At 36.6% G+C, this 57671-nt stretch carries 52 protein-coding genes (1 of these 52 running past the window's edge); 28 read left to right on the forward strand and 24 right to left on the reverse strand.

Annotation, left to right across the window (positions count from 1 at the left end; translation table 11 throughout):
* Nucleotides 1-126: 126 nt before the first annotated feature.
* Nucleotides 127-684, forward strand: coding sequence for a hypothetical protein (locus AO58_RS0114145; RefSeq protein ID WP_024982328.1), 558 nt, complete (start codon nt 127-129; stop codon nt 682-684).
* An 861-nt stretch (nt 685-1545) separates the two neighbouring features.
* On the opposite strand, the gene AO58_RS0114155 is transcribed toward AO58_RS0114145, so the two are convergent.
* Nucleotides 1546-2457 (reverse strand): AEC family transporter, encoded by a 912-nt coding sequence (locus AO58_RS0114155; protein WP_024982329.1) that lies wholly within the window; start codon nt 2455-2457, stop codon nt 1546-1548.
* A gap of 117 nt (nt 2458-2574) precedes the next feature.
* Here AO58_RS0114155 and meaB point away from each other — a divergent pair, with 117 nt between their 5' ends.
* Nucleotides 2575-3663 carry a methylmalonyl Co-A mutase-associated GTPase MeaB gene (gene meaB / locus AO58_RS0114160; RefSeq protein WP_024982330.1) on the forward strand — a complete coding sequence of 363 codons (1089 nt, stop codon included), beginning with the start codon at nt 2575-2577 and terminating at the stop codon, nt 3661-3663.
* Between the two features lie 84 nt (nt 3664-3747).
* Nucleotides 3748-5676, forward strand: coding sequence for an LTA synthase family protein (locus tag AO58_RS0114170; RefSeq protein ID WP_024982331.1), 1929 nt, complete (start codon nt 3748-3750; stop codon nt 5674-5676).
* A 73-nt stretch (nt 5677-5749) separates the two neighbouring features.
* On the opposite strand, the gene AO58_RS0114175 is transcribed toward AO58_RS0114170, so the two are convergent.
* The 5 genes from AO58_RS0114175 to AO58_RS0114195 form a co-directional block, all read right to left on the reverse strand.
* On the reverse strand, nt 5750-5980 hold the full coding sequence (locus AO58_RS0114175) for a DUF8828 family protein (protein ID WP_024982332.1): 231 nt from the start codon (nt 5978-5980) through the stop codon (nt 5750-5752).
* Nucleotides 5981-6301: 321 nt separating this feature from the next.
* Nucleotides 6302-7207: a prohibitin family protein gene (locus AO58_RS0114180; protein ID WP_139225566.1), complete on the reverse strand. Its 906-nt coding sequence runs from the start codon at nt 7205-7207 to the stop codon at nt 6302-6304.
* A 71-nt stretch (nt 7208-7278) separates the two neighbouring features.
* Complete coding sequence (locus AO58_RS0114185) at nt 7279-8691, reverse strand: MATE family efflux transporter (protein ID WP_370696026.1); 1413 nt, start codon at nt 8689-8691, stop codon at nt 7279-7281.
* A gap of 78 nt (nt 8692-8769) precedes the next feature.
* Nucleotides 8770-10539 carry a cytochrome-c peroxidase gene (locus AO58_RS0114190; protein ID WP_024982335.1) on the reverse strand — a complete coding sequence of 590 codons (1770 nt, stop codon included), beginning with the start codon at nt 10537-10539 and terminating at the stop codon, nt 8770-8772.
* A 115-nt stretch (nt 10540-10654) separates the two neighbouring features.
* On the reverse strand, nt 10655-12103 hold the full coding sequence (locus AO58_RS0114195; protein ID WP_024982336.1) for a PhoX family protein: 1449 nt from the start codon (nt 12101-12103) through the stop codon (nt 10655-10657).
* Between the two features lie 327 nt (nt 12104-12430).
* Between AO58_RS0114195 and AO58_RS0114200 the strand changes: the two genes are divergently transcribed.
* The 3 genes from AO58_RS0114200 to AO58_RS17325 all read left to right on the forward strand — a co-directional run bounded on the left by AO58_RS0114200 (nt 12431) and on the right by AO58_RS17325 (nt 15322).
* A complete protein-coding gene (locus AO58_RS0114200) occupies nt 12431-13270 on the forward strand; it encodes a DUF6929 family protein (protein ID WP_024982337.1) in 840 nt (279 codons plus the stop codon).
* Nucleotides 13271-13536: 266 nt separating this feature from the next.
* Entirely contained in the window at nt 13537-14781 is a 1245-nt protein-coding gene (locus tag AO58_RS0114205; protein ID WP_035717867.1) for an ABC transporter permease, read from the forward strand.
* A gap of 181 nt (nt 14782-14962) precedes the next feature.
* Nucleotides 14963-15322 carry a four helix bundle protein gene (locus AO58_RS17325; protein ID WP_035717869.1) on the forward strand — a complete coding sequence of 120 codons (360 nt, stop codon included), beginning with the start codon at nt 14963-14965 and terminating at the stop codon, nt 15320-15322.
* Nucleotides 15323-15496: 174 nt separating this feature from the next.
* Here the strand turns inward: AO58_RS17325 and prmC are convergent, their stop codons facing one another.
* Both prmC and AO58_RS0114220 read right to left on the reverse strand, forming a co-directional pair.
* Entirely contained in the window at nt 15497-16351 is an 855-nt protein-coding gene (gene prmC, locus AO58_RS0114215; protein ID WP_024982339.1) for a peptide chain release factor N(5)-glutamine methyltransferase, read from the reverse strand.
* Nucleotides 16352-16393: 42 nt separating this feature from the next.
* The gene (locus AO58_RS0114220; RefSeq protein ID WP_024982340.1) at nt 16394-16879 is read right to left on the reverse strand and encodes a GNAT family N-acetyltransferase; all 486 of its coding nucleotides are present in this window, start codon (nt 16877-16879) and stop codon (nt 16394-16396) included.
* Nucleotides 16880-17435: 556 nt separating this feature from the next.
* Between AO58_RS0114220 and ribD the strand changes: the two genes are divergently transcribed.
* The 3 genes from ribD to AO58_RS0114240 all read left to right on the forward strand — a co-directional run bounded on the left by ribD (nt 17436) and on the right by AO58_RS0114240 (nt 20118).
* Nucleotides 17436-18485 (forward strand): bifunctional diaminohydroxyphosphoribosylaminopyrimidine deaminase/5-amino-6-(5-phosphoribosylamino)uracil reductase RibD, encoded by a 1050-nt coding sequence (gene ribD / locus AO58_RS0114225; protein WP_024982341.1) that lies wholly within the window; start codon nt 17436-17438, stop codon nt 18483-18485.
* Nucleotides 18478-19083, forward strand: a complete 606-nt coding sequence (locus AO58_RS0114230) for an HAD family hydrolase (protein ID WP_024982342.1) — start codon at nt 18478-18480, stop codon at nt 19081-19083. The genes ribD and AO58_RS0114230 overlap by 8 nt, the downstream gene beginning before the upstream one ends.
* A gap of 402 nt (nt 19084-19485) precedes the next feature.
* Nucleotides 19486-20118, forward strand: coding sequence for an IMPACT family protein (locus AO58_RS0114240; protein ID WP_024982344.1), 633 nt, complete (start codon nt 19486-19488; stop codon nt 20116-20118).
* A gap of 29 nt (nt 20119-20147) precedes the next feature.
* On the opposite strand, the gene AO58_RS0114245 is transcribed toward AO58_RS0114240, so the two are convergent.
* On the reverse strand, nt 20148-20552 hold the full coding sequence (locus AO58_RS0114245; protein ID WP_024982345.1) for an acyl-CoA thioesterase: 405 nt from the start codon (nt 20550-20552) through the stop codon (nt 20148-20150).
* A 185-nt stretch (nt 20553-20737) separates the two neighbouring features.
* Here AO58_RS0114245 and dnaA point away from each other — a divergent pair, with 185 nt between their 5' ends.
* The 10 genes from dnaA to AO58_RS0114295 all read left to right on the forward strand — a co-directional run bounded on the left by dnaA (nt 20738) and on the right by AO58_RS0114295 (nt 32402).
* Nucleotides 20738-22165, forward strand: coding sequence for a chromosomal replication initiator protein DnaA (gene dnaA / locus AO58_RS0114250; protein ID WP_024982346.1), 1428 nt, complete (start codon nt 20738-20740; stop codon nt 22163-22165).
* Between the two features lie 9 nt (nt 22166-22174).
* A complete protein-coding gene (locus tag AO58_RS0114255) occupies nt 22175-22642 on the forward strand; it encodes a low molecular weight protein-tyrosine-phosphatase (protein WP_024982347.1) in 468 nt (155 codons plus the stop codon).
* Between the two features lie 153 nt (nt 22643-22795).
* Complete coding sequence (locus AO58_RS0114260; RefSeq protein WP_024982348.1) at nt 22796-23398, forward strand: Uma2 family endonuclease; 603 nt, start codon at nt 22796-22798, stop codon at nt 23396-23398.
* The gene (locus AO58_RS0114265; RefSeq protein ID WP_024982349.1) at nt 23399-24121 is read left to right on the forward strand and encodes an SAM-dependent methyltransferase; all 723 of its coding nucleotides are present in this window, start codon (nt 23399-23401) and stop codon (nt 24119-24121) included.
* A 297-nt stretch (nt 24122-24418) separates the two neighbouring features.
* On the forward strand, nt 24419-25027 hold the full coding sequence (udk, locus tag AO58_RS0114270; protein WP_024982350.1) for a uridine kinase: 609 nt from the start codon (nt 24419-24421) through the stop codon (nt 25025-25027).
* 21 nt (nt 25028-25048) lie between these two features.
* Complete coding sequence (locus tag AO58_RS17330; RefSeq protein WP_035717872.1) at nt 25049-25366, forward strand: FtsB family cell division protein; 318 nt, start codon at nt 25049-25051, stop codon at nt 25364-25366.
* Between the two features lie 21 nt (nt 25367-25387).
* Nucleotides 25388-26752: a methylmalonyl-CoA mutase subunit beta gene (locus AO58_RS0114280; protein WP_024982393.1), complete on the forward strand. Its 1365-nt coding sequence runs from the start codon at nt 25388-25390 to the stop codon at nt 26750-26752.
* A gap of 41 nt (nt 26753-26793) precedes the next feature.
* Nucleotides 26794-28920, forward strand: a complete 2127-nt coding sequence (gene scpA, locus AO58_RS0114285) for a methylmalonyl-CoA mutase (RefSeq protein WP_024982351.1) — start codon at nt 26794-26796, stop codon at nt 28918-28920.
* 37 nt (nt 28921-28957) lie between these two features.
* Nucleotides 28958-29911 carry an AAA family ATPase gene (locus tag AO58_RS0114290; protein WP_024982352.1) on the forward strand — a complete coding sequence of 318 codons (954 nt, stop codon included), beginning with the start codon at nt 28958-28960 and terminating at the stop codon, nt 29909-29911.
* A gap of 7 nt (nt 29912-29918) precedes the next feature.
* Nucleotides 29919-32402: a S8 family peptidase gene (locus AO58_RS0114295; RefSeq protein ID WP_024982353.1), complete on the forward strand. Its 2484-nt coding sequence runs from the start codon at nt 29919-29921 to the stop codon at nt 32400-32402.
* Between the two features lie 37 nt (nt 32403-32439).
* Here AO58_RS0114295 and AO58_RS17335 read toward each other — a convergent pair whose 3' ends face one another.
* The 6 genes from AO58_RS17335 to dapF all read right to left on the reverse strand — a co-directional run bounded on the left by AO58_RS17335 (nt 32440) and on the right by dapF (nt 37526).
* Entirely contained in the window at nt 32440-33213 is a 774-nt protein-coding gene (locus AO58_RS17335; RefSeq protein ID WP_051536729.1) for a phytanoyl-CoA dioxygenase family protein, read from the reverse strand.
* A gap of 297 nt (nt 33214-33510) precedes the next feature.
* Entirely contained in the window at nt 33511-34143 is a 633-nt protein-coding gene (locus AO58_RS0114305) for a hypothetical protein (protein WP_024982354.1), read from the reverse strand.
* 97 nt (nt 34144-34240) lie between these two features.
* Nucleotides 34241-35026 (reverse strand): DUF2279 domain-containing protein, encoded by a 786-nt coding sequence (locus tag AO58_RS0114310; RefSeq protein WP_081764676.1) that lies wholly within the window; start codon nt 35024-35026, stop codon nt 34241-34243.
* 113 nt (nt 35027-35139) lie between these two features.
* Nucleotides 35140-36180 (reverse strand): endolytic transglycosylase MltG, encoded by a 1041-nt coding sequence (mltG, locus tag AO58_RS0114315; RefSeq protein WP_024982356.1) that lies wholly within the window; start codon nt 36178-36180, stop codon nt 35140-35142.
* A 10-nt stretch (nt 36181-36190) separates the two neighbouring features.
* A complete protein-coding gene (locus AO58_RS0114320; protein ID WP_024982357.1) occupies nt 36191-36724 on the reverse strand; it encodes a GNAT family N-acetyltransferase in 534 nt (177 codons plus the stop codon).
* 19 nt (nt 36725-36743) lie between these two features.
* Nucleotides 36744-37526: a diaminopimelate epimerase gene (gene dapF / locus AO58_RS0114325; protein WP_024982358.1), complete on the reverse strand. Its 783-nt coding sequence runs from the start codon at nt 37524-37526 to the stop codon at nt 36744-36746.
* A 134-nt stretch (nt 37527-37660) separates the two neighbouring features.
* Between dapF and AO58_RS0114330 the strand changes: the two genes are divergently transcribed.
* Nucleotides 37661-39061 (forward strand): Do family serine endopeptidase, encoded by a 1401-nt coding sequence (locus AO58_RS0114330; RefSeq protein ID WP_024982359.1) that lies wholly within the window; start codon nt 37661-37663, stop codon nt 39059-39061.
* A gap of 156 nt (nt 39062-39217) precedes the next feature.
* A complete protein-coding gene (locus tag AO58_RS0114335) occupies nt 39218-40666 on the forward strand; it encodes a glyceraldehyde-3-phosphate dehydrogenase (RefSeq protein WP_024982360.1) in 1449 nt (482 codons plus the stop codon).
* Between the two features lie 189 nt (nt 40667-40855).
* Here AO58_RS0114335 and AO58_RS0114340 read toward each other — a convergent pair whose 3' ends face one another.
* On the reverse strand, nt 40856-41314 hold the full coding sequence (locus tag AO58_RS0114340) for an Lrp/AsnC family transcriptional regulator (RefSeq protein WP_024982361.1): 459 nt from the start codon (nt 41312-41314) through the stop codon (nt 40856-40858).
* A 194-nt stretch (nt 41315-41508) separates the two neighbouring features.
* On the opposite strand from AO58_RS0114340, the gene ald reads away from it, so the two are divergent.
* The gene (ald, locus tag AO58_RS0114345) at nt 41509-42636 is read left to right on the forward strand and encodes an alanine dehydrogenase (RefSeq protein ID WP_024982362.1); all 1128 of its coding nucleotides are present in this window, start codon (nt 41509-41511) and stop codon (nt 42634-42636) included.
* Between the two features lie 740 nt (nt 42637-43376).
* On the opposite strand, the gene AO58_RS0114350 is transcribed toward ald, so the two are convergent.
* The gene (locus tag AO58_RS0114350) at nt 43377-44384 is read right to left on the reverse strand and encodes a 3-oxoacyl-ACP synthase III family protein (protein ID WP_024982363.1); all 1008 of its coding nucleotides are present in this window, start codon (nt 44382-44384) and stop codon (nt 43377-43379) included.
* A gap of 229 nt (nt 44385-44613) precedes the next feature.
* Between AO58_RS0114350 and AO58_RS0114360 the strand changes: the two genes are divergently transcribed.
* Nucleotides 44614-47022 carry an alpha/beta hydrolase family protein gene (locus AO58_RS0114360; protein WP_024982364.1) on the forward strand — a complete coding sequence of 803 codons (2409 nt, stop codon included), beginning with the start codon at nt 44614-44616 and terminating at the stop codon, nt 47020-47022.
* Between the two features lie 71 nt (nt 47023-47093).
* On the opposite strand, the gene AO58_RS0114365 is transcribed toward AO58_RS0114360, so the two are convergent.
* The 3 genes from AO58_RS0114365 to AO58_RS0114380 all read right to left on the reverse strand — a co-directional run bounded on the left by AO58_RS0114365 (nt 47094) and on the right by AO58_RS0114380 (nt 49578).
* A complete protein-coding gene (locus AO58_RS0114365; RefSeq protein WP_024982365.1) occupies nt 47094-48038 on the reverse strand; it encodes an ABC transporter ATP-binding protein in 945 nt (314 codons plus the stop codon).
* A 340-nt stretch (nt 48039-48378) separates the two neighbouring features.
* Nucleotides 48379-49068, reverse strand: a complete 690-nt coding sequence (locus AO58_RS0114375) for a YiaD family glycine zipper/OmpA-like lipoprotein (RefSeq protein WP_024982367.1) — start codon at nt 49066-49068, stop codon at nt 48379-48381.
* A gap of 9 nt (nt 49069-49077) precedes the next feature.
* Entirely contained in the window at nt 49078-49578 is a 501-nt protein-coding gene (locus AO58_RS0114380; protein ID WP_024982368.1) for a lipocalin family protein, read from the reverse strand.
* 176 nt (nt 49579-49754) lie between these two features.
* Between AO58_RS0114380 and htpG the strand changes: the two genes are divergently transcribed.
* The 3 genes from htpG to AO58_RS0114395 all read left to right on the forward strand — a co-directional run bounded on the left by htpG (nt 49755) and on the right by AO58_RS0114395 (nt 53115).
* A complete protein-coding gene (gene htpG / locus AO58_RS0114385) occupies nt 49755-51641 on the forward strand; it encodes a molecular chaperone HtpG (protein WP_024982369.1) in 1887 nt (628 codons plus the stop codon).
* Nucleotides 51642-51748: 107 nt separating this feature from the next.
* Complete coding sequence (locus AO58_RS0114390; protein WP_024982370.1) at nt 51749-52582, forward strand: hypothetical protein; 834 nt, start codon at nt 51749-51751, stop codon at nt 52580-52582.
* A 101-nt stretch (nt 52583-52683) separates the two neighbouring features.
* The gene (locus tag AO58_RS0114395) at nt 52684-53115 is read left to right on the forward strand and encodes a DUF2721 domain-containing protein (RefSeq protein ID WP_024982371.1); all 432 of its coding nucleotides are present in this window, start codon (nt 52684-52686) and stop codon (nt 53113-53115) included.
* Here the strand turns inward: AO58_RS0114395 and AO58_RS0114400 are convergent.
* From AO58_RS0114400 to AO58_RS0114415, 4 genes are read right to left on the reverse strand one after another with little or no spacing between them, the layout of a single operon-like run.
* Nucleotides 53088-54050: a sodium-dependent bicarbonate transport family permease gene (locus AO58_RS0114400; protein ID WP_024982372.1), complete on the reverse strand. Its 963-nt coding sequence runs from the start codon at nt 54048-54050 to the stop codon at nt 53088-53090. The genes AO58_RS0114395 and AO58_RS0114400 overlap by 28 nt on opposite strands.
* A gap of 29 nt (nt 54051-54079) precedes the next feature.
* Nucleotides 54080-55036: an L-threonylcarbamoyladenylate synthase gene (locus AO58_RS0114405; protein ID WP_024982373.1), complete on the reverse strand. Its 957-nt coding sequence runs from the start codon at nt 55034-55036 to the stop codon at nt 54080-54082.
* A 5-nt stretch (nt 55037-55041) separates the two neighbouring features.
* Nucleotides 55042-55845: a DUF6671 family protein gene (locus AO58_RS0114410; RefSeq protein ID WP_035717873.1), complete on the reverse strand. Its 804-nt coding sequence runs from the start codon at nt 55843-55845 to the stop codon at nt 55042-55044.
* 31 nt (nt 55846-55876) lie between these two features.
* Entirely contained in the window at nt 55877-56167 is a 291-nt protein-coding gene (locus AO58_RS0114415; RefSeq protein ID WP_024982375.1) for a hypothetical protein, read from the reverse strand.
* 87 nt (nt 56168-56254) lie between these two features.
* Here AO58_RS0114415 and AO58_RS0114420 point away from each other — a divergent pair, with 87 nt between their 5' ends.
* Both AO58_RS0114420 and AO58_RS0114425 read left to right on the forward strand, forming a co-directional pair.
* Entirely contained in the window at nt 56255-57178 is a 924-nt protein-coding gene (locus AO58_RS0114420; protein ID WP_024982376.1) for a LysR family transcriptional regulator, read from the forward strand.
* 226 nt (nt 57179-57404) lie between these two features.
* Nucleotides 57405-57671, forward strand: the start of a protein-coding gene (locus tag AO58_RS0114425) for an EamA family transporter (RefSeq protein WP_024982377.1). Its footprint extends 630 nt past the window's final position; 267 of the gene's 897 nt are visible here — the first part of the coding sequence; the start codon lies at nt 57405-57407; its stop codon lies beyond the right edge, outside the window.

Below are 57671 nucleotides of genomic sequence, written 5' to 3' on the forward strand. Positions count from 1 at the left end.
TTAATTTGAAAATAGTTTGTGTTTGATACATTTGTTTTTAACCGAAAGATTACGCATCTTTAATCCCAGCCTGCGTGTAGCGCGGGAACGTTATAGGGCATTTTAAAAGACGACCGTACAAACAAAATGACAGGAATAAAAAAGACAATAGAATTTAAAGTTTCAGAACCGACTGACCTGAAAAAAATGACAATTGAATATTTCAAAAAATCAGGCTTTAAGCACGTAGACAACAACACAACTGACAGAAAAATAATATTTGAACGTGGCTCAATCGCTTCAAATATGTGGACATTTAATCCGCTGAATTGGAAATCCACAATCGACATTGAAATTAGCGGACAACACGTTAAGGCAAACTTTAATATAAATGCGACAGGTCAAATTCCAACAAACAAAGACGAATTGCTTTGGGAAACATTCATTGGCAATTATAAGAAATATTTACTTGACTCAAAGTTTGACTTTCTTGCCGAGAACTCAAAGAATTTAAAAACAACTAAAAGAAAAAATTTTGAATATATAGGTTGGGCTGCACTTGGTGGACTAATTGGCGGACTACCAGCTGGATTAATTGCATATTGGACGGGAATAAATTCAATTGTTTCTGTTGGAGCAGTAATGGGAGCTCTTACACTTATGACAAAGAAAATCAATGACGACAAAAAGAAAAACGCCCTATAACACACGCTACAAGCAAGCTGGGCAATTGGCTTAATTTGAAGATAGTTTGTGTTTGATACATTTGTTTTTAACCGAAAGATTACGCATCTTTAATCCCAGCTTGCTTGTAGCGTGTGTTATAGGGCGGTTGTTTAGTCGAAATTGCTATTAAACCGCAAATTGTTCACGCTTCTGTTAGCCAATTCCAGCTTTCACACTTTTTCATTTTTCACGTTAGAGTAGGAGAGTCCCAGTTTTAGGTTTTCTTTGCCTGTTCACTTTCTTTAGAGTTTGCTTTTAAAGTTTCTCTTGGTAAGTTTCATTTTTCACACTTCAGCTTTTCACGCTTCTGTTAGCAAAGTCCAATTTTCACACTTCTGTTTTCACACTTCCGTTTTTCGTCTGCTTGTCGTTAGAATCCTATTTTCAACGTTTGATGGCGTTTTCAATTTTCACGTTTCCAATTTTCACGCTTCTGCTTTGTAAACGTGCGGCGGAAACAACTGTTTATTTTCAAATTGGATTTGCCTGCGTAATTTCGGCTCAACTGCCCTATAACTTGTATATAAGCGCAAACATTTTTTTTAGCTACTCCCCAATAATAGGGGTAACTCAGTAAAAAAATGTTCCTATGATTTTTTCAAATATAACAAAATTTACTTACAAAAACCGATAAAAACTATTTCTTTTCGGGTTATACTTCCAACCAAACGTTTTGGGTTTCCTACTGCCCTAGCCCCGATTGAAATGGAAAGCCCGGAGCGCCCAAAGCCAATGGTACTTGCCTCAAAAGAGCGACCAACGGAAGCTCCTTTTGGGGCGTAGTACCATGGCTTTGGGGGTGAGGACTTGTAATGTAAAGCGGGAATAGCTCCTGAATTCTTATATCCATTGTAGCATAAAATACCAAAAACCTAGGGTGATAAAGGAAATTGGTATTCCAAAACCTATCATCATGCTGCATAGTTTGGGTTTCAAACCATAACTTGTGGCCAAAATACTTGCCGTAATCATGGGCGCCATGGCACTTTCAAGCAACGCCACTTCGATAACCTCTGAATGCTGTTGTAAAATTATGATGTACAGCAAAAAAACAAAAGCGGGTGCCAATAGTAGTTTGAAAAATAGTCCCAATCCTAAAAAATTCCAGTGTTTGCTTTTGCGATCAAACTGCAGTTGCAATCCTACTGAAAGCAACGCCAAGGGTGTAACGCCTGCGCCCAAAATTTTGAGTCCTTGTTCTATAAAAGACGGCATTTGAAACTGATACACATTAAGAAAACAGGCCAAGACAAAGGTGATGAAGGGCGGAAAAAAAGCTATTTTTTTTAGAATTTGAAATCCGCTAGTATTGCCTTTTGAATACAAAGTAGCGACCAAAACTGCAAGGGTAGACAACACCACAAAAGATCCGGGTTGATCGACTAAGATGGCGGTTTTCATTCCGCTCTCGCCATAGAGTGCGGTAATGATGGGGAAACCTAGAAAAGAGGTATTGCTCATGCCGCTACAAATAATCATACAACCGATTAACTTTCTTGACCATCCCAGTTGTTTTCCAAGGATGCCAAAAAAGAGCCACGACAATAGAAAAATAATCCAAGCCACTAGAATAGGATACAACAATTGTGCATTCCACTGAATTTTTGGAATGTGATACAAGGCCAAAGCGGGAAGACAAATTTGAATTACAATCCAATTGAGGATTTTAGGGGTATTTTTTGGAATGGCTGAAACGCGTTGAAGCATCAGTCCGAGCACTAAAAAAACAACTATAACGATAAAATTAATCATAGGGCTTATTATTCAATAAAAATGTAAGAGATGATTTCAAAAATACGATTAAAATTATTTTAATAGTCACGCAAACCCGCAAGTTTTATTTAATTTTACTCTCAAAACAATTTTATCTTGACCCATACAAATCCAAAAAGATCAGCGCTTCACGAAATTCCGGGTATTGCTTCACCCGAAAGTGTTAGTGCTGTAGCGGCTAACACCATTCAATCGTTTCGAAAAAAAACACCAACTCCTACGGAATTAGTTGAAGGGATTTTGGCTGGTAATATTACCGCTTTGAGCCGCGCGATTACACTTGTGGAAAGCACCAATCCTAAGCATTTGAGTCAAGCCAACGAAGTCATCAATTCGTGTTTGTTGCACGTAAAAGAATCCGTTAGAATAGGTATTACAGGAGTTCCCGGTGTTGGCAAAAGTACTTTTATAGAAGCTTTTGGAAAACACTTAACGAGTTTAGGTCGAAAAGTAGCTGTTCTCGCTGTCGACCCTAGTAGCACCATTTCGCACGGAAGTATCTTGGGCGACAAAACCCGAATGGAGGAATTGGTGAAAGATAAAAATGCATTTATTCGACCTTCAGCATCTGGGGAAACTTTGGGTGGTGTGGCTCGAAAAACCAGAGAAACCATCACCTTGTGCGAAGCTTTTGGCTTTGACACCATTATCATTGAAACGGTAGGTGTTGGCCAAAGCGAAACCGCGGTGCACAGTATGGTCGACTTTTTTTTATTGCTAAAAATTGCCGGAGCCGGCGATGAATTACAAGGCATCAAACGCGGCATTATGGAAATGGCCGATGCGATAGTCATCAACAAAGCGGATGGCGACAATATCCGAAAATCAAATTTAGCAAAGGTGGAATTCAACCGTGCTTTGCATCTTTTTCCAGCCAAAAAATCGGGTTGGACACCTACTAGTTCAACGTGTAGTGCCCTAACAAAAGAAGGCATTTCAGCCATCTGGGAAACTATTTTAACCTACATAGAAACCACTCAAAGCAATCAGTATTTTTTTGAAAAAAGAGCTGCACAAAACCAATATTGGATGCTCGAAACCATCAATGAGTATTTGAAAAACCATTTTTATAATCATCCAGAAATTGTTCCGCTATTAGAAAAAAATAAAGAAGCTGTGGCCAATAATGCCCTTTCTCCATTTGCTGCTGCACAACAAATTTTGGATGCTTACTTTAAAAAATAACTTTTTCCTTTCTGTTTATCCGAACAAAATCATTAAAAATCTTTCACTAAATAGTATTTTTGCGCTACTAAATTTTAATTTCTCTTGAAAAAAACAGCCCACTTACGACCAATTGTAAACTTTTTGTTACTTGGTTTATGCATCACTACCCTAAGCCGAATCGTTTTATTTTTTCTATTCAAAGAACGTGTGGTTGCCACCGAAAACTACGGATATCTTTTCCCCATCGGTCTCCGAATGGATTTGATATTATTGTGCTATGTTTCGTTGCTTCCAGCCGTATTGATTAGTGTCTTTCCAGAAAAATGGGTGCTCAAAATTCAATCTTTTTTTACGGTTTACTTTATCTTTTTTCTGAGTTTATTACTGTTCTTTGAATTGGCTACTCCCAATTTTATTGCGCAATACGACACACGACCTAACCAACTTTTCATTGAGTATTTGATTTACCCAAAAGAAGTGATTGGGATGTTGTACAAAGGCTATTTGCCTTCGATTTTGGCTACTATCGTTTTCTTGTCGGCCTTTATTTATGCATTAATTCGGTTTAGAAAACAGCTTTTTGGAGTTGGAAAAGCGTCTTACAAAACCAAATTACTCCTATTTCCTTTAGTCGCTTTTTTGTTGTTTTTTGGTGCGCGTTCAAGTTTGACTTCCAAAAGACCGATTAATGCTAGTAACGCTATTTTTTCTACTGACCAGTTAACGAATTGTTTGGGATTGAACTCCTTTTACACGCTTGGTTTTGCTGTTTATTCTTTAAAGAATGAAGGAAACTCCGATAAGATGTACGGAAAAATGAAACCCGAAGAAGCCATTCCTCGCGTAAAAAAATATATGGATGCAAAACCAGAAGATTTTGTTGATGCCAATTTTCCATTACTTCATAAAAGCGAATCGGATACCATTCTAAAAAAGCCTTACAATATTGTCATCATTTTGGAAGAAAGCTTAGGCGCCGAATATGTGGGAAGTTTGGGCGGATTACCACTAACACCAGAATTTGATAAATTGACGAAAGAAGGAACACTGTTTACCAATATGTACTCGACAGGTACTAGAAGTGTTCGCGGGATTGAAGCCGTTGTCACTGGTTTTCTGCCTTCGCCATCAGAAAGTGTGGTCAAACTGAATAACTCTCAAAAAGACTTTTATACCATTGCTAGTTTATTGAAAGCAAAAGGATATGACACCAGTTTTATTTATGGAGGAATGGCCAACTTTGATAATATGGGCGCTTTTTTTAACGGAAACGGCTTTAGCACCATCATTGACGAACCACAATATGACCCTAAAACAAGTGCTTTTCACGGTACTTGGGGTTGGTCCGACGAAGATGTAATGGTGAAAGCCAATGCGTATTTCAAAACACTAAAAGACAAACCTTTTGTGTCGCTGGTTTTCTCCTCTTCGAATCACGAACCATTTGAGTTCCCTGATGGCAGAATTCAGTTGTACGAAAAGCCCAAAAACACCGTGCATAATGCAATGAAATATGCCGATTATGCTATTGGGAAGTTTTTTGCATTAGCCAAAAAAGAGGCCTATTACAAAAACACCATTTTCTTGGTCATTGCTGACCACAACACTAGAACTTACGGAAAACATTTAGTACCTATTCATAAATTTCATATACCAGCATTGTTGATTGGTCCCAACATTCCAAAAAATACCAAATATGAAAAATTGTGTAGCCAAATTGACATCCAACCTACCACATTGAGTAAAATTGGAATGAATGTTATCACGCCAATGCCGGGTCGAAATCTGTTCCGTTTACCAGCTACAACCCAAGGAAGAGCGATTATGCAGTTTCACGATGTGAATGCCTTCCGAGTGGAAGACCAAGTGGTTATTATGCAACCCAACAAAGAGCCATTGCAATTTAAAGTTTCAAAAGATACTATTTTTACGCCAGTACCTCTGAACAAAGAAATAGCAAAGGATGCTTTGAGTCACGTGATTACGGCTTCGTATTTATACAAAAAGAGTAAATATTCTATCCAGAAATAGAATGGGTAACATAAAAAGAGGGTAGTGTATGAAAATCTTACACTACCCTTTTTATTATGTGATTAAATCCAACTTATTCTTCTTCGAATCGAGCTATTTCGCGGTCATAAAACGCATTCGCTTGTTCGATTAAGCCTTCCATTTCGGCGTTCAATTCGGCTTCGTCTAGATCTTCGGGTTCTTCTAAAAACTCTACCTCATCATCTTTAAGATTAATGATAAATCGAGGATAATCCATATGAATGATAAAGATATCGTCTGGAAAATCAGTATTGTCGCCTAGTAAAAATTTTGGTAATTCCATTTTTGTTTGTTGTTTATTATTTGTTGTCTATTGACTCTATTTTACTTCGAAACTATGCAAAGCGTATAATTTTTTACAAATTTAAGCATTCAGTCCTTAAAAGTTGACCGATTAATCAAATTAGGAAGGGAAGACATTCGTTTTTAAAATTTCCTCCACAAATTACACCAATAAACACTAATGCATTACAGCTTTTTATTTACTCTGCCTTTTCAAGTCACGAATTCTTAAGATCTATAAAATTAGTCCATTTTGTGCTATTCGTGGCTAACCTTTTTTTAAAGCAAATACCTTATCAAATAACCGATTAACCTCAAAAAACTATTTATCTGAAAGAATCACGGGTGCACTACCTTTTCCCATAAAAATAATTTTAGTATTGGGAGAAGTTGCGATTTCTTTCTGAGCTTTAATTTGTTCGTATTGCAATTGTTTGTCGGTTAGCCCTAAAGAAATGATACGTTGATAATCTGCGATACCCTGTGCTTCTACCCTTTTACGTTCCGCTTCTTGCTTTTCTTTTTGCAAAACAAAGGTCATCTTTTGAGCATCTTGTTCGGCATTAATTTTACTTTCGATGGTTTTCTTTACGGATTCTGGCAAATTGATATTTCGAATCAGCAATTGCTCTAACACCAATCCTCTAGCTTTGAAATCGGCCTCAATACTTTGGAAAATGCGTTGCTGAAATTCATTCCTTTTGGTTGAATACAAAGCCACCGCATCATAATAAACAGCATTGTCGCGAATACGGGTTCTCGTTACTGGACGTACAATTTTATCGGTATAGCTTTCTCCAATTCCTTTTAGAATTTTTGGAGCTTCATTTGGGATTACACGATACAACACGGTTAAGTCTATGACTACTTCCAATCCGTCATTAGACAATACTCTGATGGCGTCATCACCTTCTTGAGCCCCTTCATTATGAACGGCTGACATGGTATAGTTTTGTGTTTGCACATCAAAAACAGTAATATCCAAAAGCGGATTTACTACGTGAAGGCCACTTTCTAAAACATCGGGTTGTACGCTACCATAAAGCGATTTTACGCCTACTTTACCCGCGTCGATTTGCTTGAACATCGAAGAAGAAACTCCGATTATCAATAATAAAACACCTAGAATCTTTAAAAGATTAGAAAATTTAGATAAAGGATTAGCACTGTTGGTTAAATAGAAACTAACGACTAACAAAATTATTCCGAGAATAATAAATACTATCATTTTTTTTGGTTTTAGTTGATATGCTTATTATACGACGGAATAAAAAAGAAGTTACATTTGTAAGAAAAATTTTATTTCAACATTTCCAACACTACTAATTTCTTGGTTAATCGTGCAAATCGGATGTATAAAAAAACCGCAGCGGCAGTTAGTCCTGCTAATAAACCAATCCAGATACCAACAGCTCCAAGCTCTGTATATTTTCCTAAATAAATAGAAATTGGAAACCCTACCACCCAATAGGCTACAAAAGTTATATACATGGGGATTTTAACATCTTGAAGCCCTCTTAAAGCTCCCAAAACAACCACCTGAACACCATCTGAAATTTGAAAAAAAGCAGCTACAATAAGCAATTTGGCGGTAATCATTACAATTTCTTGATTATCGATTACCTGAGTTACATCGTCGGTATTCAAGAACAAATAAGGTAAATATTGATGAAACACGATAAAAAGAAATGCAAAAACGGTTTCTAAAAGGATGGTCAGTATAAAAATGGAACGTGCCACAACAATTAATCCCTTAAAATCTGCCATACCTTTGGCATTTCCTACTCGGATCATAGCCGTAACATTAAGTCCCATGGCTACCATAAACGTGGACGAAGCCAAGGTCAATGCAATTTGATTCGCCGCCTGATTGTTTTTTCCAAGAGTTCCCGAAAGCCAAATCGCGGCTGTAAATAAAGTGACTTCAAACATCATTTGCATGGAAGAAGGCACACCAAGGTTGATTATTTTTTGCAAAATCATTTTTTTTATGGAACTAAAACTAAATCCTGTAAAAAACTCTTGCATAATTGCATTGTGTTTCATGATATAATGCATAAATATAACCATAATCACTCTGGAAATGACCGTTCCTAAGGCAGCCCCAATAATCCCTAATTTTGGAAAAATCCAAATACCATGGATCAATAAATAATTGAAGAAAATATTTAAAACCACTGCTAAAAAAATAGCATACATCGCATATTTCGTTTGAGATAATCCGTCGGAAAATTGTTTATATCCCTGATAAACCACTAATGGCAGCAAAGAAAAAGCAATCCAATCAATATAAGGTCCTGCTAAAGCTACTACTGCTGCGGGTTGATCCATCAAGTACATCAAATGTTTCGATAAAATGGTCAATACAAACAATACCAATCCTAGAATGGTACACAAAAATAATCCATGATGAAACGTAGCTCTAATTTTTTCTGTATTTCTCTCTGCATGTGCCTCGGCTACCAAAGGTGTAATGGCTGTAGAAAACCCGATACCCAATGAAAGTGCCAGAAAAACAAAACTATTTCCTAATGAAACCGCCGCCAATTCAGTTGATCCTAAAGATCCTACCATATAATTATCCACTACTCCAATCATTGTATGTCCTAACATTCCCAAAATGACTGGGTATGCTAATCGAATATTGGCTGAAAATTCTTTGGTGTATTGTGACAGGTTCATGCATCTAATTTTTAAGTCGGCAAAGGTAATCAGAACCTGATGATTTTTGTTAAAAAAAAGGGTTATAAAAAAGCTAAAGCTCTTAACACCCTTTTTCCAATTTAGTCGCTAACTTTTTGTATCTGTTAGTGTCTTCATAAAAGCAATCAATTGTTTTTTCTCTTTTTCTGATAGAAGTAACGGATCTTCAGGAAGGGTTTGATTGGGTACTTTAAATCCAAGGCCAATACCACCACCTTTGTTATAAAAATCAATGACTTCTTCTAAGGTTTTGAAAACACCATTATGCATGTAAGGCGCCGTTAACTCAATGTTTCTGATCGTGGGTGTTTTAAAAGAATTTCTATGAATTTCGGCTTGGGTCAATTCATATTTTCCTAAATCGGCATCTAAATAGTTATGCCTGTTCGGTACTCCTAAAATTTCGCTTTCTGTTTTCATAAAATTAGGTGGGACTGTCCCGTTGGTTAAAGGAATAAAATGGCAAGTAGCACATTTAGCTTTACCTGCAAATAGATTAAAACCTGCTTTCTCGTCTGATGAAAATTGAACTTCGTCTCGCATGTATTCGTCAAACTTTGAATTGTACTTACTCAAAGAACGAACGTAGGAAGCCAAGGCGTTTTTGATTCCGAATTCGTTAATCTCATTTTTAGGAAATGCTTTTTTGAATTCGGCTACATACTTTTTATCTTTTTGCAAGGCTTTCACTGATTTTTCAAGAGAACCGTGCATTTCGATTTCGTTTGTGATGACAGCCACCGCTTGATCTTCGAGATAACTTACTTTTGAATCATAGAAGAAAGCACGTTGGAAAGCGATGTTCATCAAAGTGGGCGTGTTTCGCTTTACTTTGGTTTTGCCATCTAAAGATATCGTTTGTTCTAAACCATCTGTAAAAGCAATATCAGAATGGTGACAAGAAGCGCAAGAACGCGTATTATTGCCCGACAAAATAGGGTCATTGAATAACTTTTTTCCTAAGGCAATTTTTTCTGGAGTGGTTTTATAATCAGGAAAACCATTAAAAGCTTCTATATCAAAAGCCTCTTTATCAAAAAGGGTTTGCGCTGTAGTTTTTAAGCCTCTGGTCTCTTTTGCAAAGGAAATCAAAGCATTTTTTTGACATTGATATAACTGTTTACTCAATGGATTAGCTATATTTTTTATAAAATACGCTCTATCAAAAGCATTGAAATTGGTATGCGTTCCCAAGTATTTTTTCCCTTGAGAAAGCGTTGTTGTAAGCGCTTGAAATGACTCCTTATCTATTTTATTTTTGTAGAGAGCTACCGTTTGAGCAATACTCTCTAAAACCACTTTTGCTTCTGGGATGGAATGCAGTGCAACTGGAGAATCAAAGCCCGTAATTCCGAGGGTAATCATTCTAAAAACAGATAGTCGCAACGCATCAAAAATGTAAGTATCCGCTAAGGTGGTTTTTTCCGAAACCTTTTGTAATCGATTTAAATTAGACCTCAATACACCTATTTCCATTTCTAAATCTGATTTAGTAGCTACATCATATTTTGGAAACAAAAATTCTTCTACCACTTGCAAACCCTCTGGAGGTACTGTTATGCCATCATTTTCTTCAAACTCAGGAATTGCTGGTCCGTTGATTGATTTAGAAACTGTTGGGTAATAGTACTCGCTCATCCATTCCAATTTCTTGTAGCTATTTCTAGCTTTTAAAAATTGATTCTGAATCGTTGAAAGCTTGGCATCTGAAGCTACCAAAAGTTTTAATTGATCTACTTCGTGAATTAATTCGGAAACGCCATTGGTAAAATTAGATGAAATAAGCTCATGAGTATTTTCCTTTTTTTCACAAGAAAAAAAAGAACATAATAGCACTAAGAAAAAATATTTTTTCATAAAAAAATGAGTTGTTTTTGCTTTTAAACTGCAATCATAAAAACGGATGCATAAAAAAACTAAAACCACGATTGCTTACATACAATCGTGGCTAAGTAAAAATTTAAAAATGATATTATCTTGCTAATCCTTTAATTAGAACTATTTGACTAGCTTGATTTTCAGTAGGGCGTTTTGTTCCTCCGTCTACACCTTTGTATTTATCACCTCTCCATGTATGAGGTTGCACAGATAATAAAAAGGTATCATCAATGCCTAATTGCTCAGATACATCAATCATTGCGCCGTATTCCCAGCTTCCAAATTTTGAAGCTCCTCCAACATTATAAGTCGTTGCATCGGTAGCCGTACGACGATGGTCTAATTCTAAAACTACTTTTAATTGTTTGGTAGCGATATTGTATTGATAAATATAGGCATCATGTGTTTCGTCACCGTAACCATTAGAATCTTCTTGAATGTAAACATAATTTTTAGTAACACATATATTGTCTGGATTTTGAAATTTACCAGCAACACCATTACGATCGTCTCCGTCTAAGATAACTTCTAAGCTCCCTTTTAATGGATCTTTTTCGTCTAAATTCAATTTGTACACACGTCCATATTTGGCTCTAGAGGCATCAGCATTTGTTCCCGTATTGTTTTGCCCTGTTACGTTAAAATAAATTTCTCTTGTGCCTTCAACGCTTCCTTTTTTGTAATCCAAATCTTCAACACGACCAAACTTTAGCGCTTTAAGTGTATTTACCGAAGCATTGATAGCAGCTCCTGTCAACGTTTTATGATTTTCTATTTTCACAAATGAAACAGGATATTTTTGGTTCACCGCAATATCTTTTTCTCTTTGATTGTCGTCATTACGCTTCATCATGTACAACGAACCATTTTGCAAATCGCCCACTTTATCAGCAACATACATAAAAACTTGACCGCCGTAAGTGTCTGAATCGTCATCACCCAAAAGAATTACAGTTTTACCAGGATATGCCTTTGCATTTAATGGCACTGCATTTTCGGCATTTAATCTCCCTAACGCCTCTAAACCTCTGTTTTTAGATGCTTCAGCTACACTAGCAAAAGGATCCAAACCATGCGTAAGCGATTCTTCTCCAGACTCACCAGAAGTTAAAAATATAGGGCCAAAACCATGTTCTGCTGGGGTAGCCATTGTTGCACTACACAATCTCCAAAATCCTCCATCCGAGTTTAACAAATACTCACCTTTAACAGGTTTAAATGTTTTATCAAGAGTAACTCTTGAAACCGCAAAATTGTCTTCGTGATTTACTAAAAAAGTAAAAGTTCCATCGGCATTTTTCAATAAACCTGTTCCATCTGCTGAACCTCCGAAAACAAATTTTGGACTATTCGCTATAACATCATCAGATGAAATCAAAGAGAACAACTCTAGATTTTCAAATCCTGTCATTTTTTTTACCAAAACAGGAGTTACTGATTGATTTTTTAAAACCACAGCAGTTGTCTCTTTGGTATCATTAGAATCATTCTCACAAGAAATAAGTGAGACCAAACACAATAAGGGTAAGATTAATTTTTTCATTGATTTAAGTTTTTTTATACCCACAAAATAAGACTATGAATATAAACACATTGTCACTGTAGGATTAAGAAACAGCTATCAATACGTAGGATTTTAAATTATAATTTAATCTAAAATTTACAAAGTAACAATAAGCAAATATTGAATTTAAATTGAGTTAACAATGAGAAGCCAAACACAAACAACTGTTTCAAAAAAAAACATAAAAGAAATTTCTAAAGTCCCCTTAAACGAAAAGATTCTGCTGACAAATCACTACTTTAGTTGCTTTTTAATTCATCTCGATTCCGCACTTTAATGGAATTTAGATACAAATTTTATAATGCAATGGAAAAATTCACTCTCGAACTTTTATTTCAAATCATCGGTATTGGTTCTGCTTCTGGTCTTATTTACAAATCGCCTTCCTTATATGTTATTAGTGACAACAGCGGGTATCTGTACGAATACAATATGGAAGCCAAAGACTTACAGCAACACGCAATTATTGAAAATGCCAGCGTCAATATTGCCAAAAAAGACAAACCCGATTTTGAAGCCATGACGAGTTTCGACGACAAATTATATGTTTTTGGTTCAGGTTCTACGGCCAAACGCAACAAAATGATAGAAATCAATACGACCGAAAAAGAAATCAAAACCAACGATTTGACCGACTTGTATGGCGTAATGCAGAGTTTTGGCCAAATCAAACCGGCTGATTTTAATTTAGAAGGAGCGATTTATACTGGAAAAGAATGGATGCTTTTTAATCGCGGGAACGGCAAATCGAGCAAGAATGTCATTTTTACAATTTATGGCAAAAACTTGATCAATGAGTTTAATATGATAAGCAACGACTATAAGTTGCCTAAAATTAATGGTGTACGCAGCAGTTTTACTGATGCTGTTTTGGTTGACGATAAAATTTACTTCTTGGCTACCGCCGAAGATACACAATCAACTTATAAAGACGGAGAGGTTTTGGGGAGTTTAATTGGCGCTATAAATCTGGAAACCATGAAAATAGAATTTACTCAAAAAATTAGCGATACCCAAAAATTTGAAGGACTTACCCTCTATCAAAATTCGGTCAAAACCTTGGACTTTTTGCTCTGTGAAGACAAAGACTCGGAAGTGCTAGAAACGAATATTTATAAATTGTCTTTAAACAAAAGCAAGCTCTAAAAGTTTTTTTTTGATTTTGTCACTACATAAAATCAAGAAACAAACTACGAGATTCCAAAAACCTTACAAAACACAAATACATAAAATTCAACTATTTAGAAATAAAAAACCAAAATCACATAGACTTGTAACTAACTGCATCAACAGGCAAATTAAATTAGCGAAGAAGACTTTCAACTTTGCCATTCCATGTTTTTTATTTTACAATATAGCGTTTTTGAAAAACAAACTTTGTAACAAAAATTGTATTTTCGTGACAAACTTACATGATGCTAAAATTATTCAAAGAAAACATAAAAATTGCGTTGGGTTCGATCAAAACGCAATTGCTGCGTACCATACTTACGGTACTGATTATCGCTATTGGAATCACAGCTTTGGTAGGAATTTTGACCGTGGTGGCGGCTTTAGAAAATCAAATTTCATCGGATTTTGCCTCGATGGGTGCCAATACCTTCAACATCAATCAATACGAAAACACGACCAGAAACCGTGGTGGTGGCGAGCGCGAAATCATCAATCCGATCATCTCGTACCCCGATGCTGTAGCGTTTAGAAATAAATACAAATATCCATTTACCGAAACCTCCATTTCGTTCAACGCCAGCCAAGCTGCCGAAGTCAAGTACCTGAACACCAAAACCGATCCCGAAAACAAAATTGTAGGGGTCGACGAAATGTATGCGGTAAACTCCGGATTAGAATTTAGTGCGGGTCGTAATTTCACAAGTTTCGACATCAAAAACAACGCATTCGTTTGTGTAGTTGGCTCGGATTTCGAAAAAGGTCTACTAAAAGACATCAACCCGATCGACAAAATCATTTCTATTCGCGGAGCCAAATTCAGAGTCATTGGCGTGCTCAAAGAAAAAGGATCTACTTTTGGTAACAGTCAGGATTTACGCGTGTTGATACCTATTCAAGTAGCGCGTTCCATTTTCAGTGCGCCCAACATCAACTACAGCGTGAGCGTAATGGTGGGCCGAAAAGAATTGTTAGACCAAGCCGTAGACAACGCCACCAGCGTCATGCGTCGCGTGCGAAAATTAAGCCCTGTCAAAGACAATAACTTTGGCGTAGTGCGCAGCGATGATTTGATCAATCGTATTTTGGGCATCACCCAATATTTAGGTTTAGCAGCATGGCTCATCGGGGTAATCACGATTTTTGGTTCCTCAATTGCTTTAATGAACATCATGATTGTATCGGTAACCGAAAGAACCAGAGAAATTGGCGTTCGAAAAGCCTTGGGTGCCAAAAAATCAACCGTGGCGATTCAGTTTTTTATCGAAACCTTGCTCATTGGTCAAATTGGTGGATTAGTCGGTATTATATTCGGAATCCTAATCGGTTACGGCATCGCCAGCGCCATGGATTTCGCCTTCGTTATTCCGTGGGGCGCCATCTTCGCTGCCTTTGCCACCAGTTTTATGGTCGCGATTGTTTCTGGACTCTACCCTGCCGTAAAAGCTTCTAAACTCGACCCAATTGAGGCGTTGCGATATGAGTAGAAAATTGAAAAGAGATTTTTAGAAGGCAGAAAGCAGACTTCAGAAAGCAGACTTCAGAAAGCAGACTTCAGAAAGGAGAGATGTAAGGATGGAGATAACAGAAGGCAGTTTTAGTAAAATCAGAACAAAAACAGTTTAGAATAATCAAAATTTAAAAAGTAATCTCTTTAAAACATTTAAAATGAAGTTTCAAGAATTGTTAGCCTACAAAAAGTCATTTGAGTTATCTATGATGATTTTTAAAATGACAAAAACATTTCCAATCGAAGAAAAATATTCTTTAACAGATCAAATTAGACGTTCTTCGAGAAGTGTATCTGCTAATATTGCTGAAGCCTCTAGAAAAATAAGATACGAAAAGCATTTTATATTAAAACTAACCGATAGTGACGCAGAGAATGCTGAAACACAATCATGGTTACAATACGCTTTAGCTTGTGAATATATTTCAGAGGTTTCATTTACAGACTTAACTCAAAAAAGTTTAGAAGTAGGAAGACTAATAAACTATATGATCAACAATCCTGATAAGTTTACTTAAAAAAGCAGAAAACAGACTTTTGACAGAAGATAGAGGATGGTAGAGATTAGATAGATCTATGGTTAAAAATAGAATTTGAAATCTTATTTCTGAAATCAACTGTCCGCTTTCTGAAGTCTGCCGTCTGAAGTCTGCTTTCTAAAGTCTGCCGTCTGCTTTCTGCCGTCTGAAAACTTATTTCAATGCCAAAATCATCCTGTCATTTCCGTAAATATCTTTTCGTAATTCCACGTTTTGAAAACCTAAATCTTTTAACAAATCAACCGTTTCTTTACCCAAATACTGATTGATTTCAAAAAACAACTTGCCGTTCGGACGCAAACTTTTTAATGCCAACTCCCCAATTTTTCGATAAAAAATCAAAGCATCATCATCGGCTACAAACAAAGCCAAATGCGGTTCATATTCCAACACATTGTTCTTAATTTCTTGCTTTTCCAAATTCCGAACATAGGGCGGATTCGAGACAATCACATCATAACTTTCCAACAAATCGGTTGTTTCCAAAATGTTTTGCAGTATAAAATGTACTTCTACTCCATTCAACTTTGCATTGCCTTTAGCGACTTCCAAAGCCTTTTCCGAAACATCAATAGCCGAAACTTTGGCCTGAGGCAAATGTTGTTTCAAACTAATCGGAATACAACCACTTCCCGTCCCGATATCGAGAATGGAAAATTCTGCTGTTGTTTCCATTTTGCTACAATCATGTAGCATCCATTCCACCAACTCTTCGGTTTCGGGTCTTGGAATCAACACGTTTTCATTTACTTCAAAATCCAAACCATAAAAACTAGTCTTTCCTAAAAGGTACTGAATCGGGATTTCTTTTTTCAAATCTTCTAAAATCGTGTTCCAAACCACGAGTTCGACCTCCGAAAAAGTCAATTCAGGTCGCAACGCCAAATCGATTCGTTTGAGTTGCTGTTTGGCTTCCAAAATCAAATAGAAAAAGCTTTCGGCCTCGCCTTCGTCATAAATAGAGGAAAGTTCCTGAATAAAATGAGTTCTATATTCTTTTATTATCATAATCAATAGTACTGAATATCGATTCGTATCGACATTAGGTGTTTACAAATCTTTCAGCATCCAAACCGGACAACTGCTGTGTCCAGTATTGCCCATGGCACTGCAGAGGTATTCAAAACCTGTTTTCTTATACAACTTTTGGGCTTCATGCATAAACGGCATCGTTTCGAGATAGCATTGCTCAAAACCAAAGTCTTTGGCGGTTTGCAAACAAATAGCCATCATTTCGCTTCCAATTCCTTTCCCGCGCGTGGCTGGCAAAAAGTACATTTTTTGCAATTCACAAATGGTTTCTTTTTCGTTAGCCAAAGGCGCCACTCCAGCACAACCAACAACTTCGCCATCCTGCTCCACTACAAAATACAGCGACCGTGGCTTGCTGTATTCTTCGAACATCAAATCTAAATAAGGATCCTCGTAAGCGGTGCCTACTTTTGGAATTTCCAACTCGTCAAAAACGGCTCGTATTAACTGAGCTACGGCAGGATTATCTTTTTTTTCAATTTTTCTAATGGTCCAATTTGACATAGTGTTTAGTACTGAAGTTAGTGCGACAAAAATAGCATTGTTAATTGACAAATTAGCAAAACTAATTGGCATTCGCTTTTAAAAAAGCAGCCACGAATTCACTAATTGTAGCTTGAATATAATATAATTGAGAAAAATTACACAAATAACTAGGCTAAAAATAGTTTATGTATAATTGTAACAAAATCTTTATAACGGCCACGAATTCACAAATTGCAGCCTGAATGTAATCAAAAATAAAAGCAACCACGAATTCACTAATTGTAGTTTGAATATAATGAAAATTGACGAAGTTACACAAATAACGAGGGTTTAAGAATTTGTGCATGCTTAGTGAAATTCAGGACAAAAAATATAAAAGCAGCCACGAATTCACAAATTATAGCTTGAGTATAATGAAAACTAAGAAAGTTGCACAAATAACGTCATAATAAACGTTTAAAGTTTTGCGCTCCTTGCGTAATCCTTTGCGACCTTTGTGGTTAAAACAGATAAAAGCGAACGTCTTGCACAAGGAAAACGAAATCTGACACCTAAAAAATAGTACTTTTGTATGATGAATAGTCCTGAAAAATATATAAAACGTTGCATTGAACTGGCCAAGAACGGCTTAGGCACTACCTACCCTAACCCGATGGTGGGCAGCGTAGTTGTAGCCAACGGGCAAATTATCGGCGAAGGTTGGCACCGAAAAGCCGGAGAGCCCCACGCCGAAGTCCACGCCATCAATAGCGTAAAAGATACCTCTTTATTAAAAGAAGCTACTATTTATGTCAGCCTCGAACCCTGTAGCCATTTTGGAAAAACACCGCCTTGTGCTGATTTGATCGTGAGAAGTGGCATCCCAAAAGTGGTCATAGGCACGGTTGACCCAAACTATCAAGTGGCGGGTAAAGGCATAGAACGTTTGAAAAACGCGGGGATTGAAGTACTAGTGGGCGTACTCGAAAAAGAATGCCAAGCCTTGAACAAACGTTTTTTTACCTTTCACAACCAAAAACGCCCTTACATTATCTTGAAATGGGCCGAAAGTCAAGACGGATTTATCGCTCCAAGTCCAAACCCTTATCACCAACGAGCTCCGATTTGGATTACCAATCCCTACTCGCGACAATTGGTGCACAAATGGCGCAGCGAAGAGCAAGCGATTTTGGTAGGCACTCAAACCGTTGTTGCCGACAATCCGAAGTTAGACACCAGAGATTGGTTTGGTCAACATCCTACTCGAGTAATTATTGACCGAGAAGGTCGCATTCCAGCGGATAGTTTTGTATTGGATCAAAGTGTCCCTACTTTGATTTTTACATCAGCAACTGACCGTGTCTCAAAGGAAAACTGCCTTTTTGAAGCGATTGATTTCAATCAAAACATTGTACCCCAACTCCTAGCAAAACTGTATGAACACCGCCTGCAATCCGTTATTATTGAAGGAGGCACCACTACCATTCAGCATTTTATTGATTTGAATATGTGGGATGAAGCCCGAATTTTTAAAGGAGCCGTTACCTTTACTAGTGGGATACCAGCCCCACAAATTACGGGTCATTGCCTTGAAAAAACAACCTACGGCACCGACGAACTTTTAATACTTAGCAATCATGATTAATGCGATTATTTTTGATTTTGGAGATGTATTTATCAATTTAGACAAGCAAGCCACGCAAGACCAACTGCGACAATTAGGGCTTACGGCTTGGCATGACGATTTGAACGAGCTCAATATGGCATTTGAAAAAGGAAATTGTACACGAGACGCATTTTTGAATGGTTTTCAAAAACATTTACCCCACGCCAGTCTAGAAGAAATTCTTGCAGCTTGGAATGCTATTTTACTCGATTTTCCGCTGTATCGTTTGGAGTTTTTACAATTATTATCACAAAAATACCGCCTGTTTTTGTTGAGCAATACCGATGCGATTCATATTGACACTTTTGAGCAAAAAACGGGGAGTTCCTTCTACAGTGCCTTTTATCAATGTTTTGAGAAAGTGTATTTTTCTTTTGAAGTAGGGATGCGAAAACCAGATGCTGAAATTTACTTACACGTGCTACAACAAAATGAATTGTCGCCGAAAAGAACTTTGTTTGTAGACGATAAGAAAGAAAACACCGACGCTGCTCAAGCACTAGGCATGCAAGTTTGGCACCTACAAGTTGGAAAAGAAGATGTGGTCGATTTGTTTAAAAAAAATAGCTTAGACTAATGCTAAGCAATCAAAATAAAATAGTGTCCTATTTATATTGATTGCTCGCAAAGTCGCAAAAAAACCTTGTGAATACTACTCCTTAGCGTTTTAGCGAGAATATGGTTTGGTAAATTGCAAGCAAAAAATGGCAAGTCAAAATCGGAATTAAATTTGACAATCCTTATTGCCTGCAACTTAGCGCATCGTTGATGAAAAATCTTTCTAAGTAAACAACCCTGCTTCTCCTTAGCCCCGATAGTAGCGGCATCCTTTTTCATACGCTTGGCAGGTCCCTAAAACCTGCCAAGCGTATGAAAAAGATATAGCGAATAGCGGGAACCCATGCCTCATAACTATGCCTTGGGTGCTGCTCCAAGAAATAAACTTAAATTTGCAACAAAAATCCCCCTTTCAGAAAAGTTGAACATGAAAGATACTTATCAAACTATTGCTGCGCCCAACGAACCAATATTGTTTAAGGAAAAAAACAGTAAGTTTTTTGGGTACACGTTTCCGATCACGCACGAAGACGAAGTGAAACCTATTCTTGAAGTGCTTAAAAAAGAACATCCGCATGCGGTGCATTATTGTTATGCCTACCAAATTGGAACTGAAACGTTCGTGTATAGGGCCAACGATGATGGGGAGCCTAGCAATACGGCGGGAACTCCCATTTACGGTCAAATTCAGTCCTTTGGTTTGACGAATATTTTGATTGTGGTAGTTCGGATTTTTGGAGGTACCAAATTGGGGGTTGGCGGCTTGATTGCGGCCTATAAAACCACAGCGCAATTAGCGATAGCAGCGAGTGAAATTGTGGAGAAAACTATTGATGTTTTTTTCGTAATCACTTTCGATTATAAGAACATGAACAAAGTGATGCGTGTTATTAAAGAAAAACAACTTCAAATTGTGAATCAAGAAATGGAAATTGATGTCCAAACTAATTTACCGATTGGCAAAATAGAGTGTTGTATTCGAAAAAAAAACGCCGAAATGATTTTCGGCATTTTTGAAAATATGTTTGAGATTGTGATCGAAAAAAAAGAATGAAACATGTTTTTTGTCGATGATTTTTGTCGTTAGTCGATGTTTTTTAAAAGCTCCAAAATATAATCTGGTGGAGCGATTGGACGACCCGTTTTTAGAGAGACAAAAACCAGTACAAAATCGGCCGTTGTTAATAACTCTTGAGTTTCGCTGTAAATGGCGCACTCGAATTCGATCTTCACGGACGTCTGCCTTTTAAAAGTGGTATGAATGGTCAATAAATCATCATAACGAGCCGATTTTTTGTAATTGATTGTCATAGAAACGATGGGGAGCGCAATGCCGTTTTCTTCCATCACTTTATACGAAACCCCCTTATTTCTAAGCCATTCCACGCGCCCTATCTCAAAATAAGGCACATAATTCCCGTGATAAACTACTCCCATTTGATCCGTTTCGGAATAACGAACACGTACTTCTACTTGATGATTTTTCATTGTGTTTTCTTAAAAAAAAATTAAAATTTTTAATGCCCTTACAACATTTTTTTCTAAAATTATTGGTCAATATATTTTTTTATACAAAAAATTATTCACACTTTTGTTAACCTGAAAATCACAAAAAACAGTCACCGTTTTTTGCTTCAAAAATCATCTAAAGTAAAAATAATTTCGCCAAATCTATGAATAAAACTGCACAATCGGTATGGGAAAACTGTTTATCTTTTATAAAGGACAACATTCAAGAGCAAGCGTACAAAACTTGGTTTGAACCTATAAAATCAGTTGAGTTAACCGACAATGCTTTATATATTCAAGTACCTAGTAAATTCTTTTACGAATGGCTAGAGGAGCACTATGTAAAATTATTAAAAGTAGCCCTTACCAAAGAACTTGGTAAGAATGCTAAGCTGCTTTATAAAATTAGAATGGAGAACACTTATGGTAATAAACAACCGTTTACGGAACAATTACCAAGTACCAATCGTGTGGTGATGAAACCACAGGAAGTGGATGCTCCAATCAAAAATTTGAATCCCGAACTAAAAAATCCTTTTGTGATTCCTGGGATTCGCAATTTAAAAATTGAATCGCAATTAAACCCTAATTATAGTTTTGATAATTTCCTAGAAGGGGACTCCAACAGATTGGCGCGTTCGGCAGGTATGGCTGTAGCCAACAAACCCGGAGGCACCTCGTTCAACCCTCTATTAATCTTTGGTGGCGTTGGATTGGGAAAAACTCACTTAGCTCACGCTATTGGTGTAGAGATTAAAGACAAATATCCAGAAAAAACGGTTTTATACATTTCTGCCGAAATTTTCACCCAGCAATATATCGATTCGGTTAAGAAAAACAACCGTAATGATTTCATTCACTTCTATCAATTGATCGATGTATTGATTATTGATGATGTTCAGTTTTTATCTGGAAAATCAGGAACTCAAGATGTATTTTTCCACATCTTCAACTATTTGCACCAAAACGGCAAACAAGTAATTTTGACTTCAGACAAAGCTCCTGTTGACATGCAAGATATCGAACAACGTTTGCTGTCTCGTTTCAAATGGGGATTATCGGCCGAGTTACATCAACCGGACTACGAAACTCGTATTTCAATTTTGAAAAACATCTTGTACCGCGATGGTGTTGAAATTCCAGAAGACATCATTGAGTATGTTGCCCGGAATATCAAATCCAATGTTCGTGAACTCGAAGGCGCCATTATCTCCTTAATCGCACAATCTTCTTTCAACAAAAAAGAAGTAACTATTGAGTTAGCCAAAAGCGTGGTGGAGAAATTTGTCAAAAACGTCAAAAGAGAAATCTCGATTGATTTTATTCAAAAAATTGTTTCTGACTATTTTCAATTGGACATCGAAACTTTGCAATCCAAAACCAGAAAAAGACACGTGGTTCAAGCCCGTCAACTGGCCATGTTTTTTGCTAAAAAATTCACTAAGGCATCTCTAGCCAATATTGGCTCACAAATTGGCGATCGTGATCATGCTACCGTTTTACATGCTTGCAAGACGGTTGACAACCTTGTAGCCACTGACAAACAATTCAAAAAATTTGTTGACGATATCAACTCTAAATTAACGCTATAAAAGCGGATTATGCCTGTAAAAATATTAATGGTTTGCTTAGGAAACATTTGCCGTTCTCCCTTGGCAGAAGGAATATTAGCCTCAAAACTACCAGCGGATCAATTCGTTGTTGATTCTGCCGGAACAGGCTCTTGGCACATAGGCCACGCTCCTGACAAACGCTCCATTGCAGTAGCTGAGCACCACAACCTCTCGATTGCGCACCAAAAAGGAAGACAATTTAGCACCAAAGATTTCGATACCTTCGATTATATTTACGTGATGGACATCTCCAATTATGACACCGTGATTGAGATGGCAAAAAATGACACCCAGAAAAACAAAGTTCAAATGATTTTAAACGAATTGTTTCCAGGTGAAAATGTAGATGTACCCGATCCTTATTACGGCTTAACCAATGGATTTGAAAATGTATATCAAATGCTAGACGAAGCTTGTGATGTAATTGCCAAAAAAGTCATTGAGAAGCATTCTTAAATACAACAAGAATTCCTGCTCCTCTATAAAGTATAAAACTTCACATATTTATTGAACATTAAGTGGTTAAAAACACAATTGTTATTATTACTCAATTGTAAAAAAGCATAAACAAGTTCAGATAGTTTTATAACTTTGTAAAAAACACAGCACATGTCAGTAGTAAAAAATTTTTCAGACTTAGATTTGACAAAAACCTACACCTATTCCGATTATTTGCTATGGCAATTTTCAGAGCGAGTGGAGCTAATCAAAGGATTTATCCGTAAAATGAGCCCTGCCCCAAGCCGAAAGCATCAAACGATTTCACAGAATTTGAATTGGAAAATTTATAGCTTTTTCGAAAATCGTCCTTGCAGTGTTTTTGTTGCCCCTTTTGACGTAAGACTTCCGATTGCCTCTTCAAAAAAAGACACTACTGTAGTACAACCCGATTTATGCATTATTTGTGATGAAAACAAATTAGATGATAAAGGCTGCAACGGCGCTCCAGATTTAATTGTAGAAATATTATCACCCAACAACAGCAAGCATGATGTAGATACCAAATTCAATTTATACCAAGAAAGTGGCGTAAAAGAATATTGGATAGTAGAACCCGAAGAACGTTTTGTTTTAGTATACACGTTACAAAACGAAGAATACATCGGATTAAAACCCTTTTCTGAAGGGCAAATAATTAAAAGTCCACTGTTTTCAGAAATGCAAATTACAGTTGACGAGGTATTCAAAAGAATAAACAAAGAAAAACACTAAATGAAACCAACTCTTTCGCTAGGAAAATTATACTTAATTCCAACCACTATGGGCGATTGTGACCCCATGGATGTTTTACCACAAACCATCAAAAGAAGCATCGATTTTATTGACCATTACATCGTAGAAAACGAAAAAACGGCCAGAAAATCAATCAAAATAGTGCAACCCGAAAAAAAACAATCAGAACTCGTACTTTTCACCCTAAACAAACACACCGAAACCAAAGAGCATTTGGCCATGATTCAACCCTTGCTCGAGGGAAAAAACATGGGATTAATGAGCGAGGCCGGTTGTCCAGGCGTAGCCGATCCCGGAGCAGTCATTGTAAAAATCGCACACGACAAAGGCATACAAGTCATCCCATTGGTAGGTCCTTCCTCTATCCTACTAGCCCTTATGGCTTCTGGGATGAACGGTCAAAGCTTTACCTTCAACGGCTATTTACCTATCGAAAAAGAAGAGAAAAAATCGGCATTGAAATTTTTAGAAAAATTATCTTTCGACAAAAACCAATCGCAAATTTTTATCGAAACCCCATATCGCAACAACAAACTACTCGAAGATTTGATTCAAATCCTACATCCCGAGACCCATCTTTGCGTAGCCACAGATATCACCCTACCTACCGAATATATCAAAACAAAAAAAATAGCGGCTTGGAAAAAAGAAAAAGTAGACTTACACAAACGCCCTACTATTTTTATTGTGCACAAAATGTAAACTAGCCCATACATCTAGTACTATTATTTCTATTAGAAGCAGGAAGATTAGGCTTTTCAGGCCACATCGTCCCGTGATCCGTTCTATCTTTACTGCCGAACCCCGGCAGCAAAGGATGCCACTCCTCCCGGGGCTAAAAGAGAAAAAAAGGCATTCTTATAGGCAGTAAAAAAACACTCTTTTAGCATTTATTTACTAATCATTTAATTAGCAAGTCTTTCAAAAATAGTCCGCAAAAACAAATTCGTATCTCTTTTAATTCTTATTTTTGTAACAAAATTTAAAAGTAAAGTTAGTATGCTCATCATAGGAATTGCGGGAGGAACCGGAAGTGGAAAAACAACAGTAGTACATCAAATCATGAATGAACTACCTGATGCCGAAGTGGGCATCATCTCACAAGATTCTTATTACAAAGAGAACAAAAACATGAGTTATGAGGAGCGTTCCAACATTAACTTTGACCACCCTAGGGCCATCGATTTTGAACTATTAGTAGCCCATTTAAAAGAACTAAAACAAGGCAACATCATCAATCAGCCGGTCTATTCTTTCATCAAACACAATAGAACTGATGACGTTATTATTACCCATCCAAGAAAAGTAATGATTGTAGAAGGCATCCTTATTTTTACCAATCCTGAAATTCGAGAATTATTTGACATTAAAATTTATGTTCATGCCGATTCTGACGAACGATTAATTCGTAGATTACGTCGTGATATATCAGAACGTGGCCGTGATATGGAAGAAGTATTGAGTCGTTACCAACACACGCTCAAACCTATGCACGAACAATTTATCGAGCCTACCAAAGCCTATGCCGATATCATCATTCCAAATGACAAATTCAATACGGTAGCTATTGATGTAGTTCGCGCCGTGATTAACCAACGTATTTTGTAATTCTTTTCCAATCTAGCAGCAATGATAAATTCATATAAAGACAAAAAATGGTTCAAACTACTTAGCAATAAGTATATTTGGGTAGGCTTATTTTTCATTGTTTGGATGACTTTTTTAGACAATTATTCTTATTTTGACCATCAAATGCTCAATAAGGAAATGGATGAGCTAAAAGAGAATAAAAAATATTACCAAGAAGAAATTAAAAAGGACAGCAAAAGCATTAAAGAATTACAAAATTCAGAACAGATAGAGAAATTCGCACGAGAAAAATATTATATGAAAAAAGAAAACGAAGACATCTATATCATAGAATTTGAAGGCGATACAATACAATAACAACAAACCCATACCAATACAATGGCGCAAAATCTATTTGAAGATTTCAATGCTGTTTCGGCTAAACAGTGGAAACAAAAAATTCAATTTGAACTCAAAGGTGCCGATTATAACGAAACGGTAATTTGGAATTCCCCAGAGGAAATAAAAGTAAAACCATTTTATGATAAGGAAGATCTAAAAGGTAATGCTAACGTTAGCACGCAAGCAACAGCGTTTACCATTTGCCAAAATATCTTTGTACACGACGTAGATAAATCCACAGAAAGGGCTTTAGACACAATTCAACGCGGCGCAACTAGCCTCCGTTTTACTATTCCTAATCAGAGCATCGCTGTAGAAAAATTACTTGCAGCACTTCCTCTGGAAAAAATCGATATTTATTTCGATTTCCAATTTCTTTCAATCGATTTCGTTGCAAAAATTGACCAAATTGCTAAAGAAAAAGAAGCTACGATTTTCTGCTTATTGGATCCTATCGGACAATTAGCCCAAGACGGCAATTGGTTTTCAACCCCTGAAAAAGACAATTTCGAAACCCTCGAATTGCTTTTTAATAGCACCCAAAATTGCACTTTATTGAGTGTCAATATGGGACTGCATCAAAATTCAGGAGCCACTATGGTTCAGGAAATCGCTTATGGTTTAGCGCAAGCCAATGAGTACTTCAACCGTGTTCCGAATTGTAAAAAAAGTGTAGTATTTCAAGTCGCCATAGGTAGTAACTACTTCTTCGAAATTGCAAAATTAAGAGCTTTACGTCAACTTTTTGAAATTGTATCCAATGCCTATGAATTGGATATCGATTGTCATATTCTAGCCACTCCAACTAAAAGAAACAAAACGATTTACGACTACAATGTCAATATGTTACGAACTACTACAGAATGTATGAGTGCCATTTTGGGAGGAGCAGATGCAGTTGCTAATTTGCCATATGACGCCTTGTACCACAAAGACAACGAATTTGGAGATCGTATTGCTAGAAATCAATTGTTGATTCTGAAAAACGAATCGTATTTCGACAAAGTCAACAATCCAGCTGACGGAAGTTATTATTTAGAAAGCATCACCCAACAGTTAGCAGAAAAAGCACTTCAATTGTTTAAAGACATCGAAAAAAACGGAGGTTTCTTAAAGCAATTGAAAGAAGGTACCGTCAAAAGAAAAATCCAAGAAAGTGCCGACAAGGAACAAGCTTTATTTGATACTGGTAAAAAAATATTATTGGGAACCAACAAACATCCCAACCAAGCTGACCGAATGAAGCACGATTTGGAATTGTTTCCTTTTGTAAAAATCAATCCACGAAAAACACTGATTACCCCAATAATCGAAAAACGTTTGGCCGAAAAAATCGAACAAGAACGACTCGCCTTAGAGTAAGCTTATTCCAACCAAAACGATTCACCATTACTATTCGAGCCATGAAAAGAAAAGACCTTCAACATATTACCTTAGACCATTCCACAAAAAGTGCTAGTTTACCTAGTCACGAGCCTTTCCTTACAGCGGAAGGTATTACGATTCCCCCTACCTATTCCGAAAAAGACATTGAAACCTTAGAGCATTTGGACTTTGGGGCTGGTTTTGCGCCCAACTTACGTGGACCATATGCGACTATGTATGTTCGTAGACCGTGGACGATACGCCAATATGCGGGATTTTCTACTGCCGAAGAGAGCAATGCTTTCTACCGACGCAATTTAGCCGCGGGTCAAAAAGGACTTTCCATTGCTTTTGATCTCCCTACGCACAGAGGCTATGATTCCGATCACGAACGCGTAGTTGGAGACGTTGGAAAAGCTGGTGTAGCCATTGACACCGTGGAGGATATGAAAGTGTTATTTGATCAAATTCCACTACAAGAAATGTCGGTATCGATGACTATGAATGGTGCTGTTTTGCCTATCATGGCTTTTTATATTGTAGCAGCAGAAGAACAAGGCGTATCTCCAGAACAACTCTCGGGAACGATACAAAATGACATTTTAAAGGAGTTCATGGTACGAAATACCTACATCTATCCTCCTACTCCTTCTATGAAAATCATTGCTGATATTTTTGAATTTACCAGCAAAAAAATGCCCAAATTTAACTCGATTTCTATTTCTGGCTACCATATGCAAGAAGCGGGAGCTACCGCAGATATTGAGTTGGCTTACACCCTAGCCGATGGTTTAGAGTACATTCGAACAGGTTTAGCCACTGGAATGAAAATTGATGAATTTGCGCCAAGATTATCTTTTTTCTGGGCCATTGGAATGAATCATTTTATGGAAATTGCCAAAATGCGTGCGGGCAGAATGTTGTGGGCTAAATTACTCAAAGAATTCAACCCTGCGGATGAAAAATCATTGGCCTTGCGAACCCATTGCCAAACTTCTGGCTGGAGTTTAACCGAACAAGACCCTTTTAACAACGTAGCACGAACCGTAGTAGAAGCGGCTGCAGCTGCTTTTGGAGGCACTCAATCATTACATACCAACGCACTAGACGAAGCCATTGCTTTACCAACTGATTTCTCCGCAAGAATTGCAAGAAATACCCAAATCTATTTACAAGAAGAAACCCAAATTACTAAGACGGTTGACCCTTGGGGAGGCAGTTACTATGTAGAAAGTCTTACGAATGAAATTGCCGAAAAAGCTTGGCAATTGATTCAAGAAGTAGAAGCCTTGGGCGGAATGACCAAAGCCATTGAAGCCGGTATTCCAAAGTTGAGAATTGAAGAAGCTGCCGCTAGAAAACAAGCGCGAATCGACAGCGGACAAGATATTATTGTAGGTGTCAATCAATACCGATTGGAAAAAGAAGATCCTTTGCAAATTTTGGATGTCGACAACCAAATGGTTCGCAAACAACAATTGGCGCAATTGGAAAAAATCAAAGCCAACAGAGACTCTGAAAAAGTAAAAAGTAGTCTCGAAAAATTGATTCATTGTGCCAAAACCAATGAAGGCAATTTGTTAAAAATAGCAATAGAAGCCGCAAGAAACCGAGCAACACTTGGCGAAATAAGCGATGCCTTAGAAACGGTTTTTGGGCGTTATAAAGCACAAATTAAATCTTTTAGTGGCGTGTATAGCAAAGAAATTAAAGACGACAAAAGTTTTGAAAAAGCCAAGCAACTTGCCGATGCTTTTGCCAAACAAGACGGAAGAAGACCCCGAATCATGATTGCTAAAATGGGGCAAGATGGACACGACCGTGGAGCCAAAGTTGTAGCCACAGGTTATGCCGATGTAGGTTTTGACGTAGACATTGGCCCTTTGTTTCAAACTCCAGAAGAGGCAGCCAAACAAGCCGTTGAAAACGATGTACATGTTCTTGGCGTTTCATCCTTGGCAGCAGGTCACAAAACCTTAGTCCCACAAGTGATTGAAGAACTTAAAAAATACGGCCGTGAAGATATTATGGTCGTAGTGGGTGGCGTCATCCCAGTGCAAGACTACCAATTCCTTTTTGACGCAGGAGCCGTTGCCGTTTTTGGCCCAGGAACCAAAATTAGTGAGGCTGCGATTAGTATTTTGGAGATATTGATGGAGGAATAAAAATAAATAGCTACATATATTTTTATACATTTGTCAAATGGCAACAGCAGAACAAATAAAATCATTATTGCAATCTCATTACAAAAACGATAATGAGAGATTCACTTCCATTGCCCTACAAGTAGCTGCACATGAAGCGAGACAAGGACATATGTCTATTGCAAAAGAGATAAAAGATTTAGTTGATAGGTCAAAGACGGATGGTTTTAAAGTAATCAAAATAAATCCCGATTTGAGTGATTTAGTTCTTGTCTATTATCCAGAAAATAGACTAAATGAACTAATTCTTTCTGATGAAGTTTCAAATAAATTAAACAGAATAATAAGAGAGTATAAACAGCGCGATAAGATCCTAAAATATGGATTACAAAATCGTAGAAAAGTTTTGTTGTCAGGTCTTCCTGGAACCGGAAAAACAGCTACAACTTCTGCAATATCAGGTGAATTAAAATTACCATTATATGTTATTATGATGGATAAATTAATGACCAAATATATGGGAGAGACCGCTTCTAAGTTGAGACAAATTTTTGATATGATGGTTTCAAATAGAGGAGTTTATTTATTTGATGAATTTGATGCTATTGGTGCTGAAAGAGGAAGGGATAATGAAGTTGGTGAGATGCGTAGAGTGTTGAATTCATTTCTGCAATTCATTGAACAAGATTCATCAGAGAGTATAATTTTTGGAGCTACTAATAATATTAAAATATTAGATTCAGCTTTATTCAGACGTTTTGATGATATTATTACATATACTCTTCCAAACAAAGAAGAGATTGAAGAATTAATAAAATTGAAATTGCATAAATTTCTTGGAGATTTTTCTCTTAAAACAACTGTTGAAGCTGCAAATAATTTAAGCCATGCAGAAATAACAAATGCTTGTAATGATGCACTCAAAGAAATTATTTTGACTGATAAAAGTACAGTTACGCAAAAGCTGTTAGTCCAAATGATGAAAGATAGAAAAAACAGTTATAATCTGTAATTATTTTATGAGTCAAAATTTTAAGCCGCATCTTTTTGTAAAAAACGTTCACTCTTCACAAGAGTATACTACTCCGCCACCTCCACCTATTAAAAATGTATTGCCACAAAGAGACAGACAGGGTCATGGAGATTTTTTGCTTTCCTCTTTAAATCAGATATGGGAAATATACAATCAAGAAGTAATACAAAGAACAGAAGTTGGTAAACCTGTAAAAGAAGGAGAATATATTACATTTATTAGTGCTGATAAGCAATTGTTAGAATTAGACTCTTTGAATTCTGATGGTGCTAAATTACTTAATGTTAAGACTAATCCAGAAAATAAATCACAAATTGCTACGGTATATATTCCTGATACTAAAAAAGAAAAGTTAATAGGAAAAATTAAAAAGTATCTTAATGAAGATACTAAAACAGGTCTTCCTGTTAGCCAAAAATTAGTTGAAAAAATAGATAAAATCCAAAGAACAACTTTACAATATATTTGGAGTGGTTCAAACGAATATTTACCAAATGAAGATGCGGTTTGGTGCGAATTATGGTTAGCAATTGAAGAATCAGAAAGGAACAATAATTTAAAAATACTTAACAATGTTTGTAATTATTTAAATGTTCAATTTTCTGAACAGCTAACTATTTTCCCTGAAAGGGTAATAGTTAATGTGAAATTAAATTACGACCAATTGATTGAACTTCTATATTCATTTGGTTCAATTGCAGAAATTCGACGAGCAGAAGAATTAAATAGTTTTTGGTTAGACCAAACAGTTATTAATAGAGAGAATTGGATTGAATCAGCAATAAATAATATTACTTATAATTCTGAAAATAATTACGTTACTATATTAGATTCAGGCATTAACAATGGCCATCAATTATTGAAAGATGCTTTGTCAGATAATGATCTTCTGACTGTAGATATAAATTGGGGTAAAAATGACTCCGGATATTATGGTCATGGTACAAGTATGGCAGGGATAGCTTTATACGGTAATTTAAATAATATTTTAGAAAATAATACACCTTTAGAAATCAGACATAGATTAGAATCAATTAAAATTCTTCCTCCAGATGGCAAGGGAAACGAACTTAACAAATGCCATTTTATTACTCAAAATGCAGTCAATATTGCGATTAAAAATAACACTGAATATAAAAGAATATTCTGTATGGCTGTAACAGGTAAAAATCAAAATGATTTTGGAAAACCTTCTACTTGGTCTGCTTTTTTGGATAATATAATTTTTGGAGAGGATAAAAATGATAAAAAGATTTTTGTAATAAGTGCTGGAAATGTCAGAGACGAGGATGATCATAAAAATTATCCAGAAAGCAATTTAAATCTATCCATTGAAAGCCCAGCACAAGCTTGGAATGCAATTACCATAGGTGCATTTACACAGAAAGTTTTACCAAATGATAATACTGTTGCAAAGGAATTTGAATTATCTCCTTATAGTAGAACATCAAGTTCTTGGGAAAGTTTTTGGCCTATAAAACCAGAAGTAGTTTTTGAAGGTGGAAATTTAAAAAAACTAAACAACGGTAGTATCGATCATCACGAAGACTTAGATATACTCACTACATCAACAAATACAAGTATAAATGCATTCGCTAGATTTAATGCAACAAGTGCAGCAACAGCATTTGCCTCTAACTTTTTAGCTAAATTAAGAGATGTGTATCCCAATGCTTGGCCAGAAACCCTAAGAGGATTAATGATTCATTCTGCATCTTGGAATTCTGAATTGATTAAGCAATTTAAAATCAATTTAAATACTGTTGGAGATAAAAAGAGATTATTAAGAATAGTCGGTTATGGAATTCCAAATTTAGAAAAAGCAATAGAGTGTAAATCAAATTACTTAACATTTATTTCAGAAGAGGTTATTCAGCCATATAAATTAGATGGCACTATAAAAACAAATGAAATACACTATTATGAATTCCCTTGGCCTTCTGAAATATTAGCAAATCTTGGGTCTGCTAATGTTACCTTAAGAATTACTTTATCATATTATATCGAGCCAAACCCTGGCGATAAAGGATATTCAACTAAATATTCATATCAATCTTGTGCGTTAAAATTTTTGCTGATAGATCCGACGGAAGATTTTGATAACTTCAAAATTAGAACAAATAGAATTAACATTGAAAACCTTAAAGACGAGTTAGGTGTTGATAAATTATCCGATGGAGATTATGATAAAAAACAAGAAAAAAGATGGTTTTTGGGAGCAGATACAGCTTTTAGAGGTTCTATTCATAGTAATTTTTGGGAAGGTTCTGCTGCTGATATTGCAGTTTGTAATAAGTTAGCAATATTTCCACTAGCATCAGGTTGGTGGAAACAATTAAAAAAGCAAAAAAAATATGATTCAGAATTACGTTATTCATTAGTTGTTTCAATAGAAACTCCTGAAAATACAGCAGATATTTATACTGCAATTGCTAATCAAGTGAATGTTCAAAATGAAGTTGTAGTATAAAAAACAGCAATATAATGGCTTTGTTATTTATGATAACTCAAACCCACTCTTTATCCTCTACATACGCTTCACTAATATAACTTAGGTATTGCACCATACGTGGCGAAGTACCGTAATTTGGCGTCGCGCAATGTGGCAAGGCTTGAAGCCAAATCACCATATCGCCAGCAGAGGCGCTAATGGCTTGGGGTTTGAGTGTTGCTAAAGCGTGTGCTCTCGGATGAACACCCTCTGGAACCTGCTCCATCCAAGAAGCAATCTGATGATGAAAACCAGGCACACAATGAAAAGCACCATCTTGTGGTCCACAATCTGACAAATAAATCAAACCTTGCAATCGGAACGGAATGGGCAATTGCAAACTCACATCCCAATGTAAACCATCTCCTTTGAAAACATAATTTGGCGTAACGGGTGGGTTAAAACTTATTTTATCGATGGTTTTATAAATAGCTTCAGACTGATACAGCTGTTCGAAAGCTTTCTTGATTCTCGCCGAAGCTCCGTTTTTTTCTAACAACGGATGGTCAAAAAAATTAACCATCATTCCGCGTTGTTGGGGATGGCTTTGGTACCAAGTCTCGGGTTGTTCTGGATGCATTCCCAAAAACTCCCAAATCAGCTGTTGGGTTGCAGCACAATCCGCCTTTGAAATCGCATTTGGTAAAATAAGATACCCGTTGGTTTCAAAAAACTGCAATTCGTCATCACTTAAAACTGAAGTTTCTTGAGTAACCGATTGAATAAGTTTTCCTTCTTTTTCTTGCACCCAACTTTCAAATTCTTCAATAGATGGTTTTTCAAAGTACAAATAATGCAAAGCTTCATCAATACCGACTCCTCTTTTGTATAAATATTCTATTTCATGTGTCTAGTTTGAGGTCCTTTCTTTGACTCCTAAGGCTCGATTTCTGAAAGCAACAAGTAAGTGATTGGTGTTCATTGGTAACTCATTTTAGTACTTTATCAAATATAGCCATTTAATAAAAAAACAGAATTCAAGATGTTCTAAAACACTGTTTATTAGTTATGAAACTAGAAATTATAAATTTGACAGCACAAAAAAAACCAGCTCTAAAGCTGGTCCTTATTTTTTTTTTGAAAAAATTTAAATTGAATGAACTGTAGCGTTGTTATCGGCTACAATGTTGGAAGTGTCATAACCTCCAAACTTTTTCAAATAGCTTCTTAATGAAGTTCCGTAAGCGTCTCGGAAAAATTTCTTCCCTTTATAACGAAAAAACTTTTTTACTGAACCTGCGCCTGCTAAATGCGCTGCGGCTAAAATTCCAGATTCTGTAATTAAAATCCCATCAATAACACTTCCTTCGTGTTTCTCAATGACTTTTTCTAAAAGATGTTTGTTTTTGGACAACAACGCTACGAATGCTTTTTCTTGCAATTCTGGGCTGTTCAAAAACTTTTTAGGACTTTTAACGCCAACCGCTTTGAGGGTTTGTACTCCAAATTGATATTTCCCTAAGTATCCCAAAGAATTCACTTTTTTATATTTTCCTCGTGATTCTTTGTGAGCTACTGCTTCTTTGAAACCAACAAACTGATTTTTGGTAAAGGGAATGTCAAAAGTTAAAGAATCTTTCAAAGGAAATTCGGCTTGTTTGACTTCCTTTTGCACCAATTGAACCTTGGGAGCGAGGCTCTTTTTCTCTTTTTTAAAACTCAAGCTTACATAGGCCACTAGGGCAATTAAACTCAAGAAAAAATACCATTTCTTTATCATAAATTGATTTTCTTCACGCGCTGTCACCTTGTGAAATTACTGCTGCAAAGATACCACTAAACAAAAAAGTAATTGAAAATCAAGCTGTTAAAAAATGTTAAAAGTAAAAGACATGGGCTTTAACCCCACTGTTTGAGCCAAATGACAAAGTAGGCGCAGGTACTTTTAAGGTGTTAATTAGTGAAAAAATAGTTTTTAATATAGAATTATTAGTCCGTATTTTCTGAAAATTAATATCAAAACTGAGGTAGAATTGTCGTTCGCGTTGATCATTTGGATTCAAACCCTGCGTCATGCCCTCGGCACCATAGCCAACTGCAAGATTAAGCCACTTGGGTAACGGTGCGTTAGGAAAAAAAGATGAAATATTTCCCGATAACCAATACGTTTGCCCGTTATAATCTTTTAAGAGTTGTTCCGAAAAACTATTGCCTAATTTGTTCGGATTTTGCGCAGCGAATGACGTGGTGTGGAAGGAAAATTTAGGGATAATGCGTTGCTCGTTCCAAAGTAATTCTTGCGAAACATAAAGTCCTGTTCCTACGGCATTGGCCAAGATATCGCCCGTAGAGGCGCCCCACTCGGCAGAAAAACCATCCATGATTTCCACTGCGGATAAAAAAACAAATCCCAGTGTAGCGCCATAAAGCAACTGATTTTTTTTACTCACTCCACTCCAATGCAAGGCCTCGGAACCAAAACGACCCAAATGATAGGATGAGTACATATGTCCGATTTTGTCCATTTGTAACCACTCGGCATTGTCATTGATAAAATGAAAGTTGGATTTAGGATAGTCCGCGTACCAAAGTTGATTCAATCCTAACAAGGCTCCTCCTCCCAATACCGTTTCGGTGATGATAACGGTATTTCGTCTTTGCATATTTAAAGAATCAGATGGGGTAAAAAAAGAGTTTGGAGCTACTTGCGCCAACAAAGGGCAAGTGCTCCAAAATAATAAAATCAATCGAAAGACTATATTTCGAGGTAAAACAATTATCGTTGCACACCTTGGCTGTTGATCCAATCTGAATATTTTTTAGCATTAATATTATGTTCCGGTAAAGTAGCTGCAAACTCGTGGTAACCAAAACGATCAACACTTGCACAGAAATAAATGTAATCGTGCTTTTCAGGAGTCAAAACCGCTTCGAGTGCCGTGATATCAGGCATTGCAATGGGTCCTGGAGGTAGGCCAATGTTTTTATAAGTATTGTATGGCGAATTTAAAAACAAATCGTTGTAAAAGACACGTTTTATGACTTGATCAAAATCATTACTTTTCTTCTTTAAGGCAAAAATCACCGTAGGATCGGCTTGCAAAGGCATTTCTTGTTTCAAACGGTTCAAATATACTCCAGCTATACGAGGTCTCTCGTCTCTTTTAACCGATTCTTTATGAACGATCGATGCTAAAATAGTAGCCGTAACTGGCGTTAGACCTTGTTTGGCTGCTTGTTGGGTGCGTTTTTCATTCCAAAAATTACGATATTCCTTGATCATTTTGTCACGGAATTTCTCGGCTGTAATGTTCCAATACACTTCGTACGTATTGGCAATAAACATCACAAAAACATTCTCTTCCGTAAAACCATTTTCTTTCAGGAAAACAGAATCTTTGAAGGTAGTCAACAGCGACAAACTATCTGGTTCGATTTGCGAACCCACACGACCAGCTAAATTTTCTAAGCGTTCTTGATTATTGAAGGCTAAATCTACGGGATCATTGCTGCGCATGGATTTGACTAATTCATAACTGTTCATTCCTTTTTTCAATAAGAAACGACCTGGCTTTACATTCTCAGCATAACTCATTTTGCCTGCAACCATTTCAAAGCGTTGCATATCTTCAACATAGGGTGCTATGAGTTTTTTGACAGCTGTATAATCTGAACCTGTTAGCACATAAACATATACTTTATCTTCATTGAATTTAGTATTGGCACTAAAGATTTGACGAATCAAAACAAAACCGTAAACTAAAAGTACCGAAGCTACCACAACAGCTACAATCGAAAGGATTTTTTTTACGTTCAAAATAAAATGATTAAAATTTGTGATTAATTAATTGATAAATGGCTTCGTCTTGATACACTCCATTGACTAGTACCCAATCTTTTTTTATTCCTATTTTTTGGAAGCCAAATTTAGTAAAAAGCGCCACACTTGCACTATTTTCTGTACCAATATTTGCATAGACTTGATGCAAATTCAAATCGTAAAACGAGAATTGAATCAACAATTCAAGTGCCTCAGAACCAATTTGTTGATTCCTTTTTTGGTCCGACTGTATGACAATACCCATACCTGCTCTTCTGTTTTTGGGATCAAATTCAAATAAATCGATTAATCCGATTGCTGGAAAATCTTGATCTTGACAAATTGCCAGTCGCAATTGTTTGGCTTCGTAAATATCCTGATGTGCGTTTTCGAGATACCGTTTGATCAAAAACCTACTGTATGGCGTTTGTGTATTGCTCACTTCCCAAATGCTTTGGTCATTTTCCATGGCATACACAAACTCTAAATCATTCGGTTCTAAAGCTCGCAGATATACGTTTTTACCTTTTAATGTATTCATGAATTATAAGGTGCAAAATTTAAATTTCAATTTGTCCCTTGAACACAAACGCTGCGGGACCTTTTAAGAAAACTTGCGTGTATTGGCTCCCGTTTTTTTCAAAAGACACTTCTAGCTTTCCACCTTCTACATTGGTATTTATTCGAGTAGCTGCTGTAACACCAGTAGCATGCATGGCAATGGCCACAGCAGTAACTCCGGTGCCGCAAGCCAAAGTCTCGTCTTCTACTCCACGTTCATAGGTACGAACGGCAAAAGTATCGTCATTGATTTGGCTCACAAAATTGACATTACTTCCTGCTTTGCCATATAATGCTCCGTAACGAATAGCTGCGCCTTGCTCTTTTATATTATAGTTTTTTAAATCCTCTACTATTTGAACATGATGTGGCGAACCTGTATTTAGAAACACATATTCTGGGGTGATTTTGATCTCATTTACATCAATCATTTGTAAAGAAACCAATCCATCAGGAGCAACAGTTGCATGATGCAAACCATCGGTAGCGATAAAAGTGGTCGCATTCTCAATAACGTTCAATTGTTTGGCAAAAGCTACCAAACAACGTCCGCCGTTACCACACATGGAACTCTCGTTTCCATCGGAATTGTAGTAGACCATTTTGAAATCAGTTTCGGTATCATTTTCCAACAAAATCAATCCGTCAGCACCTATACCAAATCGGCGATCGCATAATTTTTCAATAAGTTCAGTATTTTGTTTCGGAAAAAATAAAGATCGATTATCAACCATTACAAAGTCATTTCCAGTGCCTTGGTATTTATAAAATTCTAAAGTCATGTATATCATTTTGAAACACAAAAGTACAATTAATAATTATAGTTAAACACTGTTAAAGTACGTTAAACTCGTTTTTAGAAAATATTTTATGTGCTAAATTTGTCTCTAAATAACTAATAAAACTAAAATCTATTATGAAAAAAATCTCATCCTTATTACTAGTATCAGTCCTTAGTGGCGCCACTACCTTAGGTGGTTACAAACTTTTGTTTGATGACAACGGGTATTTTTCAAATAACAAAAAAGGTGTAGTAACTCTTGCTCAAGAAAATTACGGGAAAAATGTGGGACTCGCAGCTGAAGCAATAGATTTTACCGAGGCTGCTGAAAAAACAGTACACTCCGTTGTACACGTAAAAAACGTTTCTCGAAGAACCATTAGCAATCCTATTTTGGAATATTTTTATGGCTATGGCGGCGGACAACAACAAGAACAAGTAGGAACGGGCTCGGGAGTGATCATCTCTGAAGACGGTTACATCGTTACCAACAATCACGTGATTAAAGACGCTTCAGAAATTGAAATCACCCTCAATAACAAAAAAACCTACAAAGCAAAATTGATCGGTACCGATTCCAAAATGGATATCGCTTTGTTGAAAATTTCGGCCGATGAAAAATTACCTTACACCGTATTTGCCAATTCAGATAATGTAAAAGTAGGCGAATGGGTTTTGGCTGTGGGTAATCCATACAACTTAAATTCAACGGTAACTGCAGGTATCGTTTCGGCCAAAGCGAGAAACTTAGACGCGAGAGGCATTCAATCCTTTATCCAAACCGATGCCGCTGTAAATCCAGGAAATTCTGGTGGTGCGTTGGTAAATGCAAGAGGAGAATTAATCGGAATCAACACGATGATTTCTTCTCCAACAGGAAGTTATGCGGGGTATTCTTTTGCTGTACCTTCAAATAACGCTAGGAAAATTATTGAAGATTTAATGGAATTCGGAAACGTACAACGCGGAATTTTGGGCGTTGAAGGTGGTGAATTGAACAGTACGGCTTCTAAAGATTTGGGAGTGAAAGAAACAGAAGGTTTTTACATTAATAAAGTAACTAAAAATTCAGGAGCCGAAAAAGCGGGATTACAAAAAGGAGATATTATAGTGAAAATGGACAATCAAACCATTGCAACTTTTGCCGATTTGTCAGGATACATTAACACCAAACGTCCGAATGACAAAGTGGTGGTCAACTATATCCGTGAGGGTAAAAACAAATCGACCACAGTAACCTTGAGCAAAAACGAATATTTCAGTTCTGAATTTAAAGGCATTGAAGTAGAAAACATTGATGCAGCCGACAAAAAGAAATTCAAAATTGATTATGGGGTAAAAATCAAAGCCATTACCAACGAGCGTTACATTCAATATGCCGAAGAATTACAAGGCAATATCATTTTGAGCATCGATAATGTGAAAGCTACAAATGTAGAAACAGTTTCTTCAATTATGAAAAACAAATCCGAACAACAAAGTGTTCGTATAGAAATGATCAACCGAAATGGTGAAATTTTCAGAATAATCATTTAAAAAAAAATAACTTTATACCAACAGCCATCATACCTTAGCGTGTGATGGCTTTTTTTTATAAAAAAAATTCAAAAACAGTTTACGAAATCGATTGAAATAGGGTACTTTTGCAAAAATTTTAAAAAACACAACTTTATTTTTTTACAAAATTCATTCATGAGTACAACACATTTATACGAAAAGGAAGTGACTATTCAAACCGACAGAAGACGCTCGGGAGTAGAATTAATCAAAATTATTAGCGATTTATGGTATGACAAATCCATCGAGTTGGTCTTGTTCCGAAATCATTTAATCGACAGAAATGTGAGCGAAATTCTAAACTTGCACGAATACGCAGGGGAATTTGTTGGAAAACCAATTGCTGTTTCTGATTCGGTTGAAATTGCGAGTATAATTCTATCTTTAGACCTACCGCCTTCCAAATTGGATATCGGAAAATTGACTTACGAATACGGACTTTTGGATGAAAAATACCCAGATGCCAGACATTTTGTAATTGACAAACTAAAAGACGCCAAATTCACTGAGGAAATTCAACCCAAAGATGTGGTTTTATACGGTTTTGGCCGTATTGGTCGCTTATTGGCCCGTGAGTTAATGTCCAAAACCGGAAAAGGCAATCAAATGCGATTGAGAGCCATTGTTACTCGTGACAAAAACGACGCTACAAGCTTAGAAAAAAGAGCTTCTTTGTTGCGTTATGACTCTATTCATGGTGATTTTAATGGTTCTGTTATTGCCGATCCAGCCAACAATGCTTTAATCATCAACGGAACTACCGTTCATATGATTACTGCCAACACTCCAGAAGAAATTGATTATACAGCTTACAATATTGACAATGCCTTAATAATCGACAACACGGGAGCCTTCACTACTCAAGAAGCTTTGAGTCGTCACTTGACTTCAAAAGGAACCGATAAAGTATTACTTACGGCACCTGGAAAAGGTGTGCCGAATATTGTTCATGGAGTAAATCAAAACGAATACAATCCGGACGAGGTATCAATTTTCTCGGCAGCTTCATGTACCACCAATGCCATTACTCCTATTCTGAAAGCGATTGAAGATACTTTAGGAGTTGTAAAAGGACATTTAGAAACCATTCACGCCTATACTAACGATCAGAATTTGGTAGACAATATGCATAAAAAACACCGTCGTGGCAGAGCCGCTGCTTTAAATATGGTGATTACCGAAACAGGTGCTGGTAGTGCGGTTGCCAAAGCCTTACCGTCTTTAGAAGGAAAATTAACTTCAAACGCGATTCGTGTTCCTGTTCCCAATGGTTCATTAGTGGTTTTGAATCTTGAAGTAAACAAAGCAACTTCTGTCGAAGGCATTAACAACATTATGAAAAAATACGCTTTAGAAGGCGAATTGGTAGAGCAAATCAAATACTCGTTGAACAACGAATTGGTTTCTTCGGATATTGTAGGAACTACAGCCCCTTCCATCTATGATAGCAATGCTACTATTGTTTCTAAAGACGGAAAAAACATAGTATTGTACATTTGGTACGACAACGAATACGGCTACAGCCATCAAGTAATTCGTTTAGCCAAATACATTTCGAAAGTAAGACGTTATACTTACTATTAGTAGATAAAACCAACGTTAATTATAATTCAACAAACCATCAAGAGGCAACTTTTGATGGTTTTTTTTAACTCATATTTAGAGAAATATCACTTTTACCCCTCACAACGTATTTAACCGCTAGACTCGCAAAGATTAACACAAAGATCTCAAAGACTTAGACAACAAACTATAAACAACAAACAATATTTTTTAAATCGGTAATACCGTTGTGCTTTTTACTTCAGAGATGATAAAAAAACTATTGATCAAACTAACCTCTGGCAAAACCGATAATTTCTTTTGATGAAAATGATGGTAACTTTCCATATCAGGCAAGACCACTTTTAACAAATAATCAAAACTACCCGAAACAAAATCACATTCCACCACTTCGGGCAAATTCCGAATCGCTTCATTAAAAGCTTCAGAAATATCAAAGGTTTGTTTTACAAGCGTGACTTGGCAAAAAACAGTCAAGTTTTTACCTAGCTTTTTCTTATTGAGCACCGTAACATATTTATCAATAACCCCTTCTTTTTCAAGACGTTTCACTCGATCATGAACAGGCGTTAGAGACAGATTGATTTGATTTGCAATGTCTTTTAACGTCAAATGCGCGTTGGCTTGCAAGAGGCGTAAGATTTTTTTGTCTGTTTCATCAATATTCATTTGGGCAGCTTTTTAAAAAAGGAACACTTTTAAGATAATTTTTCTTTTACAAAAGCAAAAAACGATTTCGAAAAGAAAAATTTTAGGCTAAAATACTAAATTAAACTAATATTTACCTTTCTATCATTCACAGGAAAAAATATTTTCTTTTTAAATTACTTTTACCCCACAAAAACCAATCAAAACAAAGTCTTATGATAATCGGAGTTCCAAAAGAAATCAAGAATAACGAAAACCGTGTGGCCTTAACGCCAGCAGGTGTAGCCGAATTTAAAAAACACGGTCATATTGTATATGTACAAACCAATGCTGGTAGCAACAGTGGTTTCGGTGACCAAGCCTACACAGATGCAGGAGCCGAAATTCTTCCTACTATTGAAGCAGTGTATGACATTGCCGAAATGATTATCAAAGTAAAAGAGCCAATCGCTTCTGAATATCCTTTGATTAAAAAAGACCAATTATTATTCACCTATTTCCACTTTGCTTCTTCTGAGCCGTTAACACACGCAATGTTAGAGCGCGGAGCCGTTTGTTTAGCTTACGAAACGGTAGAAAAAGCTGATCGTAGCTTGCCTTTATTGGTACCAATGTCTGAAGTAGCGGGACGTATGTCTATCCAAGAAGGAGCTAAATATTTAGAAAAACCAATGAAAGGAAAAGGAATCCTTTTAGGTGGTGTACCAGGTGTTCCTCCAGCAAACGTAGTAGTTTTAGGTGGTGGAATCGTAGGAACTCAAGCCGCTAGAATGGCCGCTGGATTCGGAGCTAGAGTTACCATTATGGACGTAAGTTTACCACGTTTGAGATATTTGTCTGATGTAATGCCAGCTAACGTAGTAACTCAAATGTCAAATCATTACAACATTTGCGAAGCGATCAAAACAGCCGATTTAGTTATTGGTGGTGTGTTGATTCCTGGAGCCAAAGCGCCTCACTTAATTACTCGCGACATGCTAAAATTAATGAGCCCTGGAACCGTAGTAGTAGACGTAGCCGTTGACCAAGGAGGTTGTATCGAAACTTGTAAACCAACTACTCACGAAGACCCAACGTTCATCATTGATGATATTGTTCACTATTGTGTGGCCAATATGCCAGGTGCAGTGCCTTACACTTCAACTTTAGCGTTGACCAATGCGACTTTGCCTTACGCGATTCAATTGGCCAACAAAGGATGGAGAAAAGCCTGCGAAGAAAACAAAGAATTAAAATTAGGATTGAACGTAGCCAACGGAAAAGTAGTATACCGTGGCGTTGCCGAAGCTTGGGATTTACCTTTGCACGAAGTAGAAAGCGTTCTAGCAGAAGCTGTTTGCTAATTCAACTTAACAACATTTTGATTTAAACATATAAGTCACCTAAGTTTCACTTTGAATAGGTTAAGTAAAATCGCCAGTTCATTGAAGTAGTTTAAGACAATTTACAAAAACCTTGTAAATTATATTGTCTTTAACCATCTGAATAAACAAGCTACTTCACAAAGCTTAAATGACTTACATATTTAAAAAACAATATACTTAACACACAAAATCCGTCTCGTTGCAAAACCAGACGGATTTTTTTATGCTTATTTTGGAGCGGAAAGAATAGGCTTTTTTGCTTACATCCTCCTGCTCTCCGCTATATCTTTACTTTTTTTTTATCAAAAAAGCAAAGGATGCCGCTGCGATCAGGGCTAAAAACTAGGAATTGGTTTTCTTGGGATATTGAATAGAAAAAAACAATCAAATCTTCAATGCAAAAAATAACAATCGTAGCTAAAATTTATATGGATACGATTCACACTACATCATACTTAAATACAACGGATTAAAATCCGTTGCTACAAAATGGTTCGTTCCTACGGAACTTTCATCTTTTCCTACGCCAACTGAAGTTGGCCAGATAAAGTTAATAGTTAGATTGGACAATAATTGTTACTAATTATTCCCACCAAATGAACTTTCTTTTTAGCAAAAAACAAAAAAAATATTCGGTCTATTTTTCAACATAGGCAGTAAAAACCACAAAAAAAGCCTAGAACTCGCATTCTAGACCTTTACTATCTTACAAAAAAAAACTACCACTTAATAATCGCACTTGCCCAAGTAAAACCACTTCCGAAAGCAGCTAAAACCACAGTGTCACCTTCTTTGATTTTTCCTTGCTCCCAAGCTTCAGTCAAGGCAATTGGAATAGATGCAGCGGTGGTGTTTCCGTATTTTTGAATGTTGTTGAATACTTGATCATCATTCAACTTAAATTTGTTCTGAATGAATTGCGAAATTCTCAAATTCGCTTGATGTGGAATCAACATATCAATATCTGAAACATCCAAATTATTGGCTTGCAAACCTTCGTTGATCACCTCCGAAAAACGAACCACAGCATTTTTAAACACAAACTGTCCGTTCATGTGAGGAAAATAACTTTCGTCGTTCGGATCGTTATCAGCCAAAATATCGTTTACCCAACGACCGCCCATTCCAGGAGCAAGCAAGGCTAATTCTTCAGCATGTTGCCCTTCGGAATGCAAGTGCGTAGACAAAATTCCTTTGGTCAAATCTTCTTCTCTTGATAATACAGCTGCTCCTGCTCCATCACCAAAAATTACCGAAACCCCACGCCCACGAGTGGTCATGTCTAAACCTGAAGAATGCACTTCAGATCCAATGACCAAAACGTTTTTATACATTCCCGTTTTGATGTATTGATCGGCTACTGATAATCCGTACACAAAACCTGAACACTGATTACGAATATCAATTGCTCCAACGGTTTTTAAACCCAAATCGCGCTGCACCAAAACCCCAGGCCCTGGGAAATAATAATCAGGACTTAAAGTAGCAAAAACCACAAAGTCAATATCTTCTTTGGCAATACCAGCGCGCTCAATGGCAATTTCTGCTGCTTTTACTCCCATTGTGGTAGTAGTGTCTTCTCCTTTTATGATATGACGACGCTCTTTAATTCCGGTACGTTCCTGAATCCATTCGTCATTCGTCTCCATTATCTTTGACAAATCATCATTAGTCACCACATTTGAAGGAACATAAAATCCTAATCCTGCTATTTTAGAGTGATACATACGTATTAATTTTATATTTAAATTTTGATTGGCTAAATTAAAAATCTTTTAAAAAGCTTCCTCACAATTTAGTCTTTTTTTTCATATAATCATTTAAAGCTCAATAAATTTACAACTTACACTATTTTTTACCATTTTTACAATAAAATAAAACGCTAATCTTTGTAACATTTGATGCTTTTGTACAACTAATTTTATTGTAAACCTTTCATTAACCAACTTTCCTTTCATGAAAATAAAACTTGCCTTTTTATGCCTTGCTTTTAGTTTTTCGGTCATCGCACAAGAGAATCTAAGCTACCAAAAACCCTCTAAATCCATATTAGATTTAGCGGATTACGAACGTGCTCCTTCGGTTTCGATGGATACTAAAAAAGAAAACCTTTTACTTTCTTACAGAAACACCTACAAAACTCTTGACGATCTTAATCAAGAAGAATTGCGTTTGGGTGGTTTACGCATCAATCCTGTGACGAACATTTCGAGTACCGTAACCTATATCAACAACTTAAAACTTCGAAAAATTAAAGACAAAAACGAAGTTCAAGTAGCGGGATTACCAGCTAATGCCAAAATCAGCAATCTATCTTGGTCGCCGAACGACACTAAAATTTTGTTCACACATACCGCTGCCAATGGTGTAGAACTTTGGGTAATTGACGTGGCTTCTGCTCAAGCCAAGAAACTGACCGAAGCGAATTTGAATGCCAATTTAGGCGCTCCGTTTAGCTGGTTTGGTGACAACGAAACAATATTGGTAAAACTATTGCCTAGCGACAGAAAACCTTTATTGGATGCCAAAAAAGATTTACCAGCGGGACCAATTATCTCGAATGCTAGTGGCGCAAAATCACAAAACAGAACTTATCCAGACATGTTGAAAAACAAAAATGACGAGATCAATTTTGAGAACATCATCACATCTGAATTGTATAAAATCACTTTGAATGGCAATAAAACGCTATTCAAATCGGCGGATATGTTTGCTGGTCAAAGTTTATCTCCTGATGGAAATTACATTATGCTTACTACGATTCAAAAACCGTTTTCTTATATCGTTCCTTTGAATCGTTTCCCAATGAAAAGTGTGGTGTATGACAAAAACGGAAAAGAAATAAAAATCGTAAACGAAACGCCTTTAACCGAAATTATGCCCAAAGGATTCATGGCCGTGCAAAAAGGAAAAAGAGCTTTGCAATGGAGAAACGACAAACCCGCAACTTTGGCTTTTGTACAAGCTTTAGACGAAGGGGATCCAGCAAATAAAGTTGCGTTTAGAGACGAAGTGTTTTTATGGGAAGCGCCTTTTACAGCCAATCCAACTTCGCTAGTAAAAACACCACAGCGTTTTGACAACATCATTTGGGGGAATGACACTTTTGCCATCGTTTCGGATGAATGGTATGACACTAGAAATACCAAAACCTACCTGATCAATCCATCCAATCCTTCGCAACAACCTAAAGTGATCACCGACAGAAACTCACAAGACGTTTACGCTGATCCGGGTAATTTCGAGACTAGAAAAAATCAATACAACCGCTATGTTTTGGCTATCGAAAATGATAAAGCCTTCCGTATTGGCGATGGTTTTACGAAAGAAGGTCAGTTCCCATTCATTGACGAATTGAACTTAAAAACGTTACAAAGCAAACGTTTGTATACTTCTACTTATAAGGACAAAAAAGAAGATATTATTGAGGTAGAAGATTTTAAAAAAGGAACGGTTTTGGTACAAATTCAATCCAAAAATGATTACCCAAATTACTACTTTAGAAACATCAACCAAAAAGAGAAAATCACACCTATCACCGATTTCAAAAATCCGTTTGAAAGCATCAAAAACGTGAGCAAAGAAGTGATCAAATACAAACGTAAAGATGGTGTTGAACTTTCAGGAACCTTATACTTGCCTGTAGGCTATGACAAAGTCAAAAAAGAAAAATTGCCGTTATTGATTTGGGCCTATCCTGCCGAATACAAAGACAAAAATAGTGCGGGACAAAGCACTCAAAATCCTAACGAATTTACCTTTCCTAACTATGGTTCGTTTGTGTATTGGGTGACCAAAGGCTATGTGGTTTTAGACGACGCTTCGTTCCCAATTATTGGAGAAGACAAAACTGAACCTAACGACAACTTTATTACTCAATTGGTGGACAATGCTGAGGCTGCAATCAATGCGGTAGATGCTTTGGGCTACATCAACAGAAAAAAAGTAGCGGTGGGCGGCCATTCTTACGGTGCTTTTATGACCGCAAATTTGTTGACCCATTCCAACCTTTTTGCTTGTGGGATTGCTCGAAGTGGTGCTTACAATAGAACTTTAACGCCTTTTGGTTTCCAAAGCGAGCAACGTAATTATTGGGAAACGCCAGAGGTGTACACGGCCATGTCCCCTTTTATGAATGCGGATAAAATGAAAACTCCTTTACTATTAGTGCACGGCGAAGCGGATAACAACCCTGGTACTTTTACATTACAAACCGAACGCTATTTCCAAGCCATAAAAGGTTTAGGTGGCCCAGCTCGTATGGTGATTTTACCAAAAGAAAGTCATGGCTATGCTGCCAAAGAAAACATCTTGCACTTACTCTGGGAACAAGATCAATTCTTAGAAAAACATTTGAAAAACTAAGTCAAATGACTACTAACAAAAAAGAGACCACTCAGAAAAGTTGTCTCTTTTTTTATGTTCACTTGAAACGATTATAATATTTTCAAAAACACTTCTTGATTGACCTCTAAGGCCGTTTCGTGCTCAAAGAAAATAGCCTTTCGATCGAAAGCGGCTTTGATTAAAAACCGACTGCCTTTAAAATAAGATTGTTTCACTACTGCTCGCATGGTTCCCACTGGAGATACTTTTAATTGATGTGGATACAACAACACCATTTCATCATTCTCGTCAATGGGCATCAGTTGTGATAATCGTAATTCGTTAACTTCTCCAAATAAAGAAGCTACATATTTATTAATTGGAAATTGGTACACTTCAACAGAAGGTGCTTTTTCTACAATGCGTCCTTGTTGCAAGACTATGGTTTCGTCAGAAAAAGAAAGAGCGTCGGTACTATCATGCGTGGCAATAATACACGTAATGCCTTTTTTCTTTAAGTAGGCAAACAAATTTCTGCGTAGGGCATTTTTCCTAAAGTTATCAATATGACTAAAGGGTTCATCTAGTAACAAAACCTGTGGTTCAACCGCTAATACTTTGGCCAAGGCTACTCTTTGTTGCTGTCCACCACTTAAATCTTTGGCGCGTACTTTGGCATAGTCGGTCATTTCGACCATTTCGAGTAATTCTTGAATGCGTAATTTTTTTAAAGGCATAAAACCATTAGACAAAAATTTACCAACATTTTCGGCTACGGTTTCAAAGGGCATCAAATCAAAATCTTGGGCCAAATATTTCATAAACGGCATTCCGGGCACCAAGTTGTATTTGGGACCTAAAACACGGGTTTGATTAAAGAAAATTTTTCCTTCATGTAAATCATAAATCCCATAAATAAGTTTCAGCAACGTACTTTTACCACAGCCGCTTTCGCCTATTAGTGCGATGTTTTGTCCTTTTTCTACGGTAAAATCTACATTTTGAATGATCGCTTTGTCGGTATAAGCGAAAGAAATATTTTGAACTTCAAGCATTATATTGGGTATGAATTTAAAAAAACAAAGATAGTGGCTTTGTAAAAAATAAGTCGTTGAAAACTGTATTTTATATCAAAAAAAGCTGTTACGTTGGTAACAGCTTTTAGGTTTTTATACGCTAATGTCTTTTGTTGACTTTTTTTTGCGTTAGGGATTACTTCACTCATACTATTTTCATAGGAGTTCAGTGAACTTCGTTTGCAGTGAAAATCCTTTTTTAAGGCTTTTTCGGCCTTAAAAAAGATTGTAACGAAAAGCCCGGCCCTTGTGGTAACGCCCAAATTTTTGGGAGAAAAGTTTTTTTTGTTGCCATTCACTAGCGTCTTTCCACTAAAGGTTATTTTCCGCTTTTGGCGTCTTGTATCATTTTGTTGTTGGCCGTTATAGCAAATTCTACTCTACGGTTTTGCGCTTTACCTTCGGGTGTGTCGTTGGTAGCAATAGGATCTGCAATTCCAAATCCTGAGGTTTTGAAACGATTGGCCCCCAATCCTTTGGCTATTAAATACGTTTTTACTGCTTCGGCTCTTTTTTGAGAAAGGGTCAAATTGTATTCTGGTTTCCCGGAACTGTCGGTGTAGCCAAAAATTTCGATGTTAGTATCGCCATATTCTTTAAACACAGGAATCAACTTATCTAAATTGGCTTGTGCTTGAGGCGTTAAACTTGATTTATTGGTATCAAAACGTACGGCATTTTCGTTCAAGGTCAAATGAATTCCTTCACCAACACGCTGTACATCAGCACCTGGAATGGCTTCGGTAATTTCGCGAGCTTGTTTGTCCATTTTGTTTCCAATTAAGGCTCCTGCCCCACCACCAACGGCGGCTCCAATGGCTGCACCTAGCGCAGCATTTCCTCCTTTTCCGAGGTTATTTCCCAAAATACCTCCAATTAAAGCGCCGGCAGCCACTCCTATTCCTGTTCCTTTTTGGGTGTTATTGGCGTTTTTTACTGCTGTACACGAAGTAAATACGTTGCTCAAAAGAAAAACGATAACTAAGGTAAATGTGCTAATTTTTTTCATAGTAAAATATTAATTGGTTTTTGTAAAATAATAAACAATGTCTTTTTGTTGCCCTGCAACATCAATTCTATCAATCAATTCAAAGGACGTTTCTGTTTGATTCGCTACGCGCAACAGATAGCCCGTTTGAACGGTTTTGGACTTCACCCCTGCTTCGACAATTTTCAAAACAAACAGACCTTCTTTGTTAATGCTCCAAACAATAGGGGAAGCAAATGCTGGACAACCCGGTGCGTTAAGTGCCATATTTCCTTTGTTGTTGTTTGAAATAAAGCTCCAAGTGCTACCGATAAAACATTTAGAATCTGCGATATTAAAAGAATTTACTTTGAAAAATTCAGAACCCGGATATGCCACGTTCGTAATTTGCCAATTGCCTTTGATCACTACTTGTGCTTTTTTATCCAACTTAGTGGATGCCACTGGAGCTGCAGGTGCTGCCGCGGGCGCACTTGACTTACAAGCCACAAGCAAAATTAACAATACCCCCAATAAAACAACTTTCTTCATACTCAACTAGTTTAAAATTAATAGATTACTAAATATACGACACAAAAAATTAAGAATAACACGATTACTAAAAAAAAGCCCTCATACTTTTCCGCCATTTTGTCATTTATATGGCAAATGGTACTTTATTTGAAGAGCTCTTGGACGTGAATTAATCTTAAAATATTATTATAATTATGACAACAGGCAAAATTAATGTTTCGGTTGAAAACATCTTTCCTCTAATCAAAAAGTTTTTATACAGCGATCACGAAATTTTCTTACGTGAGCTGATTTCAAATGGAACTGATGCTACTTTAAAATTAAAACACTTAACAAGTATTGGTGAAGCAAAAGTAGAATACGGAAATCCAATTATCGAAATTAAAGTCGACAAAGATGCGAAAAAAATTTACATTATCGACCAAGGCTTAGGAATGACGGCTGATGAAGTAGAAAAATACATCAATCAAGTTGCTTTTTCGGGTGCCGAAGAATTCTTGGACAAATACAAAGATTCTGCTAAAGATTCTGGAATTATTGGACACTTCGGATTAGGATTTTACTCCGCTTTTATGGTGGCTGAAAAAGTTGAAATTTTTACCAAATCATACAAAGACGAGCCAGCCGCTCACTGGACTTGTGACGGTAGCCCAGAATTTTCATTGGAACCTTGTGACAAAACCGATCGCGGTACCGAAATCGTGTTGCACGTTGCCGAAGATTCTTTAGAATTTTTGGAAGAAAGTAAAATCAGAGAGTTGCTGAACAAATACAACAAGTTCATGCCGATTCCAATTAAATTTGGAACCAAAACTGAAACGCTTCCTAAACCAGAAGATGCTCCAGAAGATTATACAGCAGAAACTATTGAAGTAGACAACATCATCAACAACCCAAATCCAGCTTGGACCAAACAACCTGTGGATTTAAAAGATGAAGACTACAAAAGCTTTTATCGTGAATTGTATCCAATGCAATTTGAAGAGCCATTGTTTCACATTCACTTAAATGTTGATTACCCTTTCAACTTAACTGGAATTTTATACTTCCCAAAATTAGGAGGCGATTTACAAATTCAAAAAGATAAAATTCAGTTGTTCCAAAACCAAGTTTACGTAACCGATAACGTAGAAGGTATTGTTCCAGAATTCTTAATGATGCTTCGCGGAGTGGTGGATTCACCAGATATTCCGTTGAACGTTTCTCGTTCTGGATTACAAGCCGATGGTGCTGTGAAGAAAATTTCAAACTACATCACTCGTAAAGTTGCAGATAAGTTGAAATCATTATTCAACGAAAACAGAGCCGATTTTGAAGCCAAATGGAACGATATCAAAATTGTTTTGGAATACGGAATGCTTTCTGAAGACAAATTCTACGAAAAAGCGGGTGCCTTCGTATTGTATCCAACAGTAGATGATAAATATTTCACGCTTGACGAACTAAAAGAAGCCATCAAAGAAAACCAAACGGATAAAGATGGTAAATTGGTGGTATTGTATGCTGGAAACAAAGAAGCACAACACTCTTATATCGAAATTGCTAAAGACAAAGGCTACCAAGTATTGTTGCTAGATTCTCCAATCATACCTCACTTGATTCAAAAATTAGAATCAGACAACAGCGGACTAACTTTTGTTCGTGTTGACTCTGACCACATTGATAATTTAATCAAAAAAGAAGAAACAGCCATTTCTAAATTATCTACTGAAGAACAAGAAAGTTTAAAAACCGTAGTTGAAACTATTGTTCCTAAACAAACCTATACCGTTCAGTTAGAAGCTTTGGATAGCAGTGCAGCGCCATTTATCATCACGCAACCAGAATTCATGCGTCGTATGAAAGAAATGAGTCAAACTGGCGGCGGTGGAATGTTCGGAATGGGTAATTTCCCAGAAATGTACAACTTGGTAGTGAACACTAACTCAGCATTAGCAACCAGTATTTTGAACAATCAGGACAAAGCTGTACAAGAAAACTTGGTCAAACAAGCCTTAGATTTAGCTAAACTTTCTCAAAACCTTTTAAAAGGAGAAGCACTAACTGCTTTTGTAAAAAGAAGTTTTGAGATGATAAAATAATTTCATTAACACTTTAAAAAAGCCTGTAAATTAAATTTTACAGGCTTTTTTTTTGGCAAATCATTTGTTTTATTACTTTTAGCACACCAAATCAAAACACAACTTTTATGAAAAATTTCTCATTAGCTTTTTGCTCGTTACTCGTTTTTTCGTTCACTTTTAATTCTTGTACCAAAGACGAAGTTGTCAACTTTACCGATACTAATTCAATTGTAGCCTCAGCCACTATTGATGGGATTAACGAATTAGATTTCCAAACAGGAACTCAAGTTACTTTTGAAAATGCTTTATCCAAAACTACAAGCGCTACCAATGTAAAATCCTTACTAGGTGCCTGCGCTGTCGTTACTATCGATAATGTAACCCCCAATTCTTTTCCAAAAATAATTACAATTGATTTTGGAACTGGCTGTACTACCAACGGAATTACCCGAAAAGGAAAATTAAAAATCACTTTATCTGGATTAGTAAGCACACCAAAGTCGACCATGAAAATTGAACGAGAGAATTATTATGTAAACGGGATGAAGGTAGAAGGTGTCATTTTATATACCAACGAAACCACCACAACTGCTGTCCCACAATGGAGCCGAACCATTACGAATGGTAAACTAACTAGCGTAGATGGATCCGTATATTTTAATTCTGGCAGCCATACCATCAGACAAACAGAAGGCGCAAGTACTCCATTAATACTAGCCGACAATACATACGAAATGATTAGTGGAGACCATATGGTGAGCAAAGAAAATGGTGCTAAATTAACTCTTTCGGTTGCAGCTCCTTTGGTAAAAAAATACGATTGCAATTATGTTTCCAAAGGGAAATTAAATGTAAAAGGACCATTATTAAACGGAACCCTTGATTACGGGAATGGTGATTGTGATAATAAATTAACGTATACTCACGAAAATGGAATAGTTTTTAACTTAACCATGTAACATAAACTTGTAAACTAAAAAAATCTTCGTTGCAATAATTGAAACGAAGATTTTTTTTGCGTTACCGCCAAAGTTATCCGAACTTTGCAAAAAAAAATACCATGACACTTCAAATAGAAACTCCAGCTCTTTTATTTTCGGCTACCTCTCTTATTTTACTTGCTTACACCAATCGTTTTTTAACACTGGCTACCATCATTCGTGGTTTGAAAAAAGCGTACAAAGAAAAAGAAAACAGCATGATTTTATTGGAACTTAAAAATTTAAACCTGCGTTTATCGCTCATCAGATACATGCAAATGGCTGGCGTAATGAGTTTGTTTTTATCTGTTTTTGCCATGCTATTATTATACGTTGACCAACAATTATCAGGTATTTATTTTTTTGGATTTAGTTTATTGTCTTTATTAATCTCACTAGGGCTATCATTTTGGGAAATCAATATTTCAGTAGGTGCGCTTCGTTTACACTTGAGCGATTTGACTCATAAAGAAAAAAGCAAAGATCAACCCGCTAATACTATCGACAAATAAATAGGCATTCCGAATGTAATGTTAAACGGGAAGGTAACCGCTAAGGCCATCGGTAAAAATAACCCGGGATTTGCTTTCGGCACTGCAATTTTCATAGCCGCAGGCACAGCGATGTATGAGGCACTTGAGGCTAAAATTGCAAAAATGAAACGATTCCCAACATCATCAGTTACAAATTGACTTACATAAGCCACGATACTTCCATTGATTAAAGGGATTATGATAGCAAAAATCAAACTAAACCAACCGCTCTTAAAGAAATCACCTAATTTTTTTCCGCTAACAATACCCATGTCTAAAAGGAAAATGGCCAAAAATCCTTTAAAAATATCAGTAGTAAAGGGTTTGATATCCAATGCTGCTTTGTCACTTGCCAACAAACCAATCATCAAACTTCCAATAATTAACAGTACACTTCCGTTTGTAAAAGAATGTTTGATTACCTCAGAAAGCTTAGAAGAAGTACTATTGCTTTTAGAATACATTCGGATTAAAACCACTCCAACAATTATCGCTGGAGCCTCCATCAAAGCCATAACTGCTACCATGTGACCCTTAAAATCTAAATTCTGCATCTCAAGAAATGAAATCGCAGTTACAAAGGTCACCGCACTAACCGAACCATAGGCGGCAGCAATAGCTCCCGAATTTTCGATGTTGAATTTTCGCTTTAAAATAAAAAAAGCATACAGCGGAATTACAATTGAAATACTGATACCAAATAAGATTTCCCAAACAACGTGAATTGAAAAATCACTATGCGCCAACTCTTGTCCTCCCTTAAAACCAATGGAAAACAAAAGATAAAGCGAGATAAACTTCGAGGTATTGTTGGGAATTTCTAAATCACTTTTCAAATAAACTGCTATAATACCGAGTAAGAAAAACAGTAAAGCTGGATTGGTAACATTTTCAATTAAAAGATCAAAATTCATTAGTGTTTATTTTTATTTAAATATTAGTATTATTGAACTGAAGCTCTTTGTAATTTATCATTTATGGCTATCCCAATGCCTTCATGAGGTACTTTTTCTACTAATAGCACTTCGATATCTTGAGCATCTAGCTCATGTAACAAGGCATACAAACGCGAGGCTGCCTCTTCTAAATTCTGATCCCTAGACAATTGATTTTGAAACACAATCGCCGGATGATTATACGTTTGACAAAAAGACAATAACCCGATTCGCTTGTTGCTATAGTTTTCAAGTGACTCTGAAATGTTTGTAGTAAAAAAAGTTGGGGTTGATGGCGCATAATGCTTGGACAGCATCCCTGGAGCCACTGGCGCAATATCGTCTTTTGTAAATACTTTCAAAGGACCAACAACAGCTTCAATGGCTGAGATATTTGTAGCTCCAGCACGATACAAAATAGGTTCATCGCCTTCAAATCCCACAATGGTCGACTCAATTCCTCTTGCACAATCACCTCCATCCAAAACAAAAAGATCAGCAGGATCAAAATAATTCGACACATGAGACGCCGTTGTTGGGCTGATAGAACCAAAGGGATTAGCACTTGGTGCCGCCAACGGAAAATCTAAACTGTTCAAGAGTGCTAAAGCTACTGGATGATTGGGTACCCTAACGGCAACGGTATCTTTGCCCGCCGTAATCAAATCTGAAATGTTTGGTTGCTTTTTGAGTACCAAAGTAAGTGGACCCGGCCAAAAAGCTTCGGCCAGCGCCCTAGCCTTGTCAGGAATAGCGACGGCTACTTGTTCCAAATCAGAATACGATTTCAAATGCACAATCAAGGGGTTGTATAACGGACGCTTTTTTAGATCGAAAATGGTTCGAATGGCTTTTTCATTGAAAATATTTCCAGCTAAACCATACACTGTTTCGGTAGGGATAGCAACAACAGCACCTTTGGTTAACAAGTTTGCCGCTTTTTGAATATCAGAAGTTATAGTCATGAATGTTATGGATTACAATAATTACAATAAGTTGGATCTTCGGTTTTCTTTTGATGAGGATACCATACCTCAGTAGCATACTGGCATTTGGAACAGGAATAAATATGGCTTTTAACTGATTCCGTAGGACTTTTACACCAAGAGCAAGGTAATCCCAAACGAACCTCAACTACTGTGAAACCAGGAATTTGACATTGTGGACAACAGGACTTTATATTTTTGACTAGCTGGCGAGTAGCTTGTGCAATGACCTCCATTCGAGTTGGATTATACATGGCTCTCATATCCGTCTCAACAAAAAACGACTCATATTTTGATTGAAAATATCGAAATTGCTCTATTAATTCTTTATCACAAACAATCCCTTTTCGTACTTCAAAATTTTTGATTTCTTTAGACCGCAGCAGCAAACCATGCGAAGGAAAATTGGCCTTAGCGGCAAAATCCCACAACTCCTTTTCCTGACTAATTTCTTTAGAAAAAAAATTGGTATTTAGACTCAAACTGCGTCCTGTAATTTCTAGATCATTTTTTTGATCTATCAACAATACTATTTCATCATTAGCGACTACAAATCCGGCATTAGGATGCGGGCCAAACGATCCCTCCGACGCAATACCTATGTCGGAATGGGTAGCGACCATGGCTGCAAGACACTTGGCTCTTACGGTAGTCAAAGCATTATTTTCTCGGGAAATTTCTCCAGAAAAAGTACCAAAGACATCAGTATCAAAATGGTCAGGTACAAAACAAGTGAGACCTAACTCTTGTGCTAAAATTGGCCCAATGACCTTTTCTTTGTGATGCATTGTCGCAAGGACAATTTTTCGTCCTTCAAAATTATTTGGTATCAACAAATTTTATTGTGATTTGGCTAGTGACATTCAATTTTAATCCTTTTTCTTCAGCTTGCTCCAATACTTGCTGAATAGAGGCATGAGCTTCCTGTAACTCAACTATACGCTTCTTAGCATTGGAGGTATCTTTTTCAAAGCGAATCTCATTACTAAAACTCTCTAATGAATGATGCTTTATTTTATAATTAATCAATGAAAAAAGAATTTTGGCTGCTTCAGCAGGTGTAAATTCTCCATCAATAAGTTTAAATTGATTATTGTCTTCTTTAAGCATGGCTACTATTTTTTTGTGATGCAAAATTGAATAAAACAACTCATTAATTTTTATTTATATTTGTTATACTTATCATTAAAATAATTTATGAACTATACTTTACATCAACTGCAAGTTTTTCTCAAAATTGCACAATGCCTTAGCATCACGAAAGCTGCCGAAGAACTTCATTTAACACAACCAGCTGTTTCTATACAATTGAAAAATTTTCAAGCACAATTCGATATTCCGCTAACAGAAATCATTGGAAGAAAATTGTATGTGACTGAGTTTGGAAAAGAAATTGCCATGGCTGCAGAAAAAATTGCCAATGAAATACATGCCATCAATTACAAATCGCAAGCTTTTCAGGGCAAATTAAGTGGGAGGCTCAAAATCTCTATTGTTTCTACTGGAAAGTATATTATGCCAAATTTCCTGGCTGACTTCTTGCACCTCCATCCCGATGTTGAACTGGTCTTGGATGTGACCAATAAATCAAAAGTTATTAAAAGTCTAGAAAAAAATGAAGTTGATTTTTCATTGGTTTCTATACTACCCGAAACATTACAAATCAATCGAATTGAGTTAATGCCCAACCGATTATTTTTAGTTTCTAATTCCATCACGGCATTTCCTGAGAAAAGTTACGACAAAAAAATACTTGAAAACATTCCTCTTATTCAAAGAGAAAACGGTTCAGGAACCCGTCAGGCTTTGGAACAATTTATGCTTTCGAACCGTCTAAAAATGAGAAAAAAAATGGAACTCACCAGTAACGAAGCGGTTAAACAAGCCGTTATTGCTGGATTAGGCTGTGCTATCATGCCTAGTATTGGCATTAAAAATGAAATCTCCAATGGTAGTCTTCACATCATACCCATTGAAGGACTGCCTATCGAATCGACTTGGAATTTGATTTGGCAAAAAAACAAAAATTTTTCGCCTGTGGCTCAAGCATATTTGACCTATTTGGAACAATTCAAAACCGAAATCATTAAAAATAAATTCAATTGGGTTCACAACTATTGATTACAATTTCTTGAGATGAAAACACCCAACGATTACAGCGGTTAGAACACCTAAACTATGATGAAATCAAGTAGTCGTTTTACTTGCATTAATAAATGGTTCAGTATCTTAAACCCCCAAAAAAGCACTGTTTTTCAAACCAATAGCAAATAAAATTCTAACACAACTATAACACTTAAGTAAAAAGAAATAGCTTACCTTTGCCCGCTTTTTAAAAATTAAAACAATGATAAAAAATCAAGTATTAAAGGGAGTTTTCTTAGTAGGTTTGGGCGCTTCGAGCTATGGTATGTTAGCCACTTTTGTAAAACTAGCCTATGATGAAGGATACTCTACACCCGAAGTTACCTCTGCTCAGTTTGTTTTGGGAATACTTGGAATGCTTATCATTAACTTTATTCAAAAAAATAAAAACAAAAACACTACGGTAAAAGCTTCTGCCAAAAACATTTTACACTTAGTTTTAGCAGGAACTTCACTGGGTATGACGAGT

This window comes from Flavobacterium succinicans LMG 10402 (genome assembly GCF_000611675.1).
In the GTDB taxonomy this organism is placed as follows: Bacteria; Bacteroidota; Bacteroidia; order Flavobacteriales; family Flavobacteriaceae; genus Flavobacterium; species Flavobacterium succinicans.

Coding starts and splice junctions, on each gene's coding strand:
- AO58_RS0114145 (WP_024982328.1), top strand. CDS start 127: ATGACAGGAATAAAAAAGACAATAGAATTTAAAGTTTCAGAACCGACT.
- AO58_RS0114155 (WP_024982329.1), bottom strand. CDS start 2,457: ATGATTAATTTTATCGTTATAGTTGTTTTTTTAGTGCTCGGACTGATG.
- AO58_RS0114175 (WP_024982332.1), bottom strand. CDS start 5,980: ATGGAATTACCAAAATTTTTACTAGGCGACAATACTGATTTTCCAGAC.
- AO58_RS0114180 (WP_139225566.1), bottom strand. CDS start 7,207: ATGATAGTATTTATTATTCTCGGAATAATTTTGTTAGTCGTTAGTTTC.
- AO58_RS0114190 (WP_024982335.1), bottom strand. CDS start 10,539: ATGAAAAAATATTTTTTCTTAGTGCTATTATGTTCTTTTTTTTCTTGT.
- AO58_RS0114195 (WP_024982336.1), bottom strand. CDS start 12,103: ATGAAAAAATTAATCTTACCCTTATTGTGTTTGGTCTCACTTATTTCT.
- AO58_RS0114200 (WP_024982337.1), top strand. CDS start 12,431: ATGGAAAAATTCACTCTCGAACTTTTATTTCAAATCATCGGTATTGGT.
- AO58_RS0114205 (WP_035717867.1), top strand. CDS start 13,537: ATGATGCTAAAATTATTCAAAGAAAACATAAAAATTGCGTTGGGTTCG.
- AO58_RS17325 (WP_035717869.1), top strand. CDS start 14,963: ATGAAGTTTCAAGAATTGTTAGCCTACAAAAAGTCATTTGAGTTATCT.
- prmC (WP_024982339.1), bottom strand. CDS start 16,351: ATGATAATAAAAGAATATAGAACTCATTTTATTCAGGAACTTTCCTCT.
- AO58_RS0114220 (WP_024982340.1), bottom strand. CDS start 16,879: ATGTCAAATTGGACCATTAGAAAAATTGAAAAAAAAGATAATCCTGCC.
- ribD (WP_024982341.1), top strand. CDS start 17,436: ATGAATAGTCCTGAAAAATATATAAAACGTTGCATTGAACTGGCCAAG.
- AO58_RS0114230 (WP_024982342.1), top strand. CDS start 18,478: ATGATTAATGCGATTATTTTTGATTTTGGAGATGTATTTATCAATTTA.
- AO58_RS0114245 (WP_024982345.1), bottom strand. CDS start 20,552: ATGAAAAATCATCAAGTAGAAGTACGTGTTCGTTATTCCGAAACGGAT.
- dnaA (WP_024982346.1), top strand. CDS start 20,738: ATGAATAAAACTGCACAATCGGTATGGGAAAACTGTTTATCTTTTATA.
- AO58_RS0114255 (WP_024982347.1), top strand. CDS start 22,175: ATGCCTGTAAAAATATTAATGGTTTGCTTAGGAAACATTTGCCGTTCT.
- AO58_RS0114260 (WP_024982348.1), top strand. CDS start 22,796: ATGTCAGTAGTAAAAAATTTTTCAGACTTAGATTTGACAAAAACCTAC.
- AO58_RS0114265 (WP_024982349.1), top strand. CDS start 23,399: ATGAAACCAACTCTTTCGCTAGGAAAATTATACTTAATTCCAACCACT.
- udk (WP_024982350.1), top strand. CDS start 24,419: ATGCTCATCATAGGAATTGCGGGAGGAACCGGAAGTGGAAAAACAACA.
- AO58_RS17330 (WP_035717872.1), top strand. CDS start 25,049: ATGATAAATTCATATAAAGACAAAAAATGGTTCAAACTACTTAGCAAT.
- AO58_RS0114280 (WP_024982393.1), top strand. CDS start 25,388: ATGGCGCAAAATCTATTTGAAGATTTCAATGCTGTTTCGGCTAAACAG.
- scpA (WP_024982351.1), top strand. CDS start 26,794: ATGAAAAGAAAAGACCTTCAACATATTACCTTAGACCATTCCACAAAA.
- AO58_RS0114290 (WP_024982352.1), top strand. CDS start 28,958: ATGGCAACAGCAGAACAAATAAAATCATTATTGCAATCTCATTACAAA.
- AO58_RS0114295 (WP_024982353.1), top strand. CDS start 29,919: ATGAGTCAAAATTTTAAGCCGCATCTTTTTGTAAAAAACGTTCACTCT.
- AO58_RS0114305 (WP_024982354.1), bottom strand. CDS start 34,143: ATGATAAAGAAATGGTATTTTTTCTTGAGTTTAATTGCCCTAGTGGCC.
- AO58_RS0114310 (WP_081764676.1), bottom strand. CDS start 35,026: ATGCAAAGACGAAATACCGTTATCATCACCGAAACGGTATTGGGAGGA.
- AO58_RS0114320 (WP_024982357.1), bottom strand. CDS start 36,724: ATGAATACATTAAAAGGTAAAAACGTATATCTGCGAGCTTTAGAACCG.
- dapF (WP_024982358.1), bottom strand. CDS start 37,526: ATGACTTTAGAATTTTATAAATACCAAGGCACTGGAAATGACTTTGTA.
- AO58_RS0114330 (WP_024982359.1), top strand. CDS start 37,661: ATGAAAAAAATCTCATCCTTATTACTAGTATCAGTCCTTAGTGGCGCC.
- AO58_RS0114335 (WP_024982360.1), top strand. CDS start 39,218: ATGAGTACAACACATTTATACGAAAAGGAAGTGACTATTCAAACCGAC.
- AO58_RS0114340 (WP_024982361.1), bottom strand. CDS start 41,314: ATGAATATTGATGAAACAGACAAAAAAATCTTACGCCTCTTGCAAGCC.
- ald (WP_024982362.1), top strand. CDS start 41,509: ATGATAATCGGAGTTCCAAAAGAAATCAAGAATAACGAAAACCGTGTG.
- AO58_RS0114350 (WP_024982363.1), bottom strand. CDS start 44,384: ATGTATCACTCTAAAATAGCAGGATTAGGATTTTATGTTCCTTCAAAT.
- AO58_RS0114360 (WP_024982364.1), top strand. CDS start 44,614: ATGAAAATAAAACTTGCCTTTTTATGCCTTGCTTTTAGTTTTTCGGTC.
- AO58_RS0114365 (WP_024982365.1), bottom strand. CDS start 48,038: ATGCTTGAAGTTCAAAATATTTCTTTCGCTTATACCGACAAAGCGATC.
- AO58_RS0114375 (WP_024982367.1), bottom strand. CDS start 49,068: ATGAAAAAAATTAGCACATTTACCTTAGTTATCGTTTTTCTTTTGAGC.
- AO58_RS0114380 (WP_024982368.1), bottom strand. CDS start 49,578: ATGAAGAAAGTTGTTTTATTGGGGGTATTGTTAATTTTGCTTGTGGCT.
- htpG (WP_024982369.1), top strand. CDS start 49,755: ATGACAACAGGCAAAATTAATGTTTCGGTTGAAAACATCTTTCCTCTA.
- AO58_RS0114390 (WP_024982370.1), top strand. CDS start 51,749: ATGAAAAATTTCTCATTAGCTTTTTGCTCGTTACTCGTTTTTTCGTTC.
- AO58_RS0114395 (WP_024982371.1), top strand. CDS start 52,684: ATGACACTTCAAATAGAAACTCCAGCTCTTTTATTTTCGGCTACCTCT.
- AO58_RS0114400 (WP_024982372.1), bottom strand. CDS start 54,050: ATGAATTTTGATCTTTTAATTGAAAATGTTACCAATCCAGCTTTACTG.
- AO58_RS0114405 (WP_024982373.1), bottom strand. CDS start 55,036: ATGACTATAACTTCTGATATTCAAAAAGCGGCAAACTTGTTAACCAAA.
- AO58_RS0114410 (WP_035717873.1), bottom strand. CDS start 55,845: ATGCATCACAAAGAAAAGGTCATTGGGCCAATTTTAGCACAAGAGTTA.
- AO58_RS0114415 (WP_024982375.1), bottom strand. CDS start 56,167: ATGCTTAAAGAAGACAATAATCAATTTAAACTTATTGATGGAGAATTT.
- AO58_RS0114420 (WP_024982376.1), top strand. CDS start 56,255: ATGAACTATACTTTACATCAACTGCAAGTTTTTCTCAAAATTGCACAA.